The following is a 57671-nucleotide window of genomic DNA, read 5'->3' on the forward strand; positions in this document are numbered from 1 at the left end:
TGCCTATCAATAAGTTTAATCTGATGTCTAGTTTCCTTAGAAACATAGTCGAGGAGTTTATCAGTTTGGCGGTCGTTACTAATAATTTGAAACCACTTCTGACTTTCTGATTCAAGAAAAACTCTATCTTTTCCTCTTTGTTCTGCAGTTAATTCGCCTTTATAATCGTAAGTTTTATTATAACAATTTAAATCACTATAATAAGTTAGGTATTTTGTTCTGAAGTTATAGTTTTTGCACCCTTCAAAATCAAAAGTGTTAAAATGGTAACGCCTTTCTTCAGAATGCAAAATACTTATAGAACTACATATATATTCCTCTTCTGCTAAGCTTAGTTGATCACCTTCGAATAATTTATTCATCAAATCTTCAGTTGTAGCTATATGCTCATCACTGCCAAAATTGCCTGACTGGCTAATTTCTTTTAGATAGGATCTTGAATAAGGCATTTAAAAACTTAATAGAAGCTTATTGAAGTGTAAATTAATCAAGGATCGTAAACACAATTCTTTCCTTCTTTACTTTGAGGTTCTTTCCGGCATATGGTACAACTTTGCCACGACAAAGCCAATCCATTAAATTATCAATCTTAGTGATTTGCGGATTTCTAAAAGCATCTGAAATGAAGTATAGTTGATAATTCTTGGAATTAGACAGGAAAAGATGCCATTCATTTTTAGTTAAATAAAATACTTTTTCCGTATATATTGAGCCTTTACACTCAATATAATATTCTATTGAATCGTCTATACTATCCACAACCTCAAAGTCATGGCTATTCCCAGTTTCTCCTGCTTCATTAAGCCATTTTACCCTTTCTCCAAACTTAGTCCTTAAGGCATAATATAAGTGGCGTTCGCTTGCTAACCTAACGCTCTCATTCAATTCTGCATTTTCCTCAACCTGAACTTCATCCTCTGAAAGCTCTTTATTATTTCTTCCCCTAAGCTCCTTTATCTCCTCCGACAGAACTGCAAGCTGTTTAGAGATGAGAGTTATAGCTGTAGCATTATGTTGAATTACTTTTTCAAATTTTAGTCTCTCCTCTTTATACTTATCACCATCCTCCTCTTGCTTCTCATTTTGCACTTGTTTAGGCACCTCTGAGTTAATGATCTCTAATTGTGGTTTCGCTATATTCCGCAAACTATGATTTAAAGCTGCTGCCTTTATAGGCCAAAGCTTTTGTTGAACAGCTAATTTGCTATAAGCTTTCGATTGTAAATCGATATAAGCACCTCCAGTTACATCTGCAAGTTCCTGAGCTTTGACTTTAGCGACTTCATCTTGAGCTATGCCAACTACAAACAAGATTCCATTTTCCCTTAACAATACTTCAGTATCATGTCGGTAATCTCCACCTCCGTTTTCTTCTCCATCTGTGATGAGAATAATTTTTTTATCTGAGTTTTGATAAGTTAGGAGTGAATTAATACTAGCTTTTATTGCTGCAGTAATAGGAGTACCTCCGGTATTTATGGGATCGGCAATTTCACTGATCTTTTCGGAGAACAGTGCTAAATCGAATGTAGAATCAAAGACAGTATCAATAATTAGGGTATCAATGCCATCTTTAGTAACGGAATGAAATTTTCGGACTACCACTTTAGAAGCATAATCAAATGTAGGCAGCAGCTCATCAATTAAAATGGATTTGGCTAGGCTCATCCTTGTACTCCCATCAGGCAGAAGGTATGAATTATTTTGCCCATTTTGGGTCCAATAACCCATACTACTTGAATTGTCTATCAATACTTCTATAATAGTTTCCATTAGCAAATGTATATTAGTTTTTTAAGTAGAGATAAATTTAAGTAATCAAAAATATTATATCCTTTAAATTTGAAATCCACTCCCTCTTGCTTTGCCTTTAAATCTTGTAATGAGGTTCTAATCTAGAAAAAATAAAGTAATAAAATATTTAAATCTAAATTAATTATTGTTTAAACTTTAGCTTTTAATGCAATACTTTTTTGCTATAGCATACAAGGCAAATTTGCAGATTACTTTTCTATTCTACCTGGGTTAATGCGATGATTCAGTAACGGCCCAAAATTTAGGAAAGAAATATAAAAAGCGTACCACAAGTAAACCTCAAGAACATGGAAACAGCAAATAAATTACTCATTACGCTTAAGCGTGAAGAGCTTTTTAATTTAGTCTGGAAAGAACCTACTACAAACCTTGCAGCGCAATTTCAAGTCCCTTACTCCGATTTCAAAAAAATATGTGATCAAATGTCAGTTCCAATACCGGGCTCTGGTTACTGGTCTAAACTAAGAGCTGGCAAACCCGTCACGAAAGCGAGCCTACCGGCAGAGTATTCTGGTCCGCTGGAAGTGACAATTGAGCCAAGAGAATCTAAAAAGAGAAAAAAGACTACGAAAGAGCGAGCCACTGGCTTTGGAGTAGATTCTGAACAAATAGGGAAGGTTAAAACAAGATTAGTCAATCCAGACCCTTTAATTATAGCTGTAAAAGAAAAATTAGAGAAAGCTGATTATTTGCATGATGGTTTAGCCTGGTCCGGCTCCGGAAATTTAAGCATTAAAGTTTCACCAAAGAATGTTTCAAGAGCATTACGCTTTATGGATGCCTTCATTAAGGTTTTAAAAGCAAGAGGAAATAGTGTGAAGGTGGAATACCATACTACTTATGCTATCATTGAAAATGAAAGATTTGAAATAGGACTCAGGGAAAAGTCAAACCGCTCTATAGTAAAACAAGGTAGTTGGGATAGAACAATATATACTCCAAGCGGCTCATTAATCTTTAAAATTGACGAATATCCACGAAGAGAATGGAAAGATGGAAAGTTATTACTGGAAGACCGGTTAGTTGAAATTATAGAGTACCTAGAGCAAAAAGCCAAAGAAAGAATAAAGAGAAAAATAAAATGGCAAAAAGAAGAGGAAGTTCGCCAGGAGCGGGAACGGATTCAAAGAGAACTTGAGGCGCGCCAGGAGAAAGAAATAGCAGGTTTTAAAAGCCTGTTACAAGATGCCAGGCGCTGGAAAGAGGTTAAGCTTTTGCGGGAGTACATTGCGGATCTGAAATCAGGCTCTACTTTTAAAACTAACCACCCGGAAGCTCATGAGGCTTGGATTAAATGGGCAGAAGAAAAAGCAGATTGGTATGATCCACAAATAAACTTAGCCGATGAATTAATGAACAACGTGGATAAAGAAACACTGACACTCAGGAAAAAGTCTATTTACAATAGTTGGTAAATATTTATTCCAGACTAAGAAGCTTTGGTTTGAACGGAGGGGAGGTAAGGCAAGCCTTCTCTCTCCTCTAGCTTTTTGATAAAAACTAGATGAAAATAACCAGGCCAATGTTTCTCAAATTGTTTGCAAATAAAAAAAGCACTTACAAGTTTTACCTCGTAAGTGCTTGATTATCAGGTGGGCCCACCTGGAATCGAACCAGGCACCTACTGATTATGAGTCAGTTGCTCTAACCGAATGAGCTATAGGCCCGTTCCGCTCGCCGAAAACCCGTTAAAAAGCGCTTTCTTTGATTTCGGAGTGCAATTCTACATATTTGCATTCAGATTTCAAACTCTAACGAAAAAATTTTTTCAGTGGATTTAGCGAAAGTAAAGAATATCATCTTCGATCTCGGGGGCGTGATCATCAACATAGACTACAACAAAAGTGTTCAGGAACTGCAGAAGTACAGCCCGGAAGGCAGGACTATTGCCTTCAGCCAGAAAGCGCAATCCGAGCTGTTCGACCTGTTCGAAACAGGCGTAAGTACACCGGCGCAGTTCCGCCGGCACCTGCGGGAAGAGTACAACCTGCAGGCAACCGACCAGCAGCTGGACGATGCATGGAACGCCATGCTCCTCGACATCCCGAAAGAAAGAATTGACCTGCTGCTGGAACTGGGCAAGAACTACCGCATATTTTTAATGAGCAACACCAACGCCATTCACCTGGAGCGTTTTAATGCCATCGTAGCGCACAGTTTCACCATACCCAGTCTCGATTCGCTTTTCGAAAAAACCTATTACTCGCACCTGATCGGGAAGCGCAAACCCGATGCCCTGGTGTTTGAAGAAATTATCGCGCAGAACGGGCTGCAGAAAGACGAAACGCTCTTTATCGACGATAGCATCCAGCACATCGAAAGTGCCCGCAACGTAGGCCTCCAGACCCTGCACCTGCAACCACCGCTCACCATCAACGAATTTTTTAAGGATGTTATTCAGTAAGCAGCAGCGCAGTTACGGACTGCACCTGTTGCTTTTCCTGGTCACCCTCTTTACCACAACGCTGGCGGGAGCCGAATGGCGCTTCGGAAAATTATTCTTTATAGATGCAGCAGGTATTGACTGGAGCGGCACCCTTACGCAGGCAGAATTCCTGGCCGGGCTTTATTTTTCATTGCCTTTCCTGGGGGTGCTCACGGTGCACGAGTTTGGCCATTACATAACGGCCAGAATTTACCGCGCGCAGGTGTCGCTGCCGTATTACCTGCCGCTCTGGTTCGGCATTACGAGCAGCATTGGCACGCTGGGGGCATTTATCAGGATCAAAAGCAGGATTAATTCCCGCAGGCAGTTTTTTGACATCGGCATTGCCGGTCCACTGGCTGGCTTTGTAGTAGCAGTTCCTTTGCTGTTCTATGCCTTTACCCATCTGCCTCCCCCGGAGTACATTTTTTCGGTGCACCCGGAATACCAAAAGTACGGGCTGGAGTATGCGCAATACGTCTACAATAACCCGATTGGCAACATTGCGCTGGGCAAAAACCTGCTCTTTATGCTGTTCGAGCGTTTTGTGGCGCCTGATGCTGCTGCAGTTCCTAACCACTACGAAATAATCCATTACCCGCTGGTGTTTGCCGGTTACCTGTCGTTGTTTTTCACGGCGCTCAACCTGCTGCCCATTGGCCAGCTGGACGGCGGGCATGTGCTGTATGGGCTGCTGGGCTACAGGCGCTTTAACCAGCTTTCGCCTCTCTTTTATGCATGCTTTATCCTGTATGCCGGCCTGGGCGTGATCTCGCCGTACCGGACGCCGCTCTGGTCGGAGGAACTGCTGGTGGTGTTTGTGCCCTTTGTGCTGTGGGCGATGTCGCATCTGCTCCGGGACAGGCGCCGTGGTTTTCTGGCAGCCCTGGGCATGCTGATGCTGCAGTACAGCGTGGCGGCCACCTTTCCGTCTATCGAAGCGTATGCCTGGGTATGGCCGGTGTATGTGCTGTACCTGCTGTTTGTGTTTCAGCGGGTGGTGCCCCACATTCGTTTCGCCCTGTACCTGGTGCTGGCGGTTGTCTCGCTCCAGGTGGTGCTCTCGCTTGTTTTCCCGGATGCGGATGGCTACAGCGGCTGGCTGATTTTCGGGTTACTGCTGTCGCGGTTCCTGGGCGTGTTCCACCCCTCCTGCCCCGACGAAAGGCCGCTCACACCGGCCCGGAAAGTACTGGGGGTGCTGGCTGTTCTCATTTTCATTCTCTGCTTTACCCCTGCTCCCTTTATTGTGGAATAGGCAAATACCATCTCCATCACTTTGCGCCCCTGAACAGGGAGCGAAGTGATGGTTTAAATAATTTTGCAGAAGCTTTCGCAAAACTAAAACCAGGCAACTTACGCTATATGCAGGAGCAGAGGGAATGGTGGCTGCTGCAGCAATATCCCAACTCCTGCTGACTACAGAAAACAGGAATCGTGACCTGACCAAAGGAGCTAACCGCAGATTTTTTAGCTGTAATCTTTCTTCGTCTGAAATTTATTGCTCATAATGCCATCGGGTAAAGCCATTGCACGTACAAGCGCTGGTTACGCTCAGAAATTAAATACCAAACTTTAGCTGAAGCCTTTATGGAGATTGCCCTTGTGCTTTCGTTGCTGGTGATTGCGGTTGTGCTCTTTGCCACCGAAAAAGTCTCGATTGAGCTGGTTACGCTTATCATGCTGATCATCCTGGCAGGTTTGCGCATCATCACGCCCGAAGAGGCTTTTGCCGGCTTCGGCAGCGACTTTATCATTATCATCGCCTCTATCTTTATTCTCGGTGCTGCCCTGGAAGAAACCGGGATACTGGACTTTGTGGTGGTCAGCCTGGTGCGGCTGGCACAGAAAAGCCATAACCTGGTGCTGCTTACGGTCATGCTGATCTCGGGCATTGTTTCGGCCTTTATGAACAATACCACCGTTACGGCCATGTTTGTTACGCCGCTGGTCGGGTTATCCAAACGCATCAACACCAATGCGTCCAAGCTGCTCATGCCGCTGGCTTACGCTTCCATACTGGGAGGAACCTGCACACTTATCGGCACTTCTACCAATGTGGCCGTGAGCGGCTACATGAACAAAATCGGGCTGGAACCGGTGGGGCTGTTCGAGATTTCGGGCATCGGCCTGATCATTTTTATTACGGGCATTGTTTACATGATGACGATCGGGCGGCGTTTGCTCCCAAGCCACGAAGACCAGCAGCTGGCCGAAGAATATAAGCTGCATAAATACCTGACCGAGATCCTGGTGATGCCCGACTCGCCGCTGGCCGGGCAGCTTGTGTTTGCCTCCGACCTGACCACGCTCAACTTCCGGATGCTCAACATTATCCGGGGCAACGAAAACTTCCTGCCCGACTTCCGGACCCGCATAGAGGCCGGTGACATCCTGCTGGTAGAAGGTGAAATGAACGACCTGCTGAAGGTAAAGGAAACGAAAGGCATCGAAATTATGGCGGATGTCCTGCTGGAAAAAGACCTGGAAACAGACCTTATCCGGTTGGCAGAAGTGATGATCACCCCGCAGTCTGACCTGATTAACCGGACCGTGAGAGACGTGAACTTTCGCAGCCGGTTCGGCCTGGTCGTACTGGCGGTGTCACGCTACGGCGAAACCTTGCGCAGCACCATTACCAGCATTCCCCTGCGCATGGGCGATGTGCTGCTCGTACAGGGCACCGCCGACCAGCTGACACGGCTCCGCACCAGTCCGAACCTGGCCCTGCTCGACGAATTTGAGGCGCTGTTATTTAAGAAGAAGAAAGGCCTGATCGCGATAGCTTGTTTTGCAGGCGCAGTACTGGCAGGTACTCTTAAGATTGGTTCCGCTCAGATTCTGCCGCTCTCCATCGCTTTTCTGGCCGCAGCCATTCTGTGTATAGTCTTCGGCTGCATTGGTACCGGCAAAGCCTACAAAGCCATTGACTGGCGCCTGCTCATCCTGATCGGGGGTATGACGGCCTTTGGTACGGCCATGGAGAAATCGGGTGCTGCCGACTTTATGGCGCACGGTATTGTGGAAATACTGGGCCCGCTTGGCAGGCATGCCGTGCTGTCGGGTTTCGTGCTGCTTACCGTTATGCTGACCCAACCCATGTCGAATGCGGCAGCGGCACTGGTTATTGTACCGGTGGCCCTGCGGGCTGCTGTGGAAATGCAGGCGGAGCCCCGCACCTTCGCGATTGCCATTATGCTGGCCGCTTCGGTATCGCTGGTAACGCCGTTCGAACCTGCCTGTATCCTGGTGTATACGCCCGGCAAATACCGCTTCATGGACTTTATCAAAATAGGCACGCCGCTTACGTTGCTGCTCCTGGCGGTTATCATTATCCTGGTGCCTATCATCTGGTCGCTGTAACTGTGCTGTTGCCTATGGAGTACAATTACCAAACGATACTACTGCGCGCATGAAGCTTTTTACAGGAATTCCGGGAGTACTTTTGCTGCTCGCACTGGCCTGCTCTCCCAAAAACGAAGAAGTGCAGACAAGCCATATCGAAACGGAAAAAGCAGACTCGGTTGCAGACTCTATCGCCACTACCGTGAAAGATGGTACAGCCACCGCCCGGCCCCACGAAACCCCGGCCCTCCCGCTTCCGCAGCCCGTCCTGCAGCTCCTGGCTTCCAGATACCCCGGCTGGAAAGAACCTGTTTTGCTGGACATCGCAAAAGAAAATGCATCCGGAAAAGCGCAGGGGCCGCTCACGGTACAGGCCGATTTTAACGGCGATACCCTGCAGGACATCGCCCTCCAGATACAACACGGGCAGGACGTGGTTATTATGGCGCTGCTACAGGACTCCGGCAGCTGGCAGTTGCACGAACTCAAAAAAGACATCCTGTTCAACGACCGCGGCACCTACAAAAGTCCCTACCACCTTTACCTGACCCAAACCGGCGAACAACTCTACAACTACGACAGCAATAAAAATTTCACCACGGAGCACGATGCGGTTTCGGTAAGCATCAGCAACAGCACTATTACCTACCTGTATGAGGGCAACAAATTCAAGGCTTATGAAACGGAATAAGCAAGCACGACGACCAGAAAGAGGAGCAGCGGGAGTGGTGGCTGCTGCAGCAAAGTAAAATCTGCGCAAATATGGAAGAAAGGAAGTCCGGCAAGCTGGAAGCGGTGCGCGATGGAAAGGCGCATGCCCCGAAAGACCCAACAAAGTACGTTCAAAAATCTGCTGCAGCAGCCACCACTCCCGCTGCTCCGCTTCACACAGCTTTAAGCTAAAACTGAAACAGGTACACCGCCGCTACAGCCAGTACGGTACCCAGAACGGTTAGTCCGAGAGCAAGTCGCCCCACCCGCCTGGCTTTGATTTTATCGGACTCGGAAGACGTGAAATGGTTTATGTTCAGGTTCAGCATAAAAAAAACGGCAGCCAGCACCAGGCTGATAAACCAGAAGGTACAAAACCTGAAAATAAAGGATAAAGGCAAGGTGCTCTGCAGTTTGTGAACAGAGTTATCGCGCATCAGGAAAAAGAAAGCGATGATCAGCAGCAGGCTGCCATACGTGGTGATGATAGCGCTTGCCGGGAAAAACAATTTTTTCATTATAAGGAAGCGGTTATCAGTAGTTCAGAAACGACTGGGCATCTTTCCGGATGTGCTCACGGGACTGGCCATCTTTTACCCCCATCGATATCTTGCGCACCAACACACCCACTATTGCTTTTTTAAAGCCGAGTTTCATGGCCATGTTAATGCAGAAATCCATCTCATGATCGTCTACAATTCCATCGGCCAGCATCATCTCCACCAGGTCGTATATCTGGTCGAAACGCTCCGTGTCGTTCGAAGGCAGCTTGGGGTCTATCCGGGCAGTATCCTCTAAAAGGGTTTGCACATCTTCAGGTTTCATACCATGTTTGGTACCAATCGAGATGATGTATTTCATCTCCTCGTGGTCCACATGCCCATCAACCTTTGCCAGAGCTCCCAGGTTTTTAATGTGACTTTTTAACTTTTTGCTTTCGTCGCTTTCAAAAAAACCAAACATATGCTAACTGTTTTTTTAGATTTTTATACTTAATTTTAACTAGTTGGATACCGGTGGTATATGCAATGGTAATATGCTTTGGGCTAATAACGTTTATAATACAAACCCTGTAACGTAAATTAGCCGGAATGGGTAGCTATCTTAACATACGATTTAGGTAATATTTAAGATATACCTTTGCGTATGTTTTTTAACAGGATGGAAAATAATGGCAGATATTTAATTCTAAGCGATTTTTTTTGCAAACTTGCGCCTGAATAAACGTGTAGGAAAATGCCTCCGGGTTTCGTGGGGCAGGTAAATAGTTAGATAAAATAGTTCTTCATGAAAAGAATAGGAGTTTTTACCTCTGGCGGTGACGCACCTGGCATGAACGCGTGTATACGTGCTGTTGTACGGGCGGCTGTCTTCAACAACCTGGAGGTTTACGGCATAAAACGGGGCTACAGCGGCATGATCAAAGGCGAAATTTTCAGGATGGAGTCTTCTTCCGTGAGCAACATTGTACAACGGGGAGGCACTATTCTCAAATCGGCCCGGAGCATGGAATTCATGACGAAGGAAGGCCGGCAGAAAGCCTACGAACAGCTGCAGGAATTTGGGATAGAAGCACTCATAGCCATAGGCGGTGAAGGAACCTTTACCGGCGCCAAGGTATTTTTCGAAGAGTTCGGCATTCCAACAGTAGGAGCACCCGGTACCATAGACAACGACCTGTATGGCACCGATTATACTATTGGCTACGACACAGCCGTAAATACCGCCCTCGATGCCATCGACAAAATCCGCGACACGGCAGACAGCCACGATCGTGTGTTTTTTATCGAAGTAATGGGCCGCGACTCCGGTTACATTGCCATCCCCTGCGCAATAGGCGGTGGTGCCGAAACCGTGATGATACCGGGCACGGAAACAACCGTTGACAGCATCATCAAAACAATCCGCTCGGGTTGGGAGCGGTCCAAAACCTCTTCCATCATTATTCTATCGGAAGGAGAAATTGAGGGTGGTGCTACGCAGGTGGCAGCCAGGGTAAAAGAGCAGATACCCAACATGGACGGCCGCGTTACCATCCTGGGGCACGTGCAGCGTGGCGGAGCGCCATCTGCTTTCGATCGTCTGCTTGCCAGCCAGCTGGGGATTGCCTGTGTTGAGGGGCTGCTGGAAGGACGCCACAACGTGATGGCGGGAATCATCAACTCCAAAGTGGAATTTACGCCATTTGAGCAGGCCTCCAAAACAAAAAAACTGCTGAGCCCGATCTATACCGAGATGGTGAAAATGCTGTCGGTGTAGGTGCCGTATGTATGGCAGCAATAGCTTGCTTTTGCCGGAGAACCGACAACAGCAAGCTACTGCTCCTTTTTTAATTCTTCGTCCAGAAACGAAACAATTTCCTGCCACTGCTCCGGGTGGAACCAATGGTATTCCGGGTCTTTGTTAAACCAGGTAAGCTGCCGCTTGGCATACCGCCGGCTGTTCCGCTTGAGCAACCGGACTGCTTCTTCCCAGTCGTACTTTCCCTCCAGGTAATCAAAAATTTCTTTGTAGCCCACTGTTTGCAGCGCATTATGTTGCCGGTACGGGTAAAGCGCTTCCGCTTCGTGCAGCAAGCCCTGCTCCAGCATCAGGTCCATCCGCAAATCGATGCGCTGGTAGAGCTCCTGCCGGTCGCGGTTTAATCCGATTTTGATGACCCGGAACGGACGCTCCTGCCGCAGGTTTTTCCGGAAAGATGAATAAGGCTGCCCCGTAGCCAGGCATACTTCCAGCGCCCGGATTACCCGTTGCGGGTTGGCCCGGTCTACCTGCTCATAGTAAAGCGGGTCGAGTTGCTGCAACTGTTCCAGCAACGGCGCCAGCCCCTCTTTTTCGTGCCGGACAATCAGCTGCTCCCGTACCTGCAGATCGGTTTCGGGCATGGCATCCATCCCGTTGCACACGGCGTTGATGTACAACCCGGAGCCACCGGTGAGGATCACCACATCCTGCCGCCTGAACAGCTGCTCCAATCGTTGCAGCACATCCTGCTCGTAGGCGCCCGCACTGTACTCCTGCGTAATGCTGTGCGAATCCACGAAATGGTGCACCACCCCCTGCTGCTCTTCCGGTGTGGGCTTGGCAGTGCCAATGGTCATTTCCCTGAAAAACTGGCGCGAGTCTGCCGAAATTATCTCGGTGTGGTAGTGTTTTGCCAGCCGCACACAAAAATCTGTTTTACCTACTGCGGTAGGCCCCGCCACCACGACCAGATATTTGTTGCTGTTTACTTTTTCCATAAGTTGTCATAAAAGCACCAGAGCTTCTGCTCTTCCTGCTGCCAGTTCAGTTCCTCCCGCGCAAGGCGGCAATTCTGCTCCAGTTCCTGGTACAAAGCCTTGTCTGCAAGCAGCAGGTTTATCTTTTCCTGCAGTTCCTTCACCTCCAGGCTGCTGACCAGCGCAACGTGGTACTGGTCGTTCAGCTGCTTATACTCCGGGAAACCGACTACCAGTTGCGGCACACAGGCATGGATGTAATCGAAGAATTTGTTTGCCAGCGAATAGTAGTAACTCAGCCCCTTGTTTTCCAGCAGCATAATCCCGATGGTGGCCTTACGGGTAATCTCCAGCAGGTCCTGCGGCAGCACTTTCCCCTTAAACTCGACCTTGTGCGAAATACCTAAGGCCTGTGCCATGTTTAGCAGCTGCCCGAAAATATCGCCGTCGCCGCAAATAACCAGCTTTGCGTCCATTCCCGCCATGGCCTCCAGCAAAGGTTCCAGGCCGCGACCGGCGTTTACGGCACCCTGGTACAGGATGGTACGCGGCTCTTTTACCGGAGTCTTGTAAGGCAGCAGCGGCGGCATGTTCCGGATTACTTCAAACTTCGTCTGATACTTTTCCTGAAACACAGCGGCAATAGTAGCTGTTACCGTATAGGCATGTGTAGTTCTGCGGACGATAAAACCCTCCACTGCCGTCCAGACAGCTTTTACCAGCTTCCGGTCGGCAACTTCCACTACTTCCGGGAAATACTCGTGGGCATCGTAAATAAAGGGTTTCTGCTTTTGCCTGGAAATAAAGTAAACTGGCAGCGCCGTATCCAGGTCGATGGCGCAGTAGGCATCGAACCGTTTCCGGAGCAGGTAAAAGTACAGCCGCAGCATATACTCAAGGTAAAAGAGCTTGCCCTTGTTATAAAAACATTTGAGGCGGTGCTGCCGGTAGGGCTGGTGCTGCAACGGCAGCGAATCGGGTAACACCCTGCCCACCAGCAGCACATCATACCCCCGCAGCGCAAGCGAGCGGCAGATGCGCTGCATGCGCTGATCATGACTAAGATCGGTTGTAACAGTAAAAACGAGTCGTTTCATGGAGTACCTGATCGCAGCAGCTGCTCCGCACGTATATAAACAAAATTAACAGGAATCATAAAAATAGCCTTACAGCTTATTTTTTGCTAATTTATCGTTTTAATTGTAAACTTCGCATAGCAGCTGCCGGAAGTATGGGTCACCAGCTGCCTTACTTAAAGTAATAAGTATCTAACATGCCAAAAATCTCGAAAAGGACCGCATCTGATCAGCAACTGAAACAGGCAGAATCGCTGTTGCAGGTGCTGGTGCAATTAACAGATCCGGACCGGATAATACTTGTAGCACAGCCGGCGGGACAGGTTTTGGCGGCCAGCAAGAATGCTTCGGACCTGCTGCTGCTGCTCGAAGCTACTGAAAAAGAAAAAATGCTGCAGCATATCCTGGGCTTCACGACACCTGAAGCTTTTGAGAACCTGCTCAGGTTGCTCCAGGAAAAACAGGAAATCAGTGGCGAAGTGCCTTCTTCTCACCTGCTAACCGAAGGCTCGCTGGAGTATGTCTGCCGGCTGGTTACCTACCAGGACATGCTCTTTTTATGTACCGAAATAACCGGCATTACAGGTAAGGCACTTAGCCTGGTAACCGAAGATAACTACCACAGTGTTTTCGAAAACTGTACCGAACCGCTTTTCATCCTGGATAAAAAAGGCCGGTTTATTGATGTGAACAAGCGCGCGCTCGCCTTGCTCGACAAAAAGAAAAAAGATGTGGTAGGAAAATCGATCTTCCGCAACTTTGGCCTTAACCTGTTTGAGCGGGTGGCCCTGAAAGGACAGCTACAGAAGGTAATGAGCGGCAATCCGCAGCAGTTTGAATGGTGGCTGCAGGAAAAAGGAAAAGACAACGACCTGCTGCCGGTGGAAATCCTGCTGGAGAAAGGCCTGTTTCACGGGGATGATGTTATCCTGGGCTCTGTCAGAAACCTGTACCAGCTCATCGGGACAGAGCAGGAAATCCGTTTCCGGAACCACCAGCTTGAGTTCGTAAACGACCTGATCACCAACCTCTCCACATCCGACAGCCAGCAGGAGATTCTGGATTGTACCCTGGATAAGCTGCTGGAAAAATGTGATATAGCTGCAGGCTGCATTTACAACTACCACCCCGATTCCCAGAAAGTCACGCTGTCGTACTCCAACGGAAGTGTCGGAAACCCGGTACTGCCTGCCTCTATTTCCCTGCAAAAAAGCATTATCCCTAAACTGCTGCGGGCCGATAACCAGAAAACGGTTACCACCCTTTGCAACATGCTGGAAAAAAAGCTTAAACGCAAGCTGACCATTGTTCCGATTGTGACAGAAAAAAAGCTGATTGCCCTGATCATACTCTGGCCCAAAGGCGAAGCAAAGATGCCCCAGTCATTTCTGGCGCTTCTTAACTTTATTGGCAGTGCTATCGGCAATTACATTGCCCGCCACGATTTAATGCAGCAGCTTACCTACTCCGAAGATAAGTATAAGCTGCTTTTCGAATCGTCTTACGATGCGATCCTGCTCTTCAGGGATGGAGTTGTTGTAGACTGCAATGAAAAAACGACTCAGCTCTTCCGGTGCAAGCGCGAAGAACTGCTCGACCAGAGCCTGATCCATTTTTCGCCGGAGGTACAGCCAAGCGGGGAACTCTCTACCGACAAATTAGAGCAGTCGATGCAAAAAGCGCTGGCGTCAAACGATCCTATTACCTTCGACTGGCAGAACATCCGGAGAGACGGAACCAGTTTTGAGGCGGAGATAAGCCTGAACCGGATTGTGATTGAAGGCAGGTATTATGTGCAGGCCTTTATGCGGGATATCACACAACGGAAACTGGCACAGTCGGCACAGCGGCAGGAAGAAGTTATGCGGGAATCGATGGCGCATTTCCGGAACTTCCTGGAAAAAGTAAACCTGATCTATTACACCCTCGATACCCAGGGGACAATTGTTTACTCCAATGAGTATTTCCTGAAATACCTGGAATATGAGCACGACGAAGTAATTGGCAAAGATTTCTTTGAACTGCTCGTGCCCGAACAGGAACGTGAAAAGCGCAGAAGAGATTACTACAAGACCATCACCTCAAAACAACTAAACGCTTACTACGAGCGGGACGTGCTCACCAAATACGGCCAGGTAAAAACCATGCGCTGGAACTCGATGTTCGATTACGGGCCAAATGGCGAAATGCTGGGCATTACGAGTGTCGGCAAAGATATGACCGATAAGCGGATAGCCATGGAAGCGCTGAAAGACAACAAGATCCGCCTGCAGGACCTCTTCGACAACGCGCATGACCTGATCCAGAACATCTCTGTCGACAACAAATTCATCTTTGTAAACAAAGCCTGGAAAGACCGCCTCGGGTATACCGACGAAGACATCGAGTCGCTCACGCTGAATGAAATTGTGCACCCTTACTACAAGGCCAAGCTCATTTACCAGCTGCGCAATCTGTATAAAGGAGAGCAGGTTAACAAAATAGAAACCGTATTTCTGACCAAAGCCGGAAAACCGGTACACCTGATCGGCAGCATCAACTGCAGCTGGCAGGATGGCAAACCGGTTGCCACCCGCGCTATCCTGCACGACATCACCGACCGGATCAAGGCGGAGCGCCTGCAGAAGGTTTACTATAGCATCGCCAACCTTGCCATCAGCAGCAAAGACCTGAACTCGCTCTACAGTGCCATCCACCGCGAGCTGAGCAAGATTATCGAAACGCGGAACATCTATATTGCCTTGTGCGACAAAGAGTACCAGCACCTGCAGTTTGTGTACCTGGTAGATCAGTTTATCGACAAAGCAAACCGCGAACCCATGCATCGCCCGTTTTCGAACGGCATCTCGGAATACATCATCAGTACCGGCAAGCCGCTCTACGCCCAAAAGCAGGAACTCCTGCAGCTGGCCGAAGAAAACAACATCAGAATCCGGGGCGCTTTGCCCGAGGTAATGCTTTGTTCGCCGCTGGCAATCGGCGACCGTATTATTGGGGTTATTGCCCTGCAGGACTACTACAGTGCTGATGCCTACGTACATGCCGATACCGAAATTCTGCACTTTATTTCGAACCAGGTGGCCCTTGCCATCGAACGGAAACGGAATGAAGAACAGATCAATAACCAGAACGCCAGGCTGAATGCCATTTTTGAAAGTGGCACGCACCACATGTGGTCCGTAAACCGCAAGTTCGAGATCACCTCCTTCAACCGCAACTTTGGTAAGCTGCTCGAAAAGCATGGCTTCAGCCAGATTAAAGCCCATAAGCAACTCAGCCCGGAACTGCTTTCCATTATGCCAAAAGAAGCCTTCAACTTCTGGCGTAAAAAGTACGAGGATGCCTTTACAGGTATTCCCCAGCATTTTGAAGTGCACCTGCAGGACCCCGAAAGCTGGAGCGAAGTTTTTCTAAACCCCATTTACCTGGAAGATGCGTCTTTTGAAGAGATTTCAGGCATTGCGCTCGATATTACAGATAAGAAAAAGTCGCAGCTTGCACTGGCAAACAGCGAAGAAAAGTTCAGACGCATATTCGAGTCTTTCCAGGATGTGTATTACCGCTCTTCGCTCCATGGTATCGTGGAGCTGGTGAGCCCTTCCATAACCAGCTTGCTGGGCTATAAAGAAAACGAAGTACTCGGATTCGAAAGTAAACGTTTTTTTGCAGACCCGGCCGACAGCGAAGTACTGAAGAAGCGGGTACTGGAAGAAAAGACAATCCGGGATTTTGAGGTAGAAATGATTACGAAAGATGGCGCCCAGAAAACAGTGTTACTCGACTCCCGCCTGGTGTACGACAAGCATGGCAACCCGGTCAGCTTCGAGGGGGTTGTCCGGGATGTGTCTGAGCTGAAACGCACGCAGAAAGCGCTGGTAAAGGCCAAAGAGGAAGCTGAGAACCTGCTAAAGGTAAAAACGCAGTTCCTGGCCAACATGAGCCACGAACTCCGCACGCCGATGAACGGTATTATCGGCATGATCGACCTGTTAAGCCAGATCAACACCGACCAGGAGCAGCGCGAATACATCGATACCTTACGCAAATCATCCGATGCCCTCCTCGACATCCTCAACGATATCCTGGACCTGTCCAAGATGCAGGCCGGCAAACTTGTGATCAATCAGTCGGGCATCGACCTTTACGATACAATGGGCAAAATTCACTCGTTGTTCGCGCACCGGGCCCTGCAGAAAGACCTTACGTTTACCTATCATATAGCGGAAGGAACACCACGCTATATACTGACCGACGAAACGCGTTTCCTGCAGATCCTGTCGAACCTGACCTCCAATGCGATCAAATTCACGAATGAAGGAGAAGTAAGTGTGTGGGTAGACAGTGCGCCGCTCAACAAGGAGGAATACATGCTGCATATCAGGGTGCGCGATTCCGGCATCGGTATTTCGCCGGAGGACCAGCAACTGTTATTCACCGATTTTACCCAACTCGACAACTCCTCCACCAAAACCTTTGGCGGTACAGGACTCGGGTTGGCCATATCCAAACAGATAACCCATTTGTTAGGCGGCGATATTGGCGTAGACTCCGAACCGGGCAAAGGAAGTACGTTCTGGTTCCGGATTAAAATCAAACTGGCTGACGTGGCAGAGGTGCAGGCGCAATTAGCAAAAGAGCAGCAAAGTCAGGAGGTGAAAGCTTTTACGGATAATCCGTATATATTACTGGTAGATGACAACCAGATAAACCAGAAGGTAGCCGAAAAGCAGCTGGAAAGGCTGGGATGCAGAATTGATATTGCTTCGAACGGCTTTGAGGCTATAGAGCAGGCAACCACCCATACCTATGACATCATTTTTATGGACATACAGATGCCTGAAATGGATGGTGTTACGGCCATGAAAATTATCCGGGAAAAGCTGAAAGCCAACTGCCCGCCGATTGTTGCCATGACTGCTTATTCCATGAAAGACGATGCCCTTAAGTTTATCAGCGAAGGGATGGACGATTATGTTTCAAAACCGGTGAAGGGTACCGATCTTTATTCCGTTATCAGCAGATGGGTAAACCCCGACAGGCAACAGGTTATAGCCCAGCCGGACCCTGACGGGGAAGCAACACAACCGGAGCCTGAACAAATGATAATTGATGAACAGGTTGTAGAGCAGCTGAAACAGATAGGAGGCAATGATTTTACCCTGCAACTCTACGTGGAATTTGAAGAAGAAGCAGCCGAATTGCTGTCAGAAGCCCAAAAAGAGCTGGAAGCACAACATTACAAAAGTATTTTGAGTACATTGCATCAATTAAAAGGAACAGGTTTTACGTTAGGTATCACTCCTATGGCAGAACTTGCCAAACAACTGGAACATGATATAAAAAACGATCAGTTAGAGACTGTAACCGATAATTTTTATAAACTTGTAAAACAATACGAAACCTATAAAAAATCTTATAAAGAAATAATCTCATAACCAACGTATGGCAGAAAATAAAACTATCCTGATTGCAGAAGATAGTTCTGTGATCTTGAATCTCACAAAAAAAATTCTGGAACTGCAAAATTATAAGATCCTGACAGCCAAAAATGGCGGCGAGGTGATAAAGCAGGTAGAAAACAACAAAATCGATGTTATCCTGATGGACCTGAATATCCCCATCAAAAACGGCATGGATTGTACGCGCGAAATCCGGGCGAACGAAAACAAGGAAATCTCCAGTATTCCGATTATTGCGGTAACCGGTAATGCCAACAATTACACCATGGAGGAATTTAAGGAGGCCGGCATAAACGATTACCTGCCTAAGCCGCTCGACTTCGACATGCTGGTACAAACCGTTAAGAAGTATACAGAAGCCTAAACGGAATGGAGTTAAAGTACACGCGGCCATTTCTGAACAGGCTCGAAGATATTTTTGCGGAATCTGACTTTGTGCTGCGCTACGAAAAGGGGAATTTTAATGCAGGCTATTGCCTTCTCAAGGACATGAAAGTAGCAGTTGTAAACAAATACTTCAGCCTGGAAGGTAAAATTAACTGCCTGTACGATATTCTGCGCACCATTTCGGTAGATGAAAGCCGCCTGAGCGAAAAAACCAGGCAGCTTTATCTGGAAATTCGAAACCAGGAGTAACAACATTGAAAATAACCTTTTTAGGTACGGGCACCTCGCAGGGCGTACCCGTTATCGGGTGTACGTGCGAGGTGTGCCGTTCTGTCGACTACCGCGATAAACGCCTGCGGGTGTCGGTGCACCTGCAGGTCGGCGATAAAAGCATTATCATCGATACCGGTCCCGATTTCAGGCAGCAGGTTTTGCGCGAAAGAATTACCAGGCTCGATGCCCTGCTGTTCACGCATGAACACAAAGACCACACCGCCGGCCTCGACGATATCCGGGCGTACAACTTCATGCAGAAAAAGGACATGCCCCTGTATGCCGAAGAGCGTGTGCTGGAGCACCTGAAGGGGGAGTTTGCCTACATTTTTTCCGGTGCAAATTACCCGGGCATCCCCCGTGTTGCCTTACATCCCATAACGGAAGCTCCTTTCGACCTGGACGGCATCCTGGTGCAGCCTATCCGGGTACAGCACTACCGATTGCCGGTAATGGGCTTCCGGATCGGTGACTTCACCTACATCACCGATGCCAATTACATTGCGGAAAAAGAACTAGACAAGATCCGGGGATCGAAAGTGGTGGTGTTGAATGCCCTGCGCCATGAGCCGCACATTTCCCATTTCAGCCTGCAGGAAGCGGTGGACCTGCTGCAGGACCTGAAGCCCGAGCGGGCTTACCTGACGCACATCAGCCACCTGCTGGGCCAGCACCGCCTGGTAGAGCCACAATTGCCTGCATTTATTCAACTGGCCTACGACGGCCTGCAGCTGGAGGTATAAGTGCATCAGAATTATTACTTCCTGAAACAACTGACAGCAGAGCTGCGCCCCCGGCTGACAGGGCTACAGCTCGTTACCTGCTTCAGCCAGAACCGGGACGAACTGATTATTGGCTTGTCCGGTACTGGAAGCGACGAGGAGTTTTACATCCGGGCCCTGCTCACCTCCCACTTTTCGGCCCTCTCCTTCCCTTCCGATTTCAGGCGGGCACGCGCCAACAGCGTGGACCTGTTCGAGCCGATGCTGGGGCAAACCGTAGAGGACGTGGTGCAGCATGTAAACGAACGCAGTTTTTACCTGCGCCTCTCCAACCAGATGGTCCTGCTCTTTAAACTCTTCGGCAACCGTTCCAACATCATCCTGTACCAGCACCACGAGCCGCTGGCGCTGTTCCACAAAAAGTTCGGCGCCGACCTGGAGCTGGACCCACTGACGATGCACAGACCGCTGCAGCAGAATTTCCAGGCCTTCGAAGCAGCTGGCGGCAACCTGAAAAAGCTCTACCCTACCTTTGGCGACATCCCGGCACTTTACCTGGCACAGCAGCAGTATGACCAACAAACGCTTTCTGGCAAATGGGAGCTGGTGCAAGACGTGCTGGATGTACTGGAGAACCCGCCTGCCTATTACCTGACCAAACTGGAAGGCAAAACCAGGCTGACGTTGCTCCCCGTTGGCGAGGTGCAGCAGACTTTACACGATCCTGTTGAGGCGCTGAACGCTTTTACCCGCAACTACCTCACCGAAACCGGTTTTGAGCAGCAGTACGAGCAAACGCGGCTGCAGCTAACCAAGAAGCTGAAAGGCACGCAGGTGGTACTGGAGCAAACCACCTCTAAAATAGAGGAACTGCGCCACGACCGCTCTTACGCCCAGACAGCCGATGTTATCATGGCCAACCTCAGCAACATTCCGCCCCGCACAAAGGAGATTGAGCTCTACGACTTCTACACCGACCAGCCCCGCACCTATAAGTTGAAGGCAGACGAAAGCCCGCAGAAATATGCCGAACGCCTTTACCGGAAAGCAAAAAACCAGCATGTGGAAGTAAAGCAGCTGGAAGAAAAAGCCGAACGGAAGCTGGAGGAGGTCATTGTACTGGAGGATGCCCTGGCAGCGCTGGCCGAGGTAAAGCGTTACAAGGAATTAAAAGCATTTCTGCGGGATTACGCGCACCTGCTCACTAGCAGGCAACAGGCGCAGCAGGAAGCCCCGTTCCGGGTGTTTGAAACAGAAGGATTTAAAATACTGGTAGGCAAAAGCGCCAGCAACAACGACCTGCTCACCCAACGCCACACCTACAAAGACGACACCTGGCTGCACGCCAAAGATGTTTCGGGCTCGCATGTCGTGATCAAATACCAGGCAGGCAGAACAGTACCGGTCACGGTACTCGAAAAAGCCGCTCAACTGGCCGCCTGGTACTCCAAACGTAAAAACGATTCGCTCTGCCCGGTACTTTACACGCCAAAAAAATACGTGCGCAAGCCCAAAGGCGCTGCTCCCGGTGCAGTAGTGGTTGAGCGGGAAAAGGTCCTGCTGGTAAAGCCTGAAAACCCGTTTGAACGGAAAGTTTAGCCTGATTTTATCCTGCTGCACCAGTCACCACAGCCGCTGCTCCTCTTTTAAAACAGTGGACAGCGTCAAGAGTGGTAGAAGCTTCAGTTACCTTCCTTTCTGTTTTGCAGCCGTTCAATTTGTTGGGAAGTCAGCCCGGTTGTCTCCGAAATCACCCCTACCGAAATTCCTTTTTTCAGCATATTCAGGGCGACTTTCGCTATTCCTTGCTCAATACCTTTTTCAATTCCCTCGATAAGCCCCTCCTCTCTTGCGGTATCCAGTGAGTTCTTCAGGTCGCGGTAGTACTTTAGGCTGTCCTCATAAGAACGTACCTGTTCCGGTGTGAAACGTGCGATCTCGGCTGTTTCAAACAGTTTATTAAATATCCGTTCCCTCAGTTTATCCGGCACTCTGTCCAGTTTGTTGAGGTTACGGATAACATAGAGCCATTTATCAAACCTTGTATCCAGTTCCTCTACCGTCTTGTTGAATTTAGGCATTTCCAGGTAGATGAAGGTGAGTTTGTTGTAGAACACTTTATGAGACTCGGTATCCGTCAGCTTTACATCATAGCGGTACTTCTCCGGTTGCGCTTTGTCTTCATCAAACACAAAATCCAGGATAGCCACTGTGTAAACTGCTTTTAGCTCATAATTCCAGTCAGCTCGTTTGGCCTGCTCCCGTATCGGGAAGGTAGCGTAATAGACGGTCCTGTCTTTGAAGAAGTTCTGCTTGGTCTTCTGCAACTCTACAATAAATTTCTCACCCCGCTCATTCTCACAATAGATATCAAAGATTGCTTTTCTGTCTAACTCCGAAGCACTTAAATTTTCATTTTTCAGGTACGTCAGTTCTACAATCTGCCCTTGTTCTTCCTTAAGCATTTCGTTCAGGAAATCCAGCAGCAGGTCTTTGTTGGGTTCTTCTCCAAACAGGCGCTTAAAGCCATAGTCGGTAAAGGGGTTGATATATTTTTCAGTAAACTCAGCCATAGCACAATCTTATACCCAAAGATAAAATTTTTCATGCAACTACTTTATTGTTTTTGAATTACAGGACGAACTGACCAATCATCGGTTCATACTAGCACAACCATTGTACTTATATGCGAAATGTTATCCTGCTGCACCAGTCACCACAGCCGCTGCTCCTGCGAAGGCTGTATTTTGAGGAGCAGAGGCAATGGTGGCAGCTACAGATAAGGTTTAGGGCTCTATTCTGCTACTCTTCTGCCGGAGAACCCGGTAGCGCAGCCATAGAAGTAGGATTTATACGTAACATCCAAGCCTGCACTTTTAAAAATTTCAGCTGCTTGCTTTGCATTCCGGAACTGGTTGGTGTATTTCCAGAGCATGCGGTATTCCCTCGGATTTCCCAGAAGCAGTTTGCCTAAAATCGGTATCACCTTCCCAAGGTAAAACCCATAAAGCAGTTTCAAGATGAGATTATCCGGTTCAGATACCTCCACAAACGAAAACTGTCCGCCTGGCTTCAGGATTCGTTTCGTTTCGGTTGCCAGCACTTTCAGTTGCTCGCTATCGAATGTTTTTAACCCAAAGGCACAGGTTACAATATCAAAATGCTTTTCCGGAAGCTGGTTTTGCAGGATGTCCTGCTGCAGAATGGTTACCTGCCTGTTAAACTTTTCCTGGTTTTTCTTTTCAGCGTAGCGCAGCATGCCAGCCGAAAAATCGAGGGCCGTTAACCGGGCATTGGGCAGCCTGTGTTTCGTAGCTTCCCAGGTTTCGCCCATGCCGGTCAGTAAATCGATTATTTCAATTTTGTCGCTGGATTTCTGGAAGGGATGCAGGAATTGGGTACGCCAGCGGATGGAGAAGCCAAAGGACGTGATGTAATTCATGCGTTCGTAGGAACTGCTCATCCTGTTGAAGAGCCCTTTTACAAAATCCGGGTTGTAAATATTATCTGTCATGCAGCAGAAAAGGCTGTTAACCGGACAAAGTACGAACGAAAGCGGAGGAGAATTAAAAAAGAAAAGTGTGCGCACGGGGAGATTCGAACTCCCACACCCGAAGGCACCACCCCCTCAAGATGGCGTGTCTACCGATTTCACCACGTGCGCTGGTAAAGGTGGAGGCAAAAGTAGTCAGTCGTTTTTAGATTTGCAACTACTTTGGCTACTCCACCCATAAAAAATCAGCTGCTTTTTTCATCACAGTTTTACCTGCTCCTGCAACGTATTGATCTACACACTATTTAGCTTAAACTCGGGAATGAAAAATTTTACAACTAAGAGTAACTGTTCATCCGGGGCCCTCTTACCTACAGTTTCATCGTTAACTTACGCGCTCCTCGGCTGGGGAAGGGGCCCTATTTAAGCGCGGCCGCGTTTTCGCTTCCGTCGCTGTCTACATGAACCTGCCCTCGCTCCGCTGCGGGCTGCTGAGCAGAGCTCAGCACCGGAACATGTAGAAGGCTCCTCCTGCGAAAACTGGAAAGGTTTTTTCCTTCGAACTTAGATCAATAGTATACTCTGTGTAGCAATATGACTTTCAGCAATTAAAATCTGTTTTATATCGAGTTCACCCTATTTAGCTTTAGCGGCCAGAGTATATCGTATGCCAAGAAAAGTTCTGCGCCCTTGCAAAGGAGCATAGTTATACTCGGTGTCGAAGGTGTAATTCTCCGGGTTGTTCTCGGTAACCCGCTTATCAAATGGGTCGAAAGGCCGCATGAGCGGATCTTGCGGCATAAAGTTGAAAATGTTTTTCACTCCGCCATATAGTTCCAGCCCGTTTGCCAATGCTTTGGTCAGCTGCAGGTTCTGGAGCGTAAACCACGGCGACTTAGCTGGCCTGAAATCATTTTCCTGCACCGGCAGATGCATGGGGCCTTTCACTATGCCGGTATAATCCAGGGTAAGGCCCGCTGCTTTAAAGGCATAGGTTGCTGAAAAGGTACCGGAAAAGTTTGGCGCATGCAGTTGCGGCACTTTTACATTTTCCCCCTCCCCGTCCGGTTGCTCCACCTGGTACACATCCATCAGCGTAACACCCGCATGCAGGCGCAACGGAAACTGAAAGGCCGCTTCGGTGTTCAGCGCCACACCCTTCGAAATGGCATGGCCGCTCAGGTTGTCGTAAATAATCAGGTTGTTGTCCGTCAGGAAATCAGCGACAATTTTGTTGGTGAAGTAGGTGTAGAAAACGCTTCCTTCCAGGTTCAGGTAACCGCCGCTCAGGTTGATGTAGCGCTGGTAGTTCAGGTTGGCATTGTACGACTGCTCGGGCTTCAGCTCGTTCTGTATCACCACCTCGCGCGCTCCGGTAAGGGCGGCATGGTCTTCGGTAAAAAGGTTTACTACCCGGTAGCCTTTGCCCATGCTCAGCCGGAAGGTGTTATCCTGGTCAGGCGACCATTTCAGGTTCAGCCTTGGCGTCAGGATGCTGCCGTGGTCGGAGTTGTAGTCGTAGCGAAGCCCTGTGAGCAGCGTGGTGGTAGCGGAGGCTTTGTATTCATTCTGCACAAAGAGGCCCGGAAGCGATGTATGCACCGGGCTATTAACTGCTGTACCGGCCACCATAGCCGCTGTTGCTGGGGTGTTGTCGTCGTAGTAGGTGTAGCGGTAAGCGGAACCCAGCAACAGGTTGTTTTTTTTGCCCAGTGGTTTGTCCCAGACCAGTTGCCCGAACAGTACGCGCTGCAGCCCCTTATAGCTGGTACTGCCGTAGACGGAGTTCTGGTCGTGGTCGTTGTACGAGAAGCTGAACATGACATTTTCCGGCACCGGCAACTGGTAAGCTCCCATCAGTTCATACCGCCGCGTGTACACCGACTCCCCGTAAATGCTGTCGCCACCCCGGAACGCCGGCGTCCACTGCAACTCCCCGCCGAAGCGGTCTTCGTAATAGTAGCGGGCTGCCAGGCTGGCCATACGGTTTTCTTTGCGCAGGAAACCCCACTTATTAAACACGGATATGCGGTGCTGCAAGGGTATATCGGTAAAGTTATCCGCATTCACATCGCGCCTGTCCCCGAACCGGTAATAGTTGGTACTCAGGATAGTGGAAGCCTTGGCCCAGCGGTGGCTCAGCCCCAAGTCAGCGTTCAGTTCTTTATGCGAGGTATAAAAAGCATCTGCCGATACCACTGGCGCTTTGGCCGTACTTTTCGTGATCACGTTGATAAGCCCGGCTACGGCTTCAGAGCCATACAGTGTGGAGGCAGGCCCCTTCACCACCTCTACCCGCTCAATCATGCTGTTCGGGATACCGCTCAGCCCGTACACCGTCGACAGCGCACTCACAATGGGCATGCCGTCTATCAGCACCATGGTGTAGGCCCCTTCCATGCCATTAATATGAATATCGCCGGTGCCGCACACGTTACAGTTTATCTGGGGCTGCACACCATTCACCACCGAGAGCGCCTCAAAAAGCGCAGGCGTCGGGTTCTTCTGGAAAAACTTAGGCGTGTAAATCTCCACCGGCACCGGCGACTCCAGCAGGAAAGTCTCGCGCATCGTGCCCGTCACCACCACTTCGTTTAGCCGGGCTGTCTCTTGGTGCAACCCTGCCTGCAGCCGGCTCACCTGCCCTTCCGCTACGGTTACTTTTTTCTCGAACTGGGTATAACCCACTGCCGATACGACCAGGGTATAACTTCCTGCCGGTACCTGCTTCAGCTCGAAATAGCCGTTTACATCGGCTGTGGTGCCGAAACCGGCATGGCGTAATCCTACACTGGCAAAGGCGACAGGTTCACCCCCGGCTGTTACAGTACCCCTGATGCTTCCATGTTGTCCGTATACAGCAGTACCTAAAAAAACCATCAACAAGGATAAGTATATTTTCATCATAAATTTTAAAGTTACTTTCAATTAATATACGAAACTATGAAAATTTAATTTTAGATTAACCTAAAAACTTAAAAAATTGTTTTATTTTTTTCTGATTCACCTGATACAGTGCCACTTCCTGATATTTTTCAGATTTTATCCCTGTTTGTTCAAAACTTTAGAACCTAATTGGTAGCCTGAAGTGTTGCAACTAAAAGGCTGCTGCGATATTTCTGAGCGTGATAAGTATCATGAACAATTCCCTTCAGGTTTAGCACTTTCAGGAGCTATTATGTATCTTTAGCATAGGTAGCAGCGGAACACCACTGCGCTTCTTATAGCCATTCAGAAACAGTATATGAGCATAGAGATAAAAGGACTGACAAAAGCATTCGGAAAAAAACACGTTCTCCGCAATCTTAACCTTACTATTGAAAAAGGCCAGTGTTACTGCCTGCTGGGCAAGAATGGCGTAGGCAAAAGCACCTTCCTGAACTCTATCCTGGACCTGATTAAACCCGATGCAGGCACCGTACAACTGATGGGCAAAACGTATGCAACCGACAGCCTGGCCATAAAACAGGACTTGGGCGCTTTGTGCGAAGACAACCCGCTGATTGAGGAGTTTACAGGTTTCGAGTACCTGAACTTTGTAGCCAAGCTCTACCACCTGCCACAGGAGGAAGCCGCCCAGCGCATCAACAGCCTTACCAACTATTTTTTTACCGAACGAGAGTCGCTGCACAAGAACATTGCCGGCTACTCTACCGGCATGAAAAAGAAAGTGGGCATTGCAGCGGCCATCCTGCACAAGCCGTCTGTCCTCCTCCTGGACGAGCCTTTTACCGGCCTTGATCCCATTGCGGCCCAGTTGCTGGTAAAACTTATCCGCAGCTACAGCACACCCAACCGGATCGTGCTTATCTCATCGCACGACCTGAACTATGTGGAGCGGCTGGCGACGCATATCGGTGTACTCAACGACGGGGAGCTGATGTACAACGGATCGGTGCAGGAGTTCACGATGAATGGCGAAAACCTGATCGACCAGGCCTTGTTCCAGTTACTGTTGCCACACCACGTTACGGAAGCCGACATCGACTGGGTGCTTAACTAAGAATACACACGATGGAGTTATTACAATTTGCCATAAAAGCGAAGTTTTCCGGTTTTTTCCGGCAGCAGCGGGCTCAGCGCATCTTCTTCCTGGTGCTGGGACTGATTGCAGCCGGATTCTACAGCTGGATGTTTGCTTTTATGATGGAACAGGCACAGGAAAGCGATATGGCCGTAACTACCACCAAAGTGTTGAGCTACGCTAATCTCCTGCTGCTTGCGTTAACCATTATGCGGGGCTTTTTCCCGGCTTATATTCCCAAAAGCGACCTTATCCCGCGCATTTACCCGGTAAAGGCAGGCACTAAGTTTATGGTGGAAACGGCAACAGAACTCACGTCGCCTTATTATTTTGTGCTGCTCTGTTTTCTAGGGCTGCTGTTTACCTTTTCCGCCGACTACACGCTTGTACACCTGGTGCAAAGCCTGCTGGTCATCCTGACCGCACAAGCCACCCGCAGTTCCATACAACTTTTTATCGAGCGCAGGATCAAGTGGCTTGGCAAGGACTTTTTTACCGCTGCTACCGCAGCAGCAGGCTTCGTGGCCATTCAGGTCCTGTACCCCATGTACGAGCCCGCTGCCACAGCTGCTTACCTGGGCGTACATGCCGGCGCGTTGCTGTTTTTAGTTGCCGCTAATTATTTCCTGGAGCAGGCTGCCTATGAACCAAAGCAGAAAGTGGTACACTACAGCCACAATGCCCGCCGCAGCCTGGGCTGGCGCTTGTTTAACAACCACAAGCTGGCCAAACAGATGAGCATGTTCGCCCTGGTGCTGAAGGTACTCATTCTGGCAGCCGATGCCATTGTGTACTCCAAGAAAGGAATTCACCTGTACGATAAAAATATGGCCCTCTGGTTGTTTATGGGGCCACTGATCCTGTATACCTATGTGTTCAACAACATCTGGGGCTTTTACAGGAACCTGTGGCTGACAACCGAACGCACCAGCGGCCGATTATTAGACTTCCTGAAAAGCAGTTTACTGCCCCTGCGCATCCCCCTGCTGATCGATGCTACGATTGTTGCTATTTATTTGGCTTTCTTTAACCACGGCGAAGCCGTTTTCATTGTGTCGATGTACCTGGTTTCGGTACTGGTGCTCACGCCTATCGGGATCGTTTCTTCTTTTGTAGCGCCCAAAACGGTGCGTGGCGGGGTGATGAGCTTCAGCGCCAAAACATCGTACCTGTACACGTTCCTGTCGATGTTTATAGCAGGGCTGCTGTTTCTGCCCATTCTGCACCCGGTACTCTACCTCCTGTACCCCCTCCTGGTGGGGCTGGTGCTGTTTGCGCTGGTAGCAGTACTGCGGGAGTACACGGCTTATAAATACAAGATTTTTGGAGCCTTGTATAAGGTGGAAGGATAAATAAAAAAAGCCGCCTGCACATGAAGCACAGGCGGCCTTTTTATTTGTGATCCCGCTGGGATTCGAACCCAGGACCCATACATTAAAAGTGTATTGCTCTACCAGCTGAGCTACAGAATCAGGTAAATTGGTGTTGATGAAAAAGCCCCTCCAGCTACACGGAGAGGCTTTTTGTTTTAGTGATCCCGCTGGGATTCGAACCCAGGACCCATACATTAAAAGTGTATTGCTCTACCAGCTGAGCTACGGAATCAGGTAAAATAAAAGCTGTTAAAAAAGCCTCTCCGGTTAAACAGAAAGGCCTTTTTTGTGAAGTGATCCCGCTGGGATTCGAACCCAGGACCCATACATTAAAAGTGTATTGCTCTACCAGCTGAGCTACGGAATCTTTTTAGTAACTTGCATGCTCCGGGCGTCTCCCTGAATTGCGATGCAAAATTAACAGCAATCTGAATAAATGCAAAGTCTTTGGTTCAAATTATCGGCCTTTTTGCTCCTTTTTTTAATTTCGGTTACTGAACCTGCTTATAGTCAGCCAGATAAATCAAGCATAAATAAAGCAGATTCTTTATTCCAGCAACAGGAATACACGGCCGCCTTTGCTATTTATGAGCATATCCTCCGGCAGGAACAGCTTTACTCGCCGCAGATGCTCCTGAAAATGGCTTTTATAAAAGAGGGACTCCGCGACTATACCAGCGCCATGTATTACCTGCACCTGTTTTACACGAAGCAGCCCAGCCGTTCTGTATTAAAGAAGATGGAAGAACTGGCACAGGCACACCGCCTGCAGGGGTACGAGTACAGCGACCTCCACTTTTTCAAGACCCAGTTCAGCAAACATTACATGCGCATCCTGGAGCTGCTGCTGATCAGTGCAGTCGTTTCAGTAACGGTTATGTTTATCAGCTGGCGAAAAGGGCATCGGTTTACCAAAACATTCCAGGTAGGTTTTGTCCTCTACCTCCTGTTCATCATTTATTACGTGAACTTCCTCAGCCTGGGCAATGCCGGCATCATTAAAAACAACCATGTAGCCATCATGTCTGCCCCCTCAGCAGGCGCCAAGTGGCTGGCCACTGTTTCGGAAGGGCATAAAGTAGCGCTCAAAGGGGAACAGGATATCTGGTACGAGATCCGCTGGAAAGGAAAGCCAGCTTTTATCAGGAAGCAGAACATCCTGGAGCTGCCGTGAGGAAGTTTGAGAGTTTAGGAGTTAGAGAGTTTGGGAGTTAGAAAGTTTAGGAGGTAGAGAGGTAGAGAGGTAGAGAGGTAGAGAGGTAGAAAGGTAGAAAGGTAGAAAGGTAGAAATTTTGTAGGGGTTGAAGATTTTCAACCCTGTAACAGAGAGGTAGAAAGGTTGGGGTATGGCTGTAGAGACGCGGTGCCCGCGTCTCCTGCACGACCCACAGACAAACCTTAAATTACCCACCCTAATCCTGTTAATCCACTAATCTGGTTAACCCTGGTTCAGACAAAAAAATTCCTTTCTGCTCCTGCCACCATTGCCTCTGCGACCGCTGATGGTAGTGATTAATGATGGGTGTGATTTTATGTTTGTTTGAATCAGGATTTACGGAATTTCAGGATTTTCAGGACTTGGTTTGTCTGAACAAGATTAATAAGATTTAAGGAATAACAGGATTGGATTTGTCTGTGGATCGAGAAAGGGTTGAAAATCTTCAACCCCTACAAAAATCTCTACCTCTCTACCTCTCTACCTCTCTAACTCCCAAACTCCCAAACTTCCTACCTCTTTTTCAAAGGGGAATCCTTCTCTTTTGCCATCACGTTGTAGACAAGTTTGTCGGCGAGGCTGGGGAACCATTTGTTGATCAGAACGGCCATTTTGCCCTGCATGGTCATCACCAGGTCGCGTTTGCGTTTGATGGTTGCCTGCAGGATTCTGTCTGCCACTTCTTCGGCGCTCATCATTTTTTCTTCTTCGCGCGGGGTTTCGCCTTGCTGTTGTCCGTTGGCAGCCAGGGCTGTGTTGCGGATGTTGGAAGCTGTAAATCCGGGACAGGCCAGCAGCACGTGCACCCCCGAGTGCAGCAGTTCGGTACGGAGCGTTTCCAGGAAACCATGCATGGCAAATTTGGAAGCGGAGTAACCCGTGCGGGCCGGTAAGCCCCTGTAACCGGCAATGGACGAAATACCGATAATCGAGCCTTTGGATTCCTGGATGTAGGGCAACGCAAATTTGGTGGTGTAAACGGTGCCCCAGAAGTTAATGTCCATCACCTTGCGAAGCACATCCAGCTCCACATCCTGGAACAGTGCCCGCATAGAGATGCCGGCATTGTTGATGAGGATGTCCAGGCCGCCGAATTTATCTACTGCAGCTGCCACCATTCGCTCACAGTCTGCTGCTGCACTTACATCGGCTTTGATGGCCAGATTCTCGATGCCGGCAGCGCTCAGTTCCCGGGCCGTTTCCTCCAGCCGCTGCGTATCGCGCCCCGAGAAAGCGACTTTTGCTCCTGCCCTGCCAAAGGCAAAGGCACAGGCTTTGCCAATACCGGATGTACCGCCGGTTATTAAAACTACTTTGTCTTTCATGTTGCTATTGGCAGCAGAGCTTCTTATTCTTGCTGCTGCCATTGCAAAGCTACAACTTCTGTGCAAAAAACTGTTCAGGAATTGTCCCGGTGCCTCTCAAACCCAGGGCGCAAACCTGCTGCCGAAGTTACCACTCCCTCTGTTGAAGAATGCTTTAATCGGTGATTAACAGCTTCCGGGTAGTGCTCCAGTTGTTGATGCTGATCCGGAGGAAATAAACGCCTTTCGCCAGGGTGGCTGTTGAAAGAGATATGCCTTCCTGTGCCGCTGCTGCCGGCAACGCTTTGATTTGTACCTGTTGCCCAAGCGAATTTTGTAGCACCAGTTTCAGGGTACCTCCCCCTTCCACTCCGGTGATGGTAACGATAATATTGCTTCTGCCAGGGTTCGGATAAACAAGAACGTCAGGACTTGTCTCCAGTGCCGGGACTGTGCTTAAGGGACTGCTGTCGCCAAATACCTGGGCGACGCGGTTTCTGCCGGTGCCGTCGTAGGAGGTAAAGGCGCCACCCAGCAAAAACTTCCCATCCTGCTGCATTTTGATGGCATGCACTATTCCATTTGCTCCTGCCCTTGTATCAAAACCGGTGTCGAGGCTGCCGTCCCCATTCAGGCGGGCAAAGCGGTTAACGGAGATCCCACCATATTTTGTAAAATCACCTCCCAACAGAATTTTTCCATTTTCATGAAGCAACACCGTGTGAACAATAGCATTAGCCCCTGCTCCGGGATTAAAATCAGTATCCAGGCTGCCATCACTGTTCAGGCGGGCTATGCGGCTGCGGGCAGTGCCGTTGTAGGTGGTAAAATTTCCACCAATGATAAGTTTCCCATCCGGCTGCACCTTCACCGTCCGGACATCGGAGCTTGCCCCTGTTCCCGGGTTAAAACCGGTGTCGAGGCTTCCGTCGGTATGGAGGCGGGTGATCCTGGAACGGGAGGTTCCATTAAAGGTCGTAAAGGTCCCTCCTGCTAAAATTTTTCCATCGCGCTGCACGGCAAGCGTGTACACGGTGTTACTGGCTCCTGTGCCGGGATCGAAACTGGAATCGAGGCTACCATCACTATTCAGACGGGCGATGCGCGTACGGGCAGTTCCATTGAAAGAAGTGAAGGCGCCGCCAAGCAGCACTTTTCCATCTTCCTGCAATACAATGGTATGCACAATACCGCTTGCTCCTGCACCCGGATCAAAGCTGCTATCCAGGCTGCCATCTGGGTTCAGGCGGGCAATCCGGGACCTGGAAGTTCCGTTAAAGGAGGTAAAAGACCCACCTATAATTATTTTGCCGTCCGGCTGTAAAGCTACAGCACGTATGTCTCCGCTTGCGGCAGTACCGGAAAGAAAACTGTTATCGAGGCCCCCGTTTGCGTATATGCGGGCAATGCGGTTTACCAGGATGCCGTTGTAAGCTGTAAATGCTCCCCCAATCAGTATTTTTCCATCGTTCAGTAAAGACGTGGCATACACAATACCATTCGCACCTGCCCCCGGATCAAAATCTTCGTCGAGGCTCCCGTCGGGTTGCAGCCGTGCAATCCTGTTTTTCACGACTTCGTTATAAACCGTAAAGGTGCCGGCGATAATAACCAGACTGTCGCTTAGTAAAGCAGTTGTGTATACCGCCCCTCCTGCGCCTGCTCCGGGATCAAACGTTGTATCGAGGCTTCCGTCGGCGTTAATACGGGCAATCCTGTTTCGGCCAGTACCATTAAAAGTGACAAACTCGCCGCCCACAATCATTTTACCATCGTTCTGAATTGAAATGATCTGAACCGTTGCACTCGCTCCGGTTCCGGGAACAAAACCGGTGTCGAGGCTGCCGTTTGCCTGCAGGCGGGCAATGCGGGCTCTGGAGGTGCCGTTAAAGGTGGTGAATGAACCGCCGATCACAATCCTGCCGTCAGGCTGCACTTTAGCAGTATATACAGTGCCGCTTGCCCCTGTACCGGGCGTAAAAGAAGTATCAAGGGACCCATCGGCGTTCAGGCGGGCGATGCGGTTAATCCCTGTTCCGTTATAAGAGGTAAAAGCCCCGCCGATGATTACTTTACCGTTTGCCTGAACCGTGGCTGTGTGTATGATACCGTTGGCGCCCGAACCTGGGTCAAAGCTGGCATCCGGGCTGCCGTCGCTGTTCAGGCGGACCATGTAATTTTGTTCTCTATTATTAAAAGTGGTAAAAGAGCCACTGACCAGGATCTTTCCGTTGTCCAGTAAATTTATGGTCTGCACTAGCGCATTGGCACCCGCTCCGGGGTCGAAGCTGGTGTCGAGGGTACCGTCAGGGTGTAAGCAGGCAATCCGGTTTCGGACGGTGCCATTGTAGGAGGTGAAATTTCCAGCGATAAGCACTTTCCCGTCAGGCTGCAGTACTATTGCGCGGACCTCCCCATTCGCACCGGAACCGGGCATAAAGCTTTGGTCGAGGCTGCCATCAGGATGCAGGCGGGCAATCCGGCTGCGGGCAACACTATGATAGGTGGTAAAAGAGCCACCGATCAGCAGTTTGGCATCGTTTTGCACTGCCACCGCCCGTACAGTATTACTCGCACCCGAACCGGTTCCAAAACCTGCGTCCGCCGGGTTAAAAGCAGGGTCGATAGCGCCTGGCTGGGCCTGTGCGGAATAACTATTTGCCAGGAAGGCAAGTAGGGCTGAAAGAAATCCGGAAAACAGGAATGTTGTAAATTTCAGACGATGCATAACCAGCAAAACATAGCTACTTATAAAATTTATCCTATAAGCATTAAGCTGTGCTGTTAGTTCCAGGCGCCATACTTAAATAGTACAATTATTTTTCACAGCAGAAAATGGTGCGGAAAATTAGAGATAAAACGATGATTTCCTGTTGATGCTCGTGGTTAAACATATTAGTTTTCGGCAGTGCAGACCTGTCCCAGGTAAACTGATAACGCCTGAATTAATGATAAGCCATCTCTTTTGTCACCTCACCATTACTCCCCCTACCACTCCTCCCGAATTTTCCGTAATTTTGCATCATCGTGAGAAAGCAGAAGAAAAAACAGAAGTTCGAGCTCATCGAGCAGATTCGGATAGAAGAGATGGTGGCGGAAGGCAAATGCCTGGCACGCCACAACAACATGGTTATTTTTGTGGACGGCGTGGCCCCCGGCGATGTGGTGGATGTGCAGCCGACCAAAAAGAAGAAAAATTTTATGGAGGGGAAGCCTGTGCGCTTCCATGCCTACTCGGAGCTGCGGGTGGAGCCATTCTGCGAGCACTTCGGGTTGTGCGGCGGCTGCAAATGGCAGCACCTGGACTACGACACGCAGCTGTTCTTTAAACAGAAGCAGGTGAAAGACAACCTGGAGCGGATTGGCAAAGTGCAGCTTCCGGAATTTGAACCGATACTCGGCTCTTCCAAAGACCGTTTTTACCGAAACAAACTGGAATTCACCTTCTCCTGGAACGGCTGGCTCACGAACGAACAGATACAGTCGGGGCAGGAATACGAGCGGCGGGCGCTGGGCTTCCATATGCCGGGCCGCTTCGATAAAATACTCGACATCAAAACCTGTTACCTGCAACCCGACCCGTCGAATGCCATCCGGCTGGCGGTGCGTGATTACGCCCGCGGGCTGGACCTGCCCTTTTACGATGCCGTGCGGCAGGAAGGCTACTGGCGCAATGTGGTTATCCGGACTGCCAATACGGGTGAACTAATGGTGATAGTGCTGGTGAAGTACGACGAGCCGGAAGCGCTTTTCGGACTGCTGGATCTCCTGCACGAGCGCTTCCCAGAGATTACCTCGCTGCAGTACGTGATCAACACCAAAATGAACGACACCTTCCACGACCAGGAGGTGATCTGCTACAAAGGACTGCCTTACATTCACGAGGAGATGGAGGGAATCCGGTTCCGGGTGGGGCCAAAGTCGTTCTACCAGACCAACGCGGAGCAGGCCTACGAACTGTATAAAATCACCCGCGAGTTTGCAGGCTTAACGGGCTACGAACTGGTGTACGACCTTTACACAGGCGCCGGCACCATCGCCAATTTCGTAGCCAAACAAAGCCGCGAGGTGATTGGTATTGAGTATGTTCCCAGCGCTATCGAGGACGCCAGAATAAACTCCGAAATCAACAACATCACCAACACCACCTTCTACGCCGGCGATATGAAGGACATCCTGACGGACAACCTGATCACGCGGCACGGCAAGCCGGATGTAGTCATCACCGATCCGCCGCGTGCCGGCATGCACCCCGATGTAATCGAAAAGCTGCTGCAGGTAGAAGCGGAGCGCATTGTCTACGTAAGCTGCAACCCCGCCACCCAGGCCCGCGACCTGGAACTGCTGTCGGAGAAGTATGACGTGGCGCGGGTAAAACCGGTGGATATGTTCCCGCAAACGCACCATGTGGAGAATGTGGTGCTGTTGAAGTTTAGGAGTTAGAGAGTTTGGGAGTTTGGGAGTTAGAAAGTTTGGGAGGTAGAGAGGTAAAAGGTAGAATTTGTAGGGGTTGAAAATCTTCAACCCTTTTAGGTGGGGTTGGAGAAATAAGAAAGAAAAATTTATTGCTTGGCGGGATTTGTAATCCCGTCTTAACTGAGCTGCCGGATTTGTAATCCGGCTCCAAATAAAAAAGTATGGAAAACGATCCGGAATTAAATGGCAAATACCTGGGCACTATCTCGAAGGATTTTGCGGTAGTAGCCGAGACTTTAAAGGAAGCATCGTACCAGGTGCGTAAGCGGCAGATTTCGAAGTACCCGATCTTTGTCTTCAGCCGCGTGCAGGTACCGGTGGGGGCGCTGCTGATTGCAAAAGAAGACCTGGCGCTGGAGTGGCATGTAAATGCTTCGTACCTGGAAGATTTTATTCAGCACAAGTTAGTGACCGAAGACCACCGTGCAGATTTTGAAGCCGCCTACAAAGATCCAGATGAGTTCTGCTGCCTCTTCGTGGTAGACCAGGACTTCACCAATTTTGTGTTTATTCCTTACCCGGAAGATTGATTGTCTGAATCACGGATTTAGTGGATTACACGGATGGCACGGACTAACCATACCTGAGAAATCTGTGAAATCTGTGTAATCCTCTAAATCCGTGATTCTGACAGACAAAAAAGTCTGCTGCTGCTCCCACCATTCCCTCTGCTGCTCTATCAGGCAGAGCAGCAGCTAAAAAATCCGGTTAATCCGCTTCTTCCCGCAAATCCGTGATTCAGACAGTTTAGAAATGCTTCCAGCCCTGGGCCTGCAGTGGGAAAGCTTGTCCGTGTTTGTTCGCCAGGTTGATGCCTTCGCTTTTGTCGGTGATCTTGCCGATGATGCTGATGTCGGGGTGATTTTTTACCTTGTCGTATTCTGATAGCGGCACCGTGAAGAGCAATTCGTAGTCCTCTCCCCCGTTCAGGATGCAGGTGATCGGGTCGAGGTTAAATTCCATGGCAGCTTCCAACGTTTGCTCGTCGGCTGGAAGGTTATCTTTGTAAATAGTAGCGCCAACGCCTGACTGCGTGCAAATGTGGAATAATTCTGAGGCCAGTCCATCTGAAATATCGATCATGGCGGTAGGGTTTACATCCCGCTCCTTCAGGTCATACACCACATCCATCCGCGCTTCCGGACGCAGCTGTCGCCCTACGATATATTGTTTGCTTTCCAGTTCCGGCTGCATGTCAGGGTTCGCCATAAAAGCCTGCTTTTCGCGCTCCAGTATCTGCAGCCCCATATAGGCTGCTCCCAGGTCGCCGGTTACACAAACCAAATCGTTTACCTGGGCACCGCTGCGCAAAACCGCTTTTCCTTTTGGCACTTCGCCAATCGCTGTTACACTGATCACCAACCCTGCGTGTGACGAGGTTGTATCGCCGCCCACCAGGTCTACTTTATAATTTTCGCAGGCCAACCGGATACCTTCATACAATTCCTCTACTGCTTCCACCGTATACCGGGCGCCTAAGGCAATGTTCACCGTAATTTGGGTTGGTTTGGCAAACATGGCAGCAATGTCCGATACGTTTACGGCTACGGCTTTATATCCCAGGTGCTTCAGGGGGCAGAATGTCAGGTCGAAATGGATGCCCTCCAGCAGCATGTCACTCGACACCACCAGCTGCTTTTCCGATGGTTCCAGCACGGCCGCATCGTCGCCAATGCCTTTGATGGTAGAGTCCTGCTGCAGCTCAATCTTGTCTTTTATCAGCTTGATCAGGCCAAATTCGCCCAGTTCGCTTAAGGGAGTATAGTTGCTCATATTCGTCTTCTGCTGTTTGAGGTGCAAAGGTAAGGAAAAAGAATTTCTGTAGGGACAGGCGCGATTTAATGCCACTGACTAAAGGAGCTGCTGTTACGCCGGCTACTACTTCTGTTCTCCTTTGTGAAGCTAATCTTGTAGGTCCAAAAGAAGAAAAATACTGCTTCAAGTTTCCAACTTGGAGCTTTTTATACAGCAAGTTTTCAACTTGCGAGCACATGCAGGCCGGGAAATCCCGCCACGAAAGCTGAAAGCTTTCTCAATTTATACCACAAGATGAAATCTTGCGGTAGTTTATTTTTTTCAAGATTAGCTTCAAAGGAGGGACTTTGATCACTCCAACTCCACCACAAAAGCACCCTCTGCGCCGACATCATGAAACGGGATACCGGCAGCGGTTAACTGCGGCTTCAGCTTTTGCAGGTACCAGGGACTGTTGGAAGCATCGAGCAGGAGCATTTTGAAGGAGAACCCCTGCAGATCTTCAGGCGTGATGCGGACGTTTTGCGTGAGCAGGACATAATCTACCGCCGTCGGGGCTTTTGGCTGCACCTGCAACGGCTTCGACACGACCAGCACCCGCAGCCCCTGCCATACATACAGGCTGTTGCTGTCCGGGAGTATGGCTTGTGCCACACCTGCAAGCGGCGTTTCAGCTATCAGACTGGCAAACTGCGGTTGCTGTACTCCCCGGTGCCACAGGTCCGGCTGCAGGTTGAATCTGTAATCGGGTGACTGAGTAGTTAAACCGGTGTTGCTGAAAACCGTTGCCTGTTGCCCCTGCAGGAACGAGAAGGCGGTGTTGCCCCGCAGGCTGTAGACGGTAAAGCTTTGCTGGTGCTTCTGCTGCTGTACTTCCAGAAATTGCTGCAAACAAAGCACTGCTCCTGCCACCACAGCCACTGCCAGGTAAAGTAGTTGTTTCAGGGCGAAAAACACGATCAGCAACAGGAGCAGCACATACAACAGCAACGCCTGATGACCGCTGATGTCGATGCCGTTCACCACCGCCTGCGGCAGGCTTCCCACCCACAGGTTGTATTCGTTCATCAGCCAGATGTTTTTTTCATGCACCCAAAATACTCCATCCCCTACATACGGAATCCAGAAAAGGGCAAGCGCGGCCACACCGGAATACAGCGCCCCCGACGCCAGCACCACCACCAGCAGGTTCGCCAGCCAGAAATAAACCGGGAACTGGTGAAAGTAGAACAGCCCCAGCGGCAGTGTTGCCAGTTGCGCCGCCAGCGCCAGCGTAAACAGTTTCCAGGCATAATCCGGGAGCCAATGAGTAAAGGTGAGCAGGTTGTTGAAGCGGGGCTGCAGGTACACGATGCCCAGCACTGCCAGGAACGAGAGCTGAAACCCGACATCCAGGAGGTAATACGGGTTAGCGAACAGCAGTGCAAAGGCAACCGCAGCTACGGTATTGTAAATATTTGCCTGCCGCCGCAGCGTCAGTCCCACCGTCACGAGCGAAAACATCGACACCGCCCGCAGCACCGACGGCGACAGCCCCGTCACGAAGGCGTAGCCCCAGAGTGTGGCTATGATGACAGCTGCAGCAACCCACCCTACCCTGCTCGTGCGCCGGCTCCCGGTAAAGAGCAGCATCAGCAACAGGTAAATCATACCCACATGCAGCCCCGACACCGCCAGCACGTGCATGGTCCCGGTTCCGGCATACACGTCGCGGATGGCATTGTCCAGCTCGTCCTTCACGCCCAGCACGAGGGCAGCTGAAATACCCAGCTCCCGCCGTTCCTGCACATGCGCACGCAGCAGCGCCTCCAGCTTGCGCCTGATCCGGATGCTGTAGTTCAGGAAGGCATTGGAGGGTTCCTTGCCAATAATTTCGTACTGGTGCGGCTGCAGGTAATGCCGGAAATAAATGTTTTTGTTCGAAAGGTACTGCCGGTAATCAAACTGGTGCGGGTTAGCAGGAGGCGGAACGGCTTGTGGCGCTCCTTTGATCAGCAGCTTATCGCCATAGCTTAATTCATACGACCGCTCCGAGTCGTGCGGCACCGCGAGCTGCACTTTTCCGGATATTGGCTGCCATTGTCCCGCAACCTGTACCTGCTGCAGTTCCAGTACCGTTGCCTGGTGCCCGGGCTTCTGCACGACAAAATCTTCTACCACGCCTGTATAGTAGGCAGGTGTTTGTTTAAGGTTGTGGAAGTGGTGCGGGTGGTGAAGCGCTGTGCGTTGCTGTGTTACCCAAAAGCCGGCGGCTGCAAACGTAAACAGCGCCAGCAGGCCAGCAACAGCCGTAGTTCCGTAGGATTTAACTTTTCTTGAAACGGCAAAGGCAGCCAGGGTAGCCAGCACAAAAAAAGCAAGCAGCTCGGTAATGTACCCGAACTCCCTGCCGGTGTACAGATAAACCAGGATGCCTCCGATAAAACTCAGCGTTACCCTTACGAAGGGGAACGGCGCCCACTGCCACATGATCAGCCCCTGTAAATCATTTTATAATGATCGATGTCGCATTCGCTGAAAAGTTCGCCTACGACCTCAAAGCCATGCCGCTTGTAAAAGTTCAGCGCGGGCAACTGGGCATGCAGGTATATACTTCGCTCCGGGTGCGCTGCCTGCACATCCTGCAACACCGCCTGCAGGATATGCCCTCCCACCTGCCGGTTCCGGTACTCCTGCAGCACGGCAAAGCGCTCCAGCTTTACGCCGTTCTCCGTCGTGCGCCAGCAGGCTGCGCCGCAGGGCACGTTCTCGTACGTAGCCAGGTAGTGGACAGAAGTTTCCTCGAATGCATCGTATTCCTCTTCACGCGGCACCTGCTGCTCTACCACAAAAACCTGTTCGCGTATGGCGTAAGCAGCCTGTAAATCCTGCTCACGTTCAAGTCTGAATAATTCGATCATGCTGTTCTTCAGAGAAGATTGGTATTGTATTTATTGTTAGTATGCCTGCGAAAAATATTCTCCCGGATTAAGTCCGGGACCTGCGGCTTTGAAGCTACTCGTATAGGAAAAAAACTGAAACGGGTGCTAGTGCGAGCTTGTAGCTCGTACTTTCATTTCCTAGGCTAAAATGCTGCATTGCTTCTTACATCAGCAGAACGAAACGATATTTAATGCTTTACATCAAGGCGTGTAAGTACGAGCTACAAGCTCGCACTAGCAAAAGCTTTTATCATGAAAGCACTAAGCTTCCTACTGCTGATTCGGATTTGTAATCCGAATCAGCAAAATAATTTGCTCCAGGTTGAAAACTTGAAGCAGTGTTTTTTATGGCACAAAAAAAGCCAGGAACAGCGGCTCTCACCTCCGTTCCTGGCTTCCTGTTTATTTGTTGTTATACTTCCACTTCTTTGCTGCGGCGGTTGGACTGCTTTCGGGCAGCGTCGTCGGCGGTTTTGGTTTCTTCCAGGATGGCGCGACGCTCTTCGTCTGCTTTGGCGTAGGCATTCACGATGTCTTTTACCAGGCGGTGACGCACCACGTCTTCCGGTTTCATTTCCACAAAGCCGATGCCTTTTACATCGCGCAGCACATGAAGCGCTTCCATCAAACCGGAACGCTGGCTGCGTGGCAGGTCAATCTGGCTACGGTCGCCGTTGATCATCACTTTGGCAGTCGGGCCCATACGGGTCAGGAACATCTTGATTTGGGCGGGCGTGGTGTTCTGCGCCTCGTCCAGCAGCACAAAGGCATTGTTGAGCGTGCGGCCACGCATGTAGGCCAGTGGTGCAATCTCAATGATCTTGTTTTCCTGGTAATACTTCAGCTTTTCAACCGGTATCATATCTTCCAAGGCATCGTAAATCGGGCGCAGGTAGGGATCAACCTTATCTTTCATGTCGCCGGGCAGGAAACCCAGGCTTTCGCCTGCCTCTACCACCGGACGCGAGATGATGATCTTTTTCACCTCCTTGTTTTTGAGCGCACGCACCGCCAGCGCTACAGAAATATAAGTTTTACCTGTACCGGCCGGACCCAGTGCAAACACAAGGTCGTTTTTAAAGACCGTGTCCACAAGCCGCTGCTGGTTAGGCGTTTTGGCTTTGATGATACCGCCCTTGCTGCCGTACACGATAACATCGGGCGCTGTCACCATTACTTCGTCATCCAGTAAAGGATCGGAAGAAAGGTATCTGTTTACGCTATTCTCCGTAATCTTACCAAACTTATGGTAATGGTCGATCAGGGACGTGAGTATATCATGTATTTTAGCAATGTCCGGCGACTTCCCCTGTATCTTGATTTCATTCCCCCTGGAAATGATTTTACTGCTCGGGAAGGCGGCAGCCACCTGCTTTATATTCTGATTTTCTGTCCCCAGAAAATCAATAAGGGAGATATTCTCCAGTGTTATGATTTTCTCTACCAAATGCTTTTCCTTAAATTTTGGTTTAAAGGTATTATTTTCTTTAACTTAACAAAACCTGTAACGAAATAATTGCAAAATCTACTCAAATTCTACTTCGTGTTATGGCTGTAATTACGTTCACCTCTGATTTTGGATATACAGACCATTATGTAGCGGCTGTCAAAGCCAAAATCATCACCCACGCGCCGCAAACTACCATTGTGGATGTCACCCATGCCGTGGAACCCTTTAACATTCCGCAGGCAGAATATGTGCTGGGCTCGGTCTTTTCGGAGTTTCCGGCAGGTACGGTACACCTGGTGGCTGTCGACACCCACGGCAGCCGGAAAGGCCGGTTCCATGCGGCGCTCTACAAAGGGCATTATTTCCTGCTGGCCGACAACGGCCTGCTGTCGCTGCTGACCGACGGACGACCTGACAAGGTGGTAGAACTGTCAACGGACGGGCAGCTGTACCCTTTCCCGGCCAAGGAACTGCTGGCGCCTGCGGCTGCCTTCCTGGCGAAGGGCGGCGACATGGATGTGCTGGGCGAACCCACGCTGAATTTCCGGAAGCTGCTCAACCGCCAGCTGCGCCTGCTCGATCATTCCATTACAGGCCATGTGATTCATGTAGACCGCTACGGCAACCTGATCACCGATATTACCCGCGACTGCATCGATACCATCGCCCACGGCCGCACCTACACCATCCACTTCGGCCGCGAAACGGTTGGCAGGATCAACCCCACCTACAACCAGGTAGACGAAGGCGACTGCTGCTGCATTTACAACAGCCAGAACCAGCTTTGCATCGGCATCAACAAAGGACACGCCGCCGAACTCCTGGGCCTCGGCTTCGACTCCCAGATAGATGTGCGCTTTTACCCGGGAAGCTGAGGAAGTTTGGGAGTTTAAGAGTTAGAGAGTTATAGAGTTGAGGAGTTTGGGAGCTGGAAAATGCTTTCTGCTCCTGCCTCCATTGCCTCTGCTGCTTTTGTCTGAACCGTTGATTTACAGTGATTTTTCTGATTTACCTGTTTTTGATCGTGCACGATTAATTGTCTGAATCAGGATTTACAGAATTTTTGAATTTTCAGGATTTTTTGTCTGAACACGATTAAGAAGATTTAAGAAAAAACAGGATTCTATATGATGCGCTTCCGGTGGAATTATCCGAATGAGCGAAGATTTGGAAGTTAGAGAGTTTAGGAGTTTGGAAGTTTAAGAGTTTAGGAGGTAGAAAGGCAGGGATTTTGTAGGGGTTGAAGATTTTCAACCCTGTAACAGGGAGGTTGAGAGGTTTGGGGCATGACTGTAGAGACGCGGTGCCCGCGTCTCCTGCACGAACCGCAAACAAACCAAATCAATCCTGTTATTCCTTAAATCTTCTTAATCGTGCTCAGACAAATAATCACATAAATCATAAAAATCACCGTAAATCAAAGGTTCAGACAAACACAGCAGCAGAGGCAATGGTGGCAGGAGCAGAATAGATTTTACCATATCAACTCATAACTTTTAACTCTTAACTCTTAACTCTTAACTAAATCACCTATGCTTGTTCGGATTGTACGCATGACGTTTCGGGAGGAAAAGACGCAGGATTTCCTGGTGATTTTCCGCAATACCAGGGCCCGGATTCTGGCTTTTGAGGGATGTAAGCATGTAGAACTGCTGCAGGACCTGCACCACCCGAACGTGTACAGCACCTACAGCCTCTGGGATTCGGAAGAGCACCTGGATGCCTACCGCCACTCTCCTTTTTTCGGGGAAGTCTGGAAAGCGACCAAAGCGCTGTTTGCGGAGAAGGCGCAGGCCTGGTCGTATGTGCAGGTAGCAGGCAGCCACCAGGCAGACGATCCAGCTCATCAAAATGCTCCTGTTTAGAACAAAGCTGCGGGTTTTGCTGTACCTTGCACTGTAAACGTTGCCGCACCAGGTAATTTCCGGCAATTAAACACGAACCGAATATGCCAAACTACTTCGAACTTTATAACTTGCCCGAAAGCTTTCTGCCCGACGAGAAAGCTGTTAAAAACAAATACTACCAGCTCAGCCGCGAGTACCACCCCGACTTTTTCGCCAACGAGCCGGAGGAGAAGCAACAGGAGATTCTGCAGCTTTCCACCCAGAATACCAACGCCTACCGCACCCTCAGCGACCCGGACCTGCGCATGCAGTACATCCTGAAGGAGCACGGCCTGCTGGACGAAGGCGGCAAAAACGACCTGCCTCCCGACTTCCTGATGGAGATGATGGAGCTGAACGAGGAGCTGATGGAGCTGGAATTCGATTTCGACGCTCAGAAATTCCACGAAATCGGCGAAAAAAGCAGCGGTGTTTTGGCTTCGATCGAAAATGATATCCTGCCCACGCTGCAGCGATACCCTGAGCTTCATGGGGTTACGAAAGAGGCGGCCCTGGAGGAGGTAAAAACTTACTACCTCAAGAAAAAATACTTGTTGCGAATAAACGAAACATTATCTAAGTTTGCGGGACGTTCCTGAAAGGGGAACAAGCCTTGGTGGCGGAATTGGTAGACGCGCTGGTCTCAAACACCTGTGAGGTTACACTCGTGCCGGTTCGACTCCGGCCCAAGGTACGGTTAAATAGAAGCCCTTGTAAGTTCAATCCTTACAAGGGTTTTTTGTTTTGGGGAACGGTACAATAAATAATAATTTAGATTCAGTTCAACGGTTTGCAGCTACCCAAAAGTTGGCGATTTCGAAGCACTTCATTGTCAACCAAATATAAACGATAGAAGCACAAAACTTTGTTTAACCACTAAACCGCCACTTTTGTGTAGCTTCAGTTATGGGCTGCGCTATTATTCATGAAATCATTATTTTACTGATTAGTTAAGAGGGGGCAAGCTTTTATCACACCTTTGAGCATTTGAATGTGCTAATACTTTTCCAACAGAAGTTAACTGTATATTGGTACCAATAGTATCCCACCATTCTCTAAGTACTTTCAAGTTTTGTCTCTTATCCCATTCTTGCATAAACACCTTAATGTTTTCTTGTTTTACAGTTTCGTCCTGCTTATAGAGATCGTAAATTGCTTTCAATGCATTTTTTTGTTCATCTGTAAGTTGTACTGGAACATTAATCAAATTCCCATTCATTGGAAATTTACGGTACAAAGAGAGAGAATCTATTTGATTTTTATTGGAAAGATTTAACCGTAAAAATTTATTATTTAAAGCATGTTCTACTAATATGTTTTGTGGCAATTGATTAGATAAAAGTAATTCAATAGCTTTTTGGAAGCTTTCCGACTCTTTTTCAATACCAATCTCAATATAACCAGGAAGCATTTCCGGATAATACTGTTGGATTGTTTTTAATCCACCAAAAGAATTAATTCGCACAGCATCTAATATGTCCAAATGGTCAAGCCACTCTTTACCTGTCGGAAGCTTGTCATATAATAATTCACCGAACAAATCATTCAAAACATTTAATCCTTCATGAATATCTCCGCTTAAAGGAAGAAAATATGACACCGAATGAAAAACAGTCAATCCAAGTAAAGCATCATCAGAAATTTTATCTACTATCTCAACTGCACGACTAATTCCTGCTCTAATAATTCGATTTTCACCTCTTTGAAATCTGTGAATTAGCAATTCAGATAAAAGGTCATAATCAGCAGGTCGTTCGGTGGAAGCTGCTGTCTTTTGGGCTTCAACTAACAATAATTGAAAGCTTGGATCTGCGAATGCGTCTAAAGCTCCATCAACAGCTTCCATTTTAGGCATCAGCTGATTTTCAAACTCTGCTATTCTCGAATTGGCAATTGCCAAAGCTTCTTGAGTATAATCTTTTCTAACTTGCAAGTTCATTTCATGATAAATTTCACGTGCCCGTTTTTCGTCAATGCCAATATTGACAATCATTTTGTCAGCTTGCAATTGCTGTGAATTATCTCCAGCTTTTTGATTTTGGTTATTACCCATTATAATCTCTACCAACTTGAAATTGCGAAGCATTGTTTTTTGCTTTTTGTTTTTGATTAACCTGATTCGTCTTTTTTATACCGATACGATATCCTACTGCTCCCCCTGATAAAAGACCAACAATTAATGTTATTATTGCTGTACCTAATCCCTCAAAAAACCATTCCATTATTTATAGTGTTTTAGTGTTTCAATTTATTCGTGTGTGTCGTTATAGCCTTACCCACAACTGTGGGACAGCATTAATAGACTTTTCAAACATACAGTTATCTGCACTATGTGCGTGAGTTTTCTAGATGCTCTTTTACTGTTTTAATCCTTTTCTTTTATTTCTACTGGAAATATACCTATAAATTCGATAAAAGTATAGCTCATGCTTTATAAACCTTTTTTATAATAAATCTTCTAATAGGATATATTTTAATTAAAATAAAAAAAAAACGGTATTACCCGGTTCTTTTGTTTAATCTACTTCAGTCTTAAATATCGCGGAATACTCTTCACAACTCGGACAGAAAAGGAAATAGTCTATTGAAGGCAACCTTCCGCTTTTTGACCAATGTGGCTGCTCTTCTTACATCAGCTCTAAATACTCATCCCCCACCCCCATTTGCCCCATAAAACCAGAAGCAGTATCTTTGCCCTGTGAAATACCTAACCCTCCTACTGGCGCTGCTCGTGATAACCTTGTCGGTAATGCCCTGCTGTGTTGCGGAGGAGTGCAGCGAGGAGGAGGTGACGACAGAGCATGCCGACAACCACGACAGCGACGCCGACCTTTGCTCCCCCTTTTACAGCTGCGCCGCCTGCATCGGCTTTACGGTGAGCAGTTTTTCCATAGCTATAGCAGCGCCACCTGCCGATGTTAGTATTTACTTTGTCAGGTACCGGCAGCGCTTGTTTTCCCAATTCCACCAGGTTATCTGGCAGCCTCCCAAAATCTGCTAATGCTCCAGTTGTGGCCTGTGTGCCACCTTGTTTGCGACACCCCGCGGTGCCGCACCAGTTTGATTTTTAGCATTAGTAAACCCGAAATGAAAAAGTATATCAGTTTGCTGCTCCTGCTGATGAGCAGCACCATGGCCTATAGCCAGAACATTCTCAAAGCCATCATCCGGGATGGCGAAACAAACCAGCCATTAATCGGAGCCACGGCCTCCGTAAAAGGAACTTCCATTGGAGCCAGCACCGATGCCAGCGGAACCGTCGAGCTACGCAACATCCCCGACGGCAGGCAGATCATCCGGTTCAGTTATGTCGGTTACCAGGACAGGCTCGATACCCTCACCTTCCCGCTTGCCCAAACAACGCCACTGGTGGTGCAACTGGAGCCCGGAGGCGAGGAACTCGAAGAAGTCGTTATCTCGACCACCCGCAGCAGCCGCACCATCCAGGACATCCCGACTCGCATCGAGGCCATTACGCTGGAAGAACTTGGTGAAAAGGGGAACATGAAGCCCGGCGACATCCGGATGCTGCTGAGCGAAAGCACCGGCATCCAGACGCAGCAGACTTCGGCTACCAGCGCCAGCGCCACCATCCGCATCCAGGGGCTGGACGGGCGCTACACCCAAATCCTGGAAAATGGTTTTCCGCTCTACTCCGGCTTTGCCAGCGGCCTCAGCATCATGCAGATTCCCCCGCTAAACCTGTACCAGGTGGAAGTGATAAAAGGAAGTTCGTCTACCCTGTACGGTGGCGGTGCGATAGCAGGGCTTGTCAACCTGATTACCAAAAAACCGACCGAAGCGGGAGAGCTTAGCTTTATGGCGAACGTAACCAGCGCCGGCGGCCTCGACCTGAGCAGCTTCTACGGCAAGCGCTTCGGCAAATTCGGCGTCACGGCCTTTGCCTCCCGCAACAGCAACCGCGCCTACGACCCTGCCGACCTCGGGCTTTCGGCTATTCCGGAATTCCAGCGCTACACCCTGAACCCGAAGCTCTACTACTACCCCAGCGAGCGCACGCAGCTTTACCTGGGCTTCAATGCCACACAAGAAGACCGCTTGGGCGGCGACCTCCGCTACCTGGACGGCGGGCAGGGCGATTTCTATTTTGAGCAGAACAACACCAGCCGCCTCTCCACGCAGTTCAACCTGGAGCACAAGCTATCGGACCAGTCCCTGCTTTCCGTGAAAAACAGCGTCAGTTTTTTTAACCGCGACATTGCCGTACGGGCCTATGACTTCTCCGGGAAACAGGTGTCCAGCTTCAGCGAAGTTGCCTATAACCACAACAGCGACAATTCGGATTGGGTAATAGGCGCCAACCTCTGGACCGACAAGTTTACAGAACAGAACGCAGATGCGGTGGGCGCCCGCAACTACGACAACACCATTGTGGGCGCCTTCGCCCAGAACACGTTTACGCCGGCAAACTGGTTTGTGCTGGAGTCAGGCCTGCGGACGGATTACGTGATGCCTGCCCCTGCTAAAAAGGTGGAGGGGCTGTTTGTGCTGCCACGCATTTCGGCCCTGTTCCGGATCAGCGAGCGCCTGAGTTCGCGCATTGGCGGCGGCATGGGCTATAAAACACCCACCATCTTTACCCAGGAAGCAGAAAACCTCACCTTCCGGAACATCCTGCCGCTCAACGCCAGCCTCGTGGAAGCTGAAACCTCCATCGGCGGCAATGCGGACTTCAACTACAACACCCTCATCGGGGAGCATGTGACCTTCAGCATCAACCACATGTTCTACTACACCTACCTGGACAACCCGCTCATCCTCACCTTCCGCCCCGACAACTTCTATGAGTTCCGGAACGCCAGCGGCTACGTAGATACCAAAGGCGTGGAAACCAACATGAAATTCGGCTATGAATGGGTAAAACTGTTCCTCGGCTACACCCACACCGATGCCCGGCAGCACTACAACGGCACCGTCACCCCGATGCCGCTAACACCCAAACACCGCGTGAACACCGTGCTGATGCTCGAAAAAGAGGATAACTTCCGCATTGGCCTGGAAGCTTACTACTTCTCGCAGCAGCGGCTTACGAACGGCGGCACCGGGCAGGACTACTGGATCAACGGCATCATGATTGAGAAGATGTTCGAACGCTTTTCCCTGTTCCTCAACTTCGAAAACATTTTCGACACGCGGCAGAGCCGGTTCGGCAGCATTTATACCGGCAGCATCAACAGGCCCGAGTTCAACGAAATCTATGCTCCTGTAGATGGAAGGGTCATCAACGGCGGCATTAAGCTGAATCTGCTATAGCAGGTTGAAGGATGATAACCTAAACCCGGCGGGTTTGTACCGGCAAAAAAAAAGAGGCTGCCCAACCGGACAGCCTCTTTTTACAAACAACTTAACTTAAACTTTCCTGCTGCCTATTTTTTAGCCAGCGTATCGGAATTATTTTTCAGGTCTTTCCAGTCTACTTTTTTAGATGGATCGATCCCGTTGATGTACTTTTCGATGTTGGTGTAACCGTCACCGTTGAGGTCGCCATTGGCATCGGAGGCATCGTTCGGGTTCAGGCCGTGCTTTTTCTCCCAATCGTCCGGCATGCCGTCGTTGTCGGAATCTTTATAAGGCTTGCCTTTGTACTTCGGATAGCCGCCCACCTGGCTGATGTCGGTGATGATACCGATTTTGTAAGAGTCCACGGGCAGACGACGGTGCTTGAAATTGTTCTCAGGCAATTTTACGTTCTTTTTTGGATCGATCTCGCCGGTACGCACCTGCTTCACGACACGCTCATCCACCTCATCGCGTTTTGGCAGCGTGGCGCCTGCATTCGCCAGCACATACTCATACGCCTGCATGGTAGGCATAATGGTAATCGGAGCCATCGGGAATGGTTTGTTCACCCGGATATCATCGGTATATTTTCCGGCATTTGGCAGGTCCTGGTCGTTCATGTCTTCCACCTGCACACCACCGTCCCAGTTATTTTTGGTTACGCGTTCGTTTCCTGCCATGATGTTGCCATGCACGTAGGCGCGGCCAAAAACTTTGTAGCCAAGGTTGCTGCGGCCCGACTCCGGGTTCAGTATTCTGTGACCGATCGGCTTGTCGGTAGGTGTGGCTGGTCCCGGCTTAAAGTAGTTGTTGATCATGTTATACGTGGCCGTGTAGTCGCCGCCGTCAACGGAACGGTGCACCCAGTTAAATACCACGTTGTTGGCGAAGTTAAAGATACCGTTCCAGCCGATAGAAGGGTTACGGCCGGCGTTGTTGGCCCACATGTTGCGCATGAAGGTACAGTTCTCACCGCCCAACGTGCTGCCGAAGGCGTGGTTCCAGGTATCGAGCGCTTCCGAGAATATACTGTTCTGGATGGTGATGTTCACCGTAGGAAGTTTCTTTTCTTTGCTGCCATCTTCCGGGTCGTACATGTGGCGGTACATGGACATGTTTTCATCCAGTCCCCAGCTGGCCGACACGTGGTCGATCATAATATTACCCACCGGGTTGCCACCGATCGCGTCGTCTCTTCGGCCCACATACGTTTCGCCACGGCGGAAGCGCATGTGACGGATCACCACGTCGTGCGTATTGATCCAGAACGATTCACCAGCCACACAAACACCGTCGCCAGGCGCAGTCTGTCCGGCAATGGTAATGTAAGGCGCACGCACGATCAGCGGGCTTTTCAGTTTGATGATACCGGCCACGTTAAACACCACGATACGGGCACCGCCTTTTTCGCAGGCTTCGCGCAAAGTACCCGGACCGCTGTCTTCGAGGCTGGTTACCACGTAAACTTTACCGCCACGACCGCCATACGAATACATACCGCCGCCTTCAGCACCCGGGAACGCCGGAATCTCCGCCTGCGGAAGATCCGATGGACGGCCCGCCCACGGGATATAAGGTTTTCCTTCTCTTGCTTCTTTTTTAATGATCGGCAACGCCTTCTCCCAGGCTTCATCAGAACGTTTCCGGGCATCTTCCATCAGCTCGTTTGTAGCTTTTTTAACGTCTTCCGGAATTTCAGGGTATTGGGCAAAAGCGGAATTGGAAAAGCCAAGCATCGATGCCAAAGCAAGGGCTGGAATAATGATTTTTTTCATACGGATATGGTTAATTTCGAATTAATGTTCGTCTGGTGGGGCGGATGTGGTGCCCATTTCAAACACGTTGATAGCTACAAGTTACATAAACTATAGCGGCAGCGAAAGCAGAACAAGGCCAACGGGGATATAACATGGCTGAACCGGGAGTTCCGCTACCTGAAGCAAATTGGGCTACTGAACCAGACTAAGCTTTAAAAGGATTTTCTACTTGCGTACGTAGTCGAACATTAAATTTAGTTTTGTCATCTCGACCGCAGGGAGAGATCTGGAGGTGCAGGAAGTTCGAATATTTCAGATCTCTCCCTGCGGTCGAGATGACATGTTACTCAAACTACTTTTTTAACGTTACTACTTATCCAGCCAGGCTTTAAACGCTGGGGTACGCTCACTGCTGATCACAACTTCAGCGTCAATAGGCGGGTCCAGTTCCAGCCGGAGGCGGCCTTTAAAGTGCGGATGTATTTCCATGGCCGCATCGATGTGCACGATCAGCTGCCGGTTCACGCGGAAAAACAGGTCCGGGTCGAGCAGGTTCATCAGGTCGTCGAGCGTATAGTCTACCGGGTACTTCTGGCCGTCGCGGGTAACGAGCAGGTTGAGTTTCTGGTCAACAAAAAAGTAGGCAATTTCATCAATCTTCACCGCCCGGATGCGTGCGCCTGATTTCACGAGGAAGCGCGATTTGTAGCTAGTGGAGCCGGCTGTCATTAGCTTTGCCAGCTCTTCGAGGCGTAGCGGCGGCGTGGCGGGCTGCAGGTTTTCCTGCAGCGATTTCAGTTTGTTCAGGCTGTTGGCCAGCTTTTCGTACTGCACCGGTTTCAGGAGGTAATCGATGCTGTTTACCTGGAACGCTTTGATGGCGTACTGGTCGTAGGCGGTCGTAAAGATAACAGGAGCCTTCACCTCCACCTGTTTAAAAATCTCAAAACAGAGCCCATCTTCCAGGTGGATGTCTACAAAAAGCAGTTCAGGTGCGGTGTTGTTTTGCAGCCATTCAACGGCACCCTCCACAGAACCGAGTCTGGCCTCTACCTGCAGCTCCGGGTCGTAGGTGTGCAGCATTTTAGTCAGCTTTTCAGCCGCCAGCGCCTCGTCTTCTATAATGACAACTTTCATCTGTTTCCGGTTAATTGATGTTACGCAAGCTGATTTAACTGTCCATCAGCTGAAAACACTGCTTTAAGCTTTAATTCTTCAGGAGCAGTGGCAATGGTCGCAGCTGCAGTAATGTTTTTTGCATAGTCATTGCTAACATAGCTGTTTCAAAAGTCCCCCTTTGAAGGCAGGGCCGTTTCATTCTCCGAGACTATCCCCTTGAGGCTAATCTTGTAGGGAAAAAGAAAAGGTACTGGAGCAAAGTTTAATTTGCTAGTGCGAGCTTGTAGCTCGTACTTACTTACCACGATAAAAAGCATGATGTTTAGTAAATATGCAGCATTTTAACCTGGGAAATGAAAGTACGAGCTACAAGCTCGCACCAGCGCACCCGTTTCCCTACAAGATTAGCCTCAAGGGGATAGTCTCGGAGAATGAAACGAACCTGCCTTCAAAGGGGGACTTTATTCTACCTTAGTCTGCTATCTAACAGCAGCTGTTAATTTAAAAATATAAAAACAGCTAAAGCTTTTCACTGCTAACGCTGTTCCATTCCAGCAATGGGAGCTTCACTGTAAAATACTGCTCATCCTGCTCCACCACAACCGGGTGGGGCGAAAAATACGCAAACCGTTTCCGGATATTGTCGAGTCCCACCTTCGGCAAATTGGAGGCTTCCTTGTGCTTGGGCTGAAACGTATTCCGGACCACCAGCCAGTGCTCCGCCTCCAGGTAAATTTCGATCGCCAGCGGGCTGGCTTCGGTGGCTTTGTTGTGTTTGATGGCATTCTCGACCAGCATCTGCACCGACAGCGGCGGCAGGTAAAAAGGCTTCAGCCCGGACGGTACATCCACCGAAACCTGCAACTGCCGGTTCAGCCGCCGCTGGAACAGGAAAGTGTAAGCCTGGATGAACTCCAGCTCCGTTTCCAGCTCCACCAGTTCTTCGTCGCGGTGCTGCAGCACGTAGCGGTACACATCGGCAAACCGGTCCAGGAACTGCTGCGCTTCCCGGGTGTCAATCTCGATCAGCGACGAGAGCACGTTGAGGTTGTTGAACAGGAAGTGCGGGTCGATGTGGGTTTTAAGCGATTCGAAACGCGTGCGCAGGTTCTCTTCCCGCAGCTTTTCAGACTGGATAAAAGCTTCCTTCCAGCGGGCCATAAAGTAAAACCCGAAAATAAGCGAGAAAACCGGGATGATAAACAGCAGCCCGTACAGGTTGAGCACCAGCACCTGCTCCGGGCTTGGCGGCAACCCGACCAGCATTGTTTTCAGCACATAATAAGAGGCGTTGATGCAGACAAGGGAATAGAGGCCGCTGCTAAGCAACTGGATCAGGAAACGCCGGAGCGGGTGACCGGTCCAGGGAGCGTGCTGGTTTAGTTGCAGGTGAATAAAACGGTTGCCCAGCCACAGCAGCGCCAGCACCACCACAATCCAGAGCAGGGCCGCCATGTACTCCTGGTCGCCGGGCAGCATGGCCAGCACCACCAGCAGTCCCAGCGACAGCAGTGCCAGGGCAGTTATCCATAGCTGGAGTCCTCCTTTCCCTATACCGGTTAACCTCATGTTTACAAGATAGAATGATGGGCTAATCTAACGAAACCTGGAGCACCTTGTTCCATGGTATATACTTATACTGCCGCTGCTGCGGCCACACCAGGATACCCCAGTTGGTTTCGTTTACATCGCTACGGCCTTTCAGCACCAGTTTCTGCCCGTCTTTCAGCACCACGGCCGTAGCACTGCCGTTGATAGGGGAAATACTGCTGATGTACCGGAAAGGTACCTGGCGCAGCGCGCCTGCATTGTCCCAGCCGTCCAGCGTTTCGGTATCCAGCTTCTCATCCAGGTCATAAATGAGCGAACCTGTCCAGGCTTGTTTTTCGGTGGTCAGCACTCGCCCATGCAGGGGTGCCGGTTTTTGAAAATGCCCGTAGCTGAAGCCTGCATCCGATGGATACGCCGTGAAACTTGCTCCTTTAAAGTTTATCCAGCGAATGGTTACCTGTCCCCAGGTAGGGTGCCTGACCACAATCCCCTGGTTCTGGTTATTCACGTTGCTGTTGTCCTGCAGGTAGTATTCCGTTCCGGAACGGAGCGTTACCAGCGCACCTTTTTCTTTGGGACGGATAGCGGCGATATCAATAAACCGGAGGCGCTGGTATTCGCCGTCCTTGTTTTTCCCGTCTACATAGTTGGAAGTCAGGTATTCGTCCATATCCCACTGCACCTGTCCGGTGTACGTAAAGCCGTTGCGGGTGGTGATGGTGCCGTAAAGCGGTTCGGCCTTCAGGTAAGCAAATGTAGCAGGCGTGGGCATAAACCGGATGCGGGCAATTTTATCCCATTCCAGGAATGTCTTCTCCTCGTCCGGCGCAATGACAGCAATTCGCCTGCCCAGCTGATTTTTATACTCTGGATCGTCGTTGATATACACATTGATTTTCTCGCCGCCTTTCAGGACAACCGTTGCCTCGTTCGCACCGGTTACCTGCAGGGCGGCCATGTCGCCGAAGCGGCAACGGAAGGTATGTTTGCGTGATGGGTAGCGGTTTTGCCACAGGTTCATAAAGCCCCATTCTACCTGTTGCTGCTTTTCTTCCTGGCTTAGTTTTTCCAGCTGCTCATAGTTGAGGTACCTGAGCACGGGATTGTCTTTCTTCTCCACCGTCAGCATATCTACCCACATGCGCTGCCCGGCGCTCCAGAGAAGCTGCCCTCTGTACTGCTCGTTGTTGCGCAGCGTCACCTCCCCGTACAGGAAACCTTCGTGCTGCGCCAGTGCAGGCAGGTCAGCAGCAGTCAGCAAGAGCAGCAGGATAATAAAGAAGAGGTTCTGTAGGCGCATGTTCATGTACAAAAAATGTAAGATAAGAATTTGCCGCTAAATGTTACGGCCAAACAGGGCTCAAACAGGACCAACCGTAGCTAACCCGGGAAAATTCAGGGCTGAACAAGCCGCTAAACTTCTCTGCTCCTGCCACCACAGCCGCTGCTGCCGGATTCACGCCCGTCCTCTGCTCCCCCTCCTGCCGCCTGACCGGCAAATTCACACCTCCACAAACAATTTTAGTACCCCCACCCAAATATTCAGCACAACCGCCTGATTATCAAAAATCAACTTATTCAAACATAATATTAGAATCGTATAATACTACAACCAAAGCAGTGGCCGCTAACCTTTCTGCTGCAACGGTAACCCTATTCCTTATTAATTGCAGATCTCGTTTCCATAAATCATTTGAAAGCCTATGAAAACCGCACGTTCCCCGTTTCAAAAAGTTTGTCAGGCAACAGGTAAAATTATGCTGACTTATTACCAGGAAAAGCGACACCGCCTGCTGGCCCTGCGTGGTGTAGCCGCAACCTGGCTATGCCTCCTGCTGTTGTTAACCCGGTGCCAGCCTTACCTGGAGGAAGCGCCCGAGCCTGTTACCACCACCAACACCACGCTGACAAAACAAATTATCACGGCCATGGATGGCACCATTGCACACGCAGAAACAACCCTGGGTACGTTGCAGAACGGTGAGTTAATCTTTATCAGTGTGCCGGAAAACTGGAATGGTGAGTTGATTTTGTATGCCCCCGGCTACACCCCTGCCTTCGCGGACCTGCACATTGCACCGGAAGCCAGTACCTATGGACCGCTTTTCAACTTATTTGGCTATGCCTTTGCCACTACCAGCTACAGCGAGAACGGGCTGGCCATTCAGTCCGGCATCCAGGATATGATTAACCTGCGCAACCTGTTTATAGAGGAGTACGGGGAACCCACTGAAATCTATCTGACTGGGGCATCTGAAGGAGGTCTTGTAACCACGCTTGCTGTTGAACGCTATCCGGAGTTGTGGAGCGGGGGCATCTCCCTGTGCGGGCCCTGCGGCGATTTTCAGCAGCAGCTCAACTACTATGGCCACTTCCGGGTACTGTTCGACTACCTTTTCCCGGGTGTGCTGCCCGGCACTGTTGTCGATGTTCCGCAGGCTATGATCGATAACTGGCAGACCGTTTATATACCTGCAATCCTCTTTGCCATCAGCCAGGACCCCGCCAAAACGCTACTGCTGCTGAATGTAGCCGGGGCGCCTTACGATCCTGCCAACCCCTTAACCACCATCCCCCAAACGGTTGTACAGGTGCTTACCTATAATTTGTTTATTCACGATGCCGTGGAGAAACTGGGAGGCCAGCCGTTTGATAACAAGGATTACGTTTATTCCGGCACCGGCAGCCCGGCCACGGATCTGCTGCTGAACGAAGGGGTACAGCGGTATTCGGCCGACAAAGAAGCGGCCAAAACCATCAAAAAATTCTACGAAACCAGCGGTAACTTTAAGATTCCCCTGGTAAAATCGCACACCACCCTGGACCACATCCAGCTGTTCCGGAACCTGCTGCAATACGAAGCCAAAGTACCAACCGGCAAAACCTCCCTTTTCGCTGCCATTCCTGTGGAAGGCTACGGGCACTGCACGTTTACTAATGTACAGGTAATAGATATCTTTACAACGTTTATAGAGAAGATCGGTGCCAGCAAGCAACATCCTTTAGCCAAGGTGAAAGATGTAAACGGACAGATTATCAGCTCTGTCCGGGAAGAAAAAGTGCTGGTAACGGTGAAGTAGGAAAGATAAAAAAAGGTCCTGGTTCAGGCATCTGAACCAGGACCTTTTTTTGTTCTGCTCCTGCCACCACAGCCACTGCTGCAGCAACCTTAATGCGGCGCACCAGTAAGTATAGCCCGTGAAGCGAATTATCCAGTTTGTAGAAAAGTCGGGGCTGAACCTGCAAATTTTGAAGACAGCGTTTGCCGCTGCTTTGTCCTGGTTTGTTGCAAGCAGCCTGCTGCACTCCGAATATCCTTATTTTGCTGCTGTTGCTGCCATTATTACCGTTCAGGTAACGGTAGCAGATTCTGTTGACAAAGCCACGCAACGTATAGTAGGAATCATTGGGGGCGTCTTACTCAGTATGTTGCTGGGGCATTGGTTTAAAGTTACCGCCGTCTCCATTTTCGTGATCATCCTGATTGGCATGGCTATCGCCAAACTGCTCCGGATGAACCAGCAGATTATTTCGCAGGTGGCCATCAGTTCGCTGCTGGTACTCGCATTCGGGCAAACCAGGGAGGGCTATGCCTACGAGCGCATCATCGAAACCATACTTGGCTCTGCTATAGCAGTTCTCATCAATGCACTCATCGTTCCTCAGAATGCAGTACCTGAAGTGGAACGGAGCATGCTGCGCTACTGCCAACTGGCCGGCACTACCCTCTCCAGCCTGACAGCGCTGCTCAACAACATTGGCTCGAATGGGAAAACAGGTCGCTCCGAAGTGGATGCGCTCATCAGGGAGGCCAGTGCTGCCCGCAAAGCACTGGAACTGGCGGAACAAAGCCTGAAGTACAACCCGCTGCTCACACACCAGCGCACCCGCCTGGGCCAGCTGACGGAAAGTATGCACCAACTGGAAAGCATCACGATCCAGATACGGGGAATCCGCAGAAGCCTGGCAGACCTGCAACAGGCGGAACAGGCAGCCATCGATGCTACTTTTGCGCTGCAGCTCCAGCAGGCCATGAAATCTACTGCCGGTTGTATTGCGGCGTACGGTCAGGCTACCGTCAGTGGGGCAGCAGCAGATCACCAGGTTTTGTATGATGCCATGCAACAAGCACAACAGGATCAGGAAATCTGCCTGCATAACCTGCACAACATCAGGTCCCTGGCTACCTTGCGGGATATCGGCAGCATCCTGACCGATTTAGGCCGCATTGTGTCTGAAACCGGAAGCCAAAAGCCTTTATATCAACCGGCAGAAGTAAAATAGTTTATGGGCAGACAGAACCTTTGGAAAATCTGTAACAAATGTTAGCTTTGATTTACAAACCAACTCCTCTCAATGGACCAGCTATACCTTACCCTGAAACAGGCTTTCTGCTGTAGTTGCTATCTTTTCCTGTTCCTCGGCTTACCAGCCAACACGTTCGCTCAAAATCGCATCGACCGCTTTGCCCTCGTTAACCGGCACAATGTAAAGCTGCAGGAAGTGGATGCGCTGGCGCCGATTTCGCTCGGCAATGGCGATTTTGCTTACACGGCCGATGTGACGGGCCTGCAAACATTCGAGGACTACTACCACAAAAACGGCATTCCG

The 57671-nt window shown here is 49.7% G+C and carries 46 protein-coding genes and 6 tRNA genes (1 of these 52 running past the window's edge); 26 read left to right on the forward strand and 26 right to left on the reverse strand.

All coding sequences use genetic code 11. From position 1 onward, the window contains the following. Together DCW36_RS15000 and DCW36_RS15005 are read right to left on the reverse strand one after the other, a co-directional pair. The coding region (locus DCW36_RS15000; protein ID WP_164891149.1) for a hypothetical protein at positions 1-449 on the reverse strand (449 nt) is incomplete at its 3' end. Between the two features lie 34 nt (positions 450-483). Next, the gene (locus DCW36_RS15005) at positions 484-1773 is read right to left on the reverse strand and encodes a protein NO VEIN domain-containing protein (RefSeq protein WP_114782377.1); all 1290 of its coding nucleotides are present in this window, start codon (positions 1771-1773) and stop codon (positions 484-486) included. Positions 1774-2102: 329 nt separating this feature from the next. Between DCW36_RS15005 and DCW36_RS15010 the strand changes: the two genes are divergently transcribed. Next, positions 2103-3230, forward strand: coding sequence for a hypothetical protein (locus DCW36_RS15010; protein WP_125185398.1), 1128 nt, complete (start codon positions 2103-2105; stop codon positions 3228-3230). A 178-nt stretch (positions 3231-3408) separates the two neighbouring features. Here the strand turns inward: DCW36_RS15010 and DCW36_RS15015 are convergent. After that, positions 3409-3482 (reverse strand) — tRNA-Ile (locus DCW36_RS15015). Between the two features lie 104 nt (positions 3483-3586). Here DCW36_RS15015 and DCW36_RS15020 point away from each other — a divergent pair. The 5 genes from DCW36_RS15020 to DCW36_RS22610 all read left to right on the forward strand — a co-directional run bounded on the left by DCW36_RS15020 (position 3587) and on the right by DCW36_RS22610 (position 8488). Continuing rightward, positions 3587-4219: an HAD family hydrolase gene (locus DCW36_RS15020; protein ID WP_114782379.1), complete on the forward strand. Its 633-nt coding sequence runs from the start codon at positions 3587-3589 to the stop codon at positions 4217-4219. Further along, positions 4206-5498 carry a site-2 protease family protein gene (locus tag DCW36_RS15025; protein WP_114782380.1) on the forward strand — a complete coding sequence of 431 codons (1293 nt, stop codon included), beginning with the start codon at positions 4206-4208 and terminating at the stop codon, positions 5496-5498. Before DCW36_RS15020 ends, DCW36_RS15025 begins: the two co-directional genes overlap by 14 nt. A gap of 332 nt (positions 5499-5830) precedes the next feature. Then, positions 5831-7603 carry an SLC13 family permease gene (locus DCW36_RS15030; RefSeq protein ID WP_114782381.1) on the forward strand — a complete coding sequence of 591 codons (1773 nt, stop codon included), beginning with the start codon at positions 5831-5833 and terminating at the stop codon, positions 7601-7603. A 49-nt stretch (positions 7604-7652) separates the two neighbouring features. Continuing rightward, a complete protein-coding gene (locus DCW36_RS15035; RefSeq protein WP_125185399.1) occupies positions 7653-8276 on the forward strand; it encodes a hypothetical protein in 624 nt (207 codons plus the stop codon). A 71-nt stretch (positions 8277-8347) separates the two neighbouring features. After that, the gene (locus tag DCW36_RS22610) at positions 8348-8488 is read left to right on the forward strand and encodes a hypothetical protein (RefSeq protein ID WP_164891150.1); all 141 of its coding nucleotides are present in this window, start codon (positions 8348-8350) and stop codon (positions 8486-8488) included. Here DCW36_RS22610 and DCW36_RS15040 read toward each other — a convergent pair. Next, positions 8485-8814, reverse strand: coding sequence for a hypothetical protein (locus DCW36_RS15040; RefSeq protein ID WP_114782383.1), 330 nt, complete (start codon positions 8812-8814; stop codon positions 8485-8487). The two genes, DCW36_RS22610 and DCW36_RS15040, sit on opposite strands and share 4 nt — an antisense overlap. 16 nt (positions 8815-8830) lie before the next feature. Next, the gene (locus tag DCW36_RS15045) at positions 8831-9259 is read right to left on the reverse strand and encodes a TerB family tellurite resistance protein (RefSeq protein ID WP_114782384.1); all 429 of its coding nucleotides are present in this window, start codon (positions 9257-9259) and stop codon (positions 8831-8833) included. A 324-nt stretch (positions 9260-9583) separates the two neighbouring features. On the opposite strand from DCW36_RS15045, the gene pfkA reads away from it, so the two are divergent. Continuing rightward, a complete protein-coding gene (pfkA, locus tag DCW36_RS15050) occupies positions 9584-10555 on the forward strand; it encodes a 6-phosphofructokinase (RefSeq protein WP_114782385.1) in 972 nt (323 codons plus the stop codon). A gap of 56 nt (positions 10556-10611) precedes the next feature. On the opposite strand, the gene miaA is transcribed toward pfkA, so the two are convergent. Both miaA and DCW36_RS15060 read right to left on the reverse strand, forming a co-directional pair. Next, positions 10612-11538: a tRNA (adenosine(37)-N6)-dimethylallyltransferase MiaA gene (miaA, locus tag DCW36_RS15055; RefSeq protein WP_114782386.1), complete on the reverse strand. Its 927-nt coding sequence runs from the start codon at positions 11536-11538 to the stop codon at positions 10612-10614. Beyond that, the gene (locus DCW36_RS15060; RefSeq protein WP_205702941.1) at positions 11526-12614 is read right to left on the reverse strand and encodes a glycosyltransferase; all 1089 of its coding nucleotides are present in this window, start codon (positions 12612-12614) and stop codon (positions 11526-11528) included. Before DCW36_RS15060 ends, miaA begins: the two co-directional genes overlap by 13 nt. A gap of 176 nt (positions 12615-12790) precedes the next feature. Here DCW36_RS15060 and DCW36_RS15065 point away from each other — a divergent pair, with 176 nt between their 5' ends. The 5 genes from DCW36_RS15065 to DCW36_RS15085 are packed head-to-tail and all read left to right on the forward strand — an operon-like array spanning position 12791 to position 21033. Next, a complete protein-coding gene (locus DCW36_RS15065; RefSeq protein WP_114782388.1) occupies positions 12791-18028 on the forward strand; it encodes a PAS domain S-box protein in 5238 nt (1745 codons plus the stop codon). A gap of 7 nt (positions 18029-18035) precedes the next feature. Continuing rightward, positions 18036-18416, forward strand: coding sequence for a response regulator (locus tag DCW36_RS15070; protein ID WP_114782389.1), 381 nt, complete (start codon positions 18036-18038; stop codon positions 18414-18416). A gap of 5 nt (positions 18417-18421) precedes the next feature. After that, the gene (locus tag DCW36_RS15075) at positions 18422-18688 is read left to right on the forward strand and encodes a hypothetical protein (protein ID WP_114782390.1); all 267 of its coding nucleotides are present in this window, start codon (positions 18422-18424) and stop codon (positions 18686-18688) included. A 5-nt stretch (positions 18689-18693) separates the two neighbouring features. After that, the gene (locus tag DCW36_RS15080) at positions 18694-19455 is read left to right on the forward strand and encodes an MBL fold metallo-hydrolase (protein ID WP_114782391.1); all 762 of its coding nucleotides are present in this window, start codon (positions 18694-18696) and stop codon (positions 19453-19455) included. Next, positions 19456-21033, forward strand: a complete 1578-nt coding sequence (locus DCW36_RS15085; protein ID WP_114782392.1) for an NFACT RNA binding domain-containing protein — start codon at positions 19456-19458, stop codon at positions 21031-21033. An 83-nt stretch (positions 21034-21116) separates the two neighbouring features. On the opposite strand, the gene DCW36_RS15090 is transcribed toward DCW36_RS15085, so the two are convergent. From DCW36_RS15090 to DCW36_RS15105, 4 genes are all read right to left on the reverse strand, one after another. Next, positions 21117-22007, reverse strand: coding sequence for an Rpn family recombination-promoting nuclease/putative transposase (locus DCW36_RS15090; protein ID WP_114782393.1), 891 nt, complete (start codon positions 22005-22007; stop codon positions 21117-21119). A 221-nt stretch (positions 22008-22228) separates the two neighbouring features. Then, positions 22229-22948 (reverse strand): class I SAM-dependent methyltransferase, encoded by a 720-nt coding sequence (locus DCW36_RS15095; protein WP_114782394.1) that lies wholly within the window; start codon positions 22946-22948, stop codon positions 22229-22231. A gap of 68 nt (positions 22949-23016) precedes the next feature. Continuing rightward, positions 23017-23098, reverse strand: a tRNA-Leu gene (locus DCW36_RS15100). A gap of 465 nt (positions 23099-23563) precedes the next feature. After that, complete coding sequence (locus DCW36_RS15105; protein WP_114782395.1) at positions 23564-25834, reverse strand: TonB-dependent receptor; 2271 nt, start codon at positions 25832-25834, stop codon at positions 23564-23566. Between the two features lie 337 nt (positions 25835-26171). On the opposite strand from DCW36_RS15105, the gene DCW36_RS15110 reads away from it, so the two are divergent. Together DCW36_RS15110 and DCW36_RS15115 are read left to right on the forward strand one after the other, a co-directional pair. Continuing rightward, entirely contained in the window at positions 26172-26930 is a 759-nt protein-coding gene (locus tag DCW36_RS15110; protein ID WP_114782396.1) for an ABC transporter ATP-binding protein, read from the forward strand. A gap of 11 nt (positions 26931-26941) precedes the next feature. After that, positions 26942-28303 (forward strand): hypothetical protein, encoded by a 1362-nt coding sequence (locus DCW36_RS15115; protein WP_114782397.1) that lies wholly within the window; start codon positions 26942-26944, stop codon positions 28301-28303. Positions 28304-28350: 47 nt separating this feature from the next. On the opposite strand, the gene DCW36_RS15120 is transcribed toward DCW36_RS15115, so the two are convergent. The 3 genes from DCW36_RS15120 to DCW36_RS15130 form a co-directional block, all read right to left on the reverse strand. Then, positions 28351-28423 (reverse strand) — tRNA-Lys (locus tag DCW36_RS15120). Positions 28424-28483: 60 nt separating this feature from the next. Then, positions 28484-28556: transfer RNA gene (locus DCW36_RS15125), tRNA-Lys, on the reverse strand. Positions 28557-28618: 62 nt separating this feature from the next. Then, positions 28619-28691: transfer RNA gene (locus tag DCW36_RS15130), tRNA-Lys, on the reverse strand. Between the two features lie 273 nt (positions 28692-28964). Here DCW36_RS15130 and DCW36_RS15135 point away from each other — a divergent pair. Beyond that, entirely contained in the window at positions 28965-29498 is a 534-nt protein-coding gene (locus DCW36_RS15135; protein ID WP_240676194.1) for an SH3 domain-containing protein, read from the forward strand. A gap of 554 nt (positions 29499-30052) precedes the next feature. Here the strand turns inward: DCW36_RS15135 and DCW36_RS15140 are convergent. Then, entirely contained in the window at positions 30053-30865 is an 813-nt protein-coding gene (locus DCW36_RS15140) for an SDR family oxidoreductase (protein ID WP_114782399.1), read from the reverse strand. Between the two features lie 154 nt (positions 30866-31019). Further along, positions 31020-33572: a T9SS type A sorting domain-containing protein gene (locus tag DCW36_RS15145; RefSeq protein ID WP_114782400.1), complete on the reverse strand. Its 2553-nt coding sequence runs from the start codon at positions 33570-33572 to the stop codon at positions 31020-31022. Positions 33573-33871: 299 nt separating this feature from the next. Between DCW36_RS15145 and rlmD the strand changes: the two genes are divergently transcribed. Together rlmD and DCW36_RS15155 are read left to right on the forward strand one after the other, a co-directional pair. Continuing rightward, a complete protein-coding gene (gene rlmD, locus DCW36_RS15150; RefSeq protein WP_114782401.1) occupies positions 33872-35287 on the forward strand; it encodes a 23S rRNA (uracil(1939)-C(5))-methyltransferase RlmD in 1416 nt (471 codons plus the stop codon). 194 nt (positions 35288-35481) lie between these two features. Beyond that, positions 35482-35850, forward strand: a complete 369-nt coding sequence (locus tag DCW36_RS15155; protein WP_114782402.1) for a hypothetical protein — start codon at positions 35482-35484, stop codon at positions 35848-35850. Positions 35851-36067: 217 nt separating this feature from the next. Here the strand turns inward: DCW36_RS15155 and thiL are convergent, their stop codons facing one another. The 4 genes from thiL to DCW36_RS15175 form a co-directional block, all read right to left on the reverse strand. Continuing rightward, positions 36068-37093: a thiamine-phosphate kinase gene (gene thiL, locus DCW36_RS15160; protein ID WP_114782403.1), complete on the reverse strand. Its 1026-nt coding sequence runs from the start codon at positions 37091-37093 to the stop codon at positions 36068-36070. A gap of 333 nt (positions 37094-37426) precedes the next feature. Further along, a complete protein-coding gene (locus DCW36_RS15165; protein WP_114782404.1) occupies positions 37427-39544 on the reverse strand; it encodes a ComEC/Rec2 family competence protein in 2118 nt (705 codons plus the stop codon). Positions 39545-39546: 2 nt separating this feature from the next. Then, positions 39547-39975, reverse strand: coding sequence for a GNAT family N-acetyltransferase (locus DCW36_RS15170; protein ID WP_114782405.1), 429 nt, complete (start codon positions 39973-39975; stop codon positions 39547-39549). A 433-nt stretch (positions 39976-40408) separates the two neighbouring features. After that, positions 40409-41443, reverse strand: coding sequence for a PhoH family protein (locus DCW36_RS15175; RefSeq protein ID WP_114782406.1), 1035 nt, complete (start codon positions 41441-41443; stop codon positions 40409-40411). 101 nt (positions 41444-41544) lie between these two features. Here DCW36_RS15175 and DCW36_RS15180 point away from each other — a divergent pair, with 101 nt between their 5' ends. From DCW36_RS15180 to DCW36_RS15195, 4 genes are all read left to right on the forward strand, one after another. Next, positions 41545-42321 carry an SAM hydrolase/SAM-dependent halogenase family protein gene (locus tag DCW36_RS15180; protein ID WP_114782407.1) on the forward strand — a complete coding sequence of 259 codons (777 nt, stop codon included), beginning with the start codon at positions 41545-41547 and terminating at the stop codon, positions 42319-42321. A gap of 657 nt (positions 42322-42978) precedes the next feature. Further along, positions 42979-43311: a putative quinol monooxygenase gene (locus DCW36_RS15185; protein ID WP_114782408.1), complete on the forward strand. Its 333-nt coding sequence runs from the start codon at positions 42979-42981 to the stop codon at positions 43309-43311. A gap of 83 nt (positions 43312-43394) precedes the next feature. Continuing rightward, positions 43395-43931 (forward strand): Fe-S protein assembly co-chaperone HscB, encoded by a 537-nt coding sequence (gene hscB / locus DCW36_RS15190; RefSeq protein WP_114782409.1) that lies wholly within the window; start codon positions 43395-43397, stop codon positions 43929-43931. An 11-nt stretch (positions 43932-43942) separates the two neighbouring features. After that, positions 43943-44026 (forward strand) — tRNA-Leu (locus tag DCW36_RS15195). 252 nt (positions 44027-44278) lie between these two features. On the opposite strand, the gene DCW36_RS15200 is transcribed toward DCW36_RS15195, so the two are convergent. Both DCW36_RS15200 and DCW36_RS22615 read right to left on the reverse strand, forming a co-directional pair. Continuing rightward, positions 44279-45385 carry an LPO_1073/Vpar_1526 family protein gene (locus tag DCW36_RS15200; protein ID WP_114782410.1) on the reverse strand — a complete coding sequence of 369 codons (1107 nt, stop codon included), beginning with the start codon at positions 45383-45385 and terminating at the stop codon, positions 44279-44281. Beyond that, entirely contained in the window at positions 45378-45554 is a 177-nt protein-coding gene (locus DCW36_RS22615) for a hypothetical protein (protein ID WP_164891151.1), read from the reverse strand. Before DCW36_RS22615 ends, DCW36_RS15200 begins: the two co-directional genes overlap by 8 nt. A gap of 476 nt (positions 45555-46030) precedes the next feature. Between DCW36_RS22615 and DCW36_RS15205 the strand changes: the two genes are divergently transcribed. Further along, the gene (locus tag DCW36_RS15205) at positions 46031-46333 is read left to right on the forward strand and encodes a DUF6660 family protein (protein ID WP_114782411.1); all 303 of its coding nucleotides are present in this window, start codon (positions 46031-46033) and stop codon (positions 46331-46333) included. Between the two features lie 86 nt (positions 46334-46419). Next, positions 46420-48606 carry a TonB-dependent receptor gene (locus DCW36_RS15210; protein ID WP_114782412.1) on the forward strand — a complete coding sequence of 729 codons (2187 nt, stop codon included), beginning with the start codon at positions 46420-46422 and terminating at the stop codon, positions 48604-48606. Between the two features lie 113 nt (positions 48607-48719). Here the strand turns inward: DCW36_RS15210 and DCW36_RS15215 are convergent, their stop codons facing one another. The 4 genes from DCW36_RS15215 to DCW36_RS15230 all read right to left on the reverse strand — a co-directional run bounded on the left by DCW36_RS15215 (position 48720) and on the right by DCW36_RS15230 (position 54366). Next, complete coding sequence (locus DCW36_RS15215) at positions 48720-50408, reverse strand: polysaccharide lyase (RefSeq protein WP_114782413.1); 1689 nt, start codon at positions 50406-50408, stop codon at positions 48720-48722. Between the two features lie 351 nt (positions 50409-50759). Next, positions 50760-51527, reverse strand: a complete 768-nt coding sequence (locus DCW36_RS15220) for a LytR/AlgR family response regulator transcription factor (RefSeq protein WP_114782414.1) — start codon at positions 51525-51527, stop codon at positions 50760-50762. 501 nt (positions 51528-52028) lie between these two features. Continuing rightward, entirely contained in the window at positions 52029-53078 is a 1050-nt protein-coding gene (locus DCW36_RS15225) for a sensor histidine kinase (protein WP_240676195.1), read from the reverse strand. 22 nt (positions 53079-53100) lie between these two features. Continuing rightward, the gene (locus DCW36_RS15230) at positions 53101-54366 is read right to left on the reverse strand and encodes a hypothetical protein (protein ID WP_114782415.1); all 1266 of its coding nucleotides are present in this window, start codon (positions 54364-54366) and stop codon (positions 53101-53103) included. A 397-nt stretch (positions 54367-54763) separates the two neighbouring features. Here DCW36_RS15230 and DCW36_RS15235 point away from each other — a divergent pair, with 397 nt between their 5' ends. The 3 genes from DCW36_RS15235 to DCW36_RS15245 all read left to right on the forward strand — a co-directional run. Next, positions 54764-56140, forward strand: a complete 1377-nt coding sequence (locus DCW36_RS15235) for an alpha/beta hydrolase family protein (RefSeq protein WP_128396982.1) — start codon at positions 54764-54766, stop codon at positions 56138-56140. 118 nt (positions 56141-56258) lie between these two features. After that, complete coding sequence (locus DCW36_RS15240; protein WP_114782417.1) at positions 56259-57344, forward strand: FUSC family protein; 1086 nt, start codon at positions 56259-56261, stop codon at positions 57342-57344. A gap of 72 nt (positions 57345-57416) precedes the next feature. Then, positions 57417-57671: the start of a hypothetical protein gene (locus tag DCW36_RS15245; protein WP_125185400.1), read on the forward strand. Its footprint extends 1902 nt past the window's final position; the window shows 255 of its 2157 coding nt (coding positions 1-255); it begins with the start codon at positions 57417-57419; the stop codon falls past the right edge of the window.

Origin of the sequence: Botryobacter ruber (assembly GCF_003347595.2) — a bacterium.
In the GTDB taxonomy this organism is placed as follows: domain Bacteria; phylum Bacteroidota; class Bacteroidia; order Cytophagales; family Hymenobacteraceae; genus Pontibacter; species Pontibacter ruber_A.

Excerpts from the sequence above, each read along its gene's own strand:
- DCW36_RS15115 (WP_114782397.1), top strand. The coding sequence starts at position 26,942 with ATGGAGTTATTACAATTTGCCATAAAAGCGAAGTTTTCCGGTTTTTTC.
- DCW36_RS15145 (WP_114782400.1), bottom strand. The coding sequence starts at position 33,572 with ATGCATCGTCTGAAATTTACAACATTCCTGTTTTCCGGATTTCTTTCA.
- DCW36_RS15225 (WP_240676195.1), bottom strand. The coding sequence starts at position 53,078 with ATGAGGTTAACCGGTATAGGGAAAGGAGGACTCCAGCTATGGATAACT.
- DCW36_RS15155 (WP_114782402.1), top strand. The coding sequence starts at position 35,482 with ATGGAAAACGATCCGGAATTAAATGGCAAATACCTGGGCACTATCTCG.
- DCW36_RS15105 (WP_114782395.1), bottom strand. The coding sequence starts at position 25,834 with ATGATGAAAATATACTTATCCTTGTTGATGGTTTTTTTAGGTACTGCT.
- DCW36_RS15090 (WP_114782393.1), bottom strand. The coding sequence starts at position 22,007 with ATGGCTGAGTTTACTGAAAAATATATCAACCCCTTTACCGACTATGGC.
- DCW36_RS15135 (WP_240676194.1), top strand. The coding sequence starts at position 28,965 with ATGGCTTTTATAAAAGAGGGACTCCGCGACTATACCAGCGCCATGTAT.
- DCW36_RS15095 (WP_114782394.1), bottom strand. The coding sequence starts at position 22,948 with ATGACAGATAATATTTACAACCCGGATTTTGTAAAAGGGCTCTTCAAC.
- DCW36_RS15220 (WP_114782414.1), bottom strand. The coding sequence starts at position 51,527 with ATGAAAGTTGTCATTATAGAAGACGAGGCGCTGGCGGCTGAAAAGCTG.
- DCW36_RS15040 (WP_114782383.1), bottom strand. The coding sequence starts at position 8,814 with ATGAAAAAATTGTTTTTCCCGGCAAGCGCTATCATCACCACGTATGGC.
- DCW36_RS15060 (WP_205702941.1), bottom strand. The coding sequence starts at position 12,614 with ATGAAACGACTCGTTTTTACTGTTACAACCGATCTTAGTCATGATCAG.
- DCW36_RS15215 (WP_114782413.1), bottom strand. The coding sequence starts at position 50,408 with ATGAAAAAAATCATTATTCCAGCCCTTGCTTTGGCATCGATGCTTGGC.
- DCW36_RS15075 (WP_114782390.1), top strand. The coding sequence starts at position 18,422 with ATGGAGTTAAAGTACACGCGGCCATTTCTGAACAGGCTCGAAGATATT.
- DCW36_RS15235 (WP_128396982.1), top strand. The coding sequence starts at position 54,764 with ATGAAAACCGCACGTTCCCCGTTTCAAAAAGTTTGTCAGGCAACAGGT.
- pfkA (WP_114782385.1), top strand. The coding sequence starts at position 9,584 with ATGAAAAGAATAGGAGTTTTTACCTCTGGCGGTGACGCACCTGGCATG.
- DCW36_RS15070 (WP_114782389.1), top strand. The coding sequence starts at position 18,036 with ATGGCAGAAAATAAAACTATCCTGATTGCAGAAGATAGTTCTGTGATC.
- DCW36_RS15010 (WP_125185398.1), top strand. The coding sequence starts at position 2,103 with ATGGAAACAGCAAATAAATTACTCATTACGCTTAAGCGTGAAGAGCTT.
- DCW36_RS15200 (WP_114782410.1), bottom strand. The coding sequence starts at position 45,385 with ATGGGTAATAACCAAAATCAAAAAGCTGGAGATAATTCACAGCAATTG.
- DCW36_RS15210 (WP_114782412.1), top strand. The coding sequence starts at position 46,420 with ATGAAAAAGTATATCAGTTTGCTGCTCCTGCTGATGAGCAGCACCATG.
- DCW36_RS22610 (WP_164891150.1), top strand. The coding sequence starts at position 8,348 with ATGGAAGAAAGGAAGTCCGGCAAGCTGGAAGCGGTGCGCGATGGAAAG.
- DCW36_RS15110 (WP_114782396.1), top strand. The coding sequence starts at position 26,172 with ATGAGCATAGAGATAAAAGGACTGACAAAAGCATTCGGAAAAAAACAC.
- DCW36_RS15140 (WP_114782399.1), bottom strand. The coding sequence starts at position 30,865 with ATGAAAGACAAAGTAGTTTTAATAACCGGCGGTACATCCGGTATTGGC.
- DCW36_RS15180 (WP_114782407.1), top strand. The coding sequence starts at position 41,545 with ATGGCTGTAATTACGTTCACCTCTGATTTTGGATATACAGACCATTAT.
- DCW36_RS15005 (WP_114782377.1), bottom strand. The coding sequence starts at position 1,773 with ATGGAAACTATTATAGAAGTATTGATAGACAATTCAAGTAGTATGGGT.
- DCW36_RS15230 (WP_114782415.1), bottom strand. The coding sequence starts at position 54,366 with ATGAACATGCGCCTACAGAACCTCTTCTTTATTATCCTGCTGCTCTTG.
- miaA (WP_114782386.1), bottom strand. The coding sequence starts at position 11,538 with ATGGAAAAAGTAAACAGCAACAAATATCTGGTCGTGGTGGCGGGGCCT.
- DCW36_RS15185 (WP_114782408.1), top strand. The coding sequence starts at position 42,979 with ATGCTTGTTCGGATTGTACGCATGACGTTTCGGGAGGAAAAGACGCAG.
- DCW36_RS15035 (WP_125185399.1), top strand. The coding sequence starts at position 7,653 with ATGAAGCTTTTTACAGGAATTCCGGGAGTACTTTTGCTGCTCGCACTG.
- DCW36_RS22615 (WP_164891151.1), bottom strand. The coding sequence starts at position 45,554 with ATGGAATGGTTTTTTGAGGGATTAGGTACAGCAATAATAACATTAATT.
- hscB (WP_114782409.1), top strand. The coding sequence starts at position 43,395 with ATGCCAAACTACTTCGAACTTTATAACTTGCCCGAAAGCTTTCTGCCC.
- DCW36_RS15065 (WP_114782388.1), top strand. The coding sequence starts at position 12,791 with ATGCCAAAAATCTCGAAAAGGACCGCATCTGATCAGCAACTGAAACAG.
- DCW36_RS15165 (WP_114782404.1), bottom strand. The coding sequence starts at position 39,544 with ATGTGGCAGTGGGCGCCGTTCCCCTTCGTAAGGGTAACGCTGAGTTTT.
- thiL (WP_114782403.1), bottom strand. The coding sequence starts at position 37,093 with ATGAGCAACTATACTCCCTTAAGCGAACTGGGCGAATTTGGCCTGATC.
- DCW36_RS15045 (WP_114782384.1), bottom strand. The coding sequence starts at position 9,259 with ATGTTTGGTTTTTTTGAAAGCGACGAAAGCAAAAAGTTAAAAAGTCAC.
- DCW36_RS15025 (WP_114782380.1), top strand. The coding sequence starts at position 4,206 with ATGTTATTCAGTAAGCAGCAGCGCAGTTACGGACTGCACCTGTTGCTT.
- DCW36_RS15030 (WP_114782381.1), top strand. The coding sequence starts at position 5,831 with ATGGAGATTGCCCTTGTGCTTTCGTTGCTGGTGATTGCGGTTGTGCTC.
- DCW36_RS15170 (WP_114782405.1), bottom strand. The coding sequence starts at position 39,975 with ATGATCGAATTATTCAGACTTGAACGTGAGCAGGATTTACAGGCTGCT.